Origin of the sequence: Bradyrhizobium genosp. SA-3, from assembly GCF_004212635.1 — a bacterium.
Classification (GTDB): domain Bacteria; phylum Pseudomonadota; class Alphaproteobacteria; order Rhizobiales; family Xanthobacteraceae; genus Bradyrhizobium.
Map to the genome: position 1 here is coordinate 1 of NZ_PSRT01000060.1, position 50335 is coordinate 50335.

The window sequence follows — 50335 nt, forward strand, 5'->3', positions numbered from 1 at the left end:
AACCACCGGCAGGGCCTCGGTGAAGGCGGCCTCGGCCTCACTGGGGCTCACCGCGGCGATCCTGACGTCGGCGCCGAGCGCCTTGGCGCGGCGGGCGATCAGCCCCTCGTCGCCGAGCAGGTAGAACGCGGGCAGGTTCAGCTCACGGCGCCTCAGCCAGGCTGCGATGGTGATGTCGGGGCCGATGCCGGCGGGCTCTCCCAGGGTCAGGGCGAGGGGTTTTGCCGGGCACGCTGCGGAAGGCTCGGCCATCAGCGGTTGCGATATTCGATCATCGCCGCCTTGCGGAGCTCTTCGAGATAGGCCTTCTGGGTCTTCTCGTACTTCTCCTGATACATCTTCTCGCGGACCTCGCGTTTCTTCGGCGTGTCGATCATGGTCGGCTTGCGCGAGCACAGCACCACCATCTCGATGCCGGCCTTGGTCACTTCGGGCGCGGTCAGATGGCCGATCGGCGTGTCGTCGAGCACTTTGCGCAGCGCCTCGGGTAGTTCCGCGGTGGTCTTGGTGATGCTGTCGCGGATGGTGGCGTTCGGCGTCGAGCGGAACAGCGAGTTGGCTTCCTCGCAGCTTCCGACGCGCGCGCGATAGCTGTCGGCTTCCTTCTTGCGTGTTTCAACGAACGCCGGGGACGAGCCGCGCGGCACGATCAGCACGATCGGCTGCATCTTGTATTCGGTGCCCTCGACCTGGAGCTTCTCGCCGCTCTGCGCCTGCACGGCCTGCGCGACGTCGCGCTCGCCGACGAGCAGCTTCTCCTTGTAGCGGCCGCGTACGAGGCTGGTCCAGACCATCTCGGACTTCATGCGGGCCTTCAGCGTCTCGGGGCGCACGCCCTTGGATTCGAGCGACTTGGTGAGCTGGTCCGGCGTGATGCGCATGCGCTGCGCCATGCCCTCATAGGATTGATTGATGTCGGAGACGCCGGGATCCACCCCGTACTTCTTGCCTTCCTTCATCTTCACCTTGTCGTCGATCAGCTCGTTGATGACCTGCTCGCGGCTTGGGGCCTTCTGCGTCGTCAGCTGGTCGAGCTTTGAGCGCTGCTCGATGTCGAAATCGGTGATCGGATCGCCGTTGACCATGACGACGATATTCTGCGCGCGCGCAGGCGCACCGACCAGGAACAGGGCGGCGAGGACGAGAAGGAGGCGGAAGATCGGCAACGGAATCGTCATGGTTATCGCTCGCATGTCAGCTGCGTCGAGCCTGTGGTGGGGCAAGCGCGGCCGGCATTTCAAACCGCTCACTGGAGGCCCGAGGAGCCGCTGGTCGTCGACGAGGTCGCCAGCGTGCGCAGGCCGATCTGGAACATGAACGCGTGGCTCAGCACGGGCGGTGCACTGCCCGCGGAATAGCTATAGGAAGTTACATAGTTCGCCGCCAGCACGAAGCAATCGTCAACATAGCCGGCGCCGAGCACATACTGGTTGATCTTGTTGGCCTCCAGATCCCAGCGGGCCGAGCCCGACACCACCCAGTTGGAGGCGACCTTCAGCGAGCCTGTCGTCAGGATGCCCTCGCGGCGGGTCAGATAGCCGAGTTCCGGCTGCGCTGCGTAATTGCCGTACAGCACGCTGACCGACCAGCGATTGAAATTGGCGCGGCCTTCCGCCTCGAAACGCTGGACGTTCCAGGTCTGCTCGTCCATGCGGGAGCGGACGCTGAATGTATAGGTGCTGTTGGGCGAGTAGCTGGCGCTCGTGACGTAATCGGAACGCGGCTTGTCGAGGCCGGAATTGAGGCCGGTATTGATGGTGTCCTGGACCGCGAAGGAGTTCAGGCCGAACAGGTGGTAGGACTGGCCGAACAGCACCTTCACGGCGCCGCCCTTGTCGAACTGCGTGGTGGACTGCACGCCGACATTGGCGCGGCCACCGCCCTCGACGCGATCGTAGCCGGAGAACTTGTCGACGCTGAATAGATTCGAAGCGTCGAACACCATGCTCTGGGCGTCCTCGTTCGGGAGCTTGCCGGCATAGGTCTCGTTCGGCCGGATGATGATCTGCGCGATCGGCTCGACGGTGGTCGAGCCCCAGGGCTGAATGTTGATGAAGGGATAGCGGTATTCCAGGCCCACGGTCGGCATCAGGCGGAACGCCTGGGTATCGCCGACGGGCAGGAAGTTCGACACGCCCGGCTGGTTGGAGACCGAGGAATTGATCGCGTCGGCGCGCAGGCTGGCGAACGGCGTCCAGATCTGGCCGAACGGATCGGTGAAGGACTTGCGCCACTGCGCTTCCGCGGTCAGGCGGGTGTAGGTGCCGGGGAAGCCGCGCAGCAGGCACTGCGAAGGCAGACGGGCCAGCGGATCGGCCGACGCCGTCGTGCACAGGCTGCCGGTGTTGGCGGTCGTCGTGATCGGATCGAACACCGCCCCGTCACGCGACAGGTTCACGAAATTGGTCTTGTAGCTGAACTCGCCGCCGAAGACGGGATAGTTGAGCACGTTCGCGTAGTCGATCACCGGATAGACGATCGGCACCTGGCTCTGGTTGCCCGAATAGCTCAGCCAGTACATCGTGCGCGCATCGAAGAAGCTGCGATTGCCGACACCGGTCAGATAGAGCTGCGACAGCGCTTCTGTCGGCAGCAGCAGGAACGAGCCGAGCGGATCGCGGTACTGATAGAGCCGATAGTCCGAGAAGAAGTAGTAGTCGGACATCAGGACGCCGTCCCAACCCCAGACCCATTTGTCGTTTAGCGCGAACTGACCCTTGGTGTCGACGGCGCCGCGGAACTGGCGGTCACCGGGCTGCCCGGCGAACGCTCCGGGATCGAGTTGGTCGATGCCGTAAGCGCGGATCTGGTAGGCGCCATCGATCAGGCGCTGCCGGAATTCGCCCTGCAGCATCACGCCTTGCCGCGTCATGAAGCGGGGCGTGATGGTTGCGTCCATGTCGGGCGCGATCGCCCAATAATAGGGAATTTCGGCGCCAAAGCCGGTGTTCGTCGTGCCCGGGAAATAGCCCGGCATCAGGAAGCCGGACTTGCGCTTCACGGTCGGGTCTGGCGTCGAGAAATAGGGCATGTAGGCGAGCGGTACGCCGAAGAATTCGAGCTGTGCCGTTTCGAAATACAGCATCTTCTCCTGCTGGTCGTGGATGATGCGCGCACCCTTGACCTGCCACAGCGGCGGCTTCTTCGGATCGTCCTTGCACGGCGCGCAGGCGGTGTAGACGCCGTTCTCGAACACCGTGTAATTGCCGCTGGAGCGGTCGGCGCGGCTCGCGGCCATGCGGGTCTGGTCGGCGGTGTCCACGCGCAGCGAATCGACGAAACCGTCGCGGTAATCGTCGGAGAGATCCATGATCTCGGCATAGGTGATCTTGCCGTCGGCATCCGTCATGCGGATGTTGCCTTCGGCATGAAGCCGCTTGGTCTTCTGGTCGTAGATGACCCTGTCGGCCTCGACGCTGGTGCCGTTGTAGAACAGCTGGACGTTACCGACCGCGGAGACGCGCGAGTTGTTGTAGTCGTAGTCGACCTCGGTCGCCTGCACCAGCATCTGGTTGTCGTTGGGAGCCCTCTGCGGCTTCGGACGCGGCGGCAGCGGATTATAGGTGTACTGGGCGGAGGCGGGCACCACTGCGGCAACGTCGATCAGCCCGCCGAGCGAGGCGGCAGCGGCGACAGCGAGCAGAAGCCTGCGGACGGACCAGCCGCGCCCGTTCGCGCGCACCAATGTGCGTCGCGTCGAACGAGACACGAGCCCTCGGTGGACGGCAGTCACTATCCGTCCTCCTGATAGAGCAAGGCCAAAAAGCCGGTGAGGCCGCCCACCACAACGGGCAACCACGCCGCAGCGATCGGATGCATCAACTCAGCCTTGCTCAAGTCCTCAGTTACTTTCGACAGGACGTAGAGCAGAAAGCCCGCGCCCACGCCACTCAAAACCATCTTCTGCACGCCGCCCATCCGGAAGAAGCGCAACGACACGGAGGCCGCCAGCATCACCATGGCCGCCAGCAAAAACGGCTGTGCCAGAAGCTTCTGATACTGGAGTCGGTATCCTGCTGTCGCGAAGCCCGAGCTTTCGGACGAGCGGATGTAGCTTGGTAGTTGCCAAAAGGACACAGTCTCGGGTGTGGAAAAGCTGTTGCGGACCTGCGCCTCGGTCAGCGTCGTCGGAATCTCGAGGCGGGCCTGATCGACCGGCGGGGAGTCCAGCGAGAAGCGGCGGACGCCCTTGAACAGCCAATGGCCGGCCTCCAGCGTCGCCTCGCGCGCCTCGATGCGTTCCTTGAAGTGCTGCTCCGTGTCAAACCGGAACAGCGTCAGCCCCGTGAGCCGGATGCCCTGCTGCTCGCTGCGCGCGGCATTGATGATGGTCTGGCCGTCGTTGGTCACCTGATTGAGCCAGAAGCCGGAGGCATCCTGGATGCCGCCGCCGGGCGCCGAGCCGAACAGCTCCGCCTCCATGCGCTTGGAGAGTTCGCGCAAGTTGGCCGACATCGGATTGTAGGCGACGGTGGCGATCACCCCGATCAGCAGCGCACTGCCGAGTGCCGGCGAGATGAACTGCCAGGCGGAGATGCCGGCGGCGCGCGCGACCACGAGCTCGAGCCGGCGGGAGAGCGCGAGATAGCAGGTCATGGCGCCGATCAGCATGCAGAACGGCGTCAGCTTCTCCAGCAGTTGCGGCACCCGGAATAGCGAGGTCTCGGCCACCATGATCGCCGAGGCGGATGCGAGGCCAGAGGTCTTGCGCACCATCTCGATATAGTCGACCAGCACCAGCAACAGGAAGATGCTGGCGAACACGCCGAGCGCGGCGACCACGAAGCGGCCGGCGAAATAGCGCCCGAGTGTGTTGGTGAGCATGCTCATGCGGTGGCCGGCCGTCCGAACAGCCGCGCGATCCGCGCGTTCGATCTGTTGATGGCCTCCATCAGGCCGGGGGGCGGCTCGACCACGACGCCGCCGATGATCATCCAGAGCCCGACGCCGATGGCGCCCGCGACCATCGCGTATTGCACCAGCACCGCGCCCGGCGATTTCACCGCCATGACCGAACAGGCGAAGCCGGCCATGCGCAGGCCGAACACCGCGAGGATCGAGGAGCCGATCGAGAAATTGCGGCTCTGGCGGGTGGTGCGGGGCGCGCCCAGGAACGCAAAGGTCAGCACGGCAAAGGCGAACGGATAGACCGGCGCCAAGATGCTGTCGTGCAGGGCCGAGCGGAACTGGCCGGGGATCTGCTTGTAGACGGGATCGTCCTCGGACGGCGAGAGCAGCTCCCACAGATAGCGTTCGCGGATGCCGAGGGTGACGTCGCGGCCCTGGCCCGAGAATTTCGACATGTCGAAGCCATAGCGGCCGAACGCCACCAGCGCCGGATCGCGCTTGCCGGCCTCGAAGCGCTGGAGATTGCCCGTCTCCAGCACGAGGAACGATCCGGTGTCGTTCTTCACGACCTCGCCGTGCTCGGCGACGATCGAGACGCGCTCGTTCGGATCGCGGCGGTCGTCGATGAAGATGCCGGCGAGGATGCCGCCGGGCTGGCGCTCGCGGATCCGGATCGTCAGGTTCTTGTCGAGCTGGGCGAAGCGGCCGGGCTGCAGGATGTTGGTGAGCACGTCGGCGGTGATCTCGGCGTCCCACTGCTTGATCCGCCGCATGCCGTCGGGGGCGAGATAGGCCGCGATGAAGGCGACCAGCAGCGCCACCACGCAGGTCGCATAGAAGAACGGATAGAACAGACGGAATGGCGAGAAGCCCGCCGCATTCATCACGATGATCTCGGAATCGGTCGCCAGCTTGTTCAGCGTGTGCGAGATCGCGATCATCAGCGCGATCGGCGAGATGATCAGGACCAGGGCCGGGATGACGAGGCTGGTGATGCCGAGGAAGGTGAGGATGGTCTGACCCTGGCTCGTCATCAGGTCGATGCCGCGCAACGCCTGCGTAATCCAGATCACGCCGGTGAGGCTGACCAGGACCAGCGCAAACGACGCCAGCGTCGTGCGGAAGATATACCTATCGATCGACCCCATGCGCTACTGCACGAATCCCACCAAGACCCCAATGCCGGCGGGAATCTGGCTGCCCGCCCCAATCCCGCAACGGGATCCCCAAGGGACGGCCAGCCATCGGTTCCGCCAGCTTACTCTCTCTACCATCCCTTTGATCCGTCAACAAAATGGCTGCCCCATGGCACCCTCAATATATGGTTAATATTTCGCTCGTTGTGGCCTGGCGGCCACGGGGGTGCTTGGCATCTGGCGGGCCGCTGGCCCATAGTACGGAAACCTCAGTGAATCGCAGTTCAGCTCCGGCCCGCGGCCGGGATCGCCGGACAGCGAAAAGTCCCATGTTTTGGAGAAGTTACCCATGTCCGATGCCATCAAGGTCGGCTTTGTCCCGTTGTCTGCCGCGCCCCGTGGCATCCTGGTCGTGTTCTGCGACGACGGTCTGAAGCTCGGCCCGGCGACGGCCAAGGCGCTCGGCGGCGCCGCTGACCTGGTGAAGCGGGCGGCCTCCGCCGCCGCCTTCAAGGGCAAAAGCGGGGCCGCACTGGACATCCTGGCGCCGGAGGGGGTGAAGGCCACCCGCCTGATCGTGATCGGCGCCGGCAAGGCGGCCAGCCTGAAGGCGAATGATTTCCTCAAATTCGGCGGCGTGGCAGCGAGCAAGCTTCCGGCCGGGACCGCCGCCATGACCATGATGGCGGAACTGCCCGATGGCGCCATGACGAGCGAGCAGGCGGTCGCGGTCGCCGCGGGCCTGCGGCTGCGCGCCTACAAGTTCGACCGCTACAAGACCAAGAAGAAGGACGGCGAGGAGGGCGGCTCACGTGCCGATGTCTCGCTTGCGGTCGGCGATGTCACCGCTGCGAAAAAGGCGTTCGCCGCGGCCGGCCACGTCGTCGACGGCGTTGTCATCGCGCGCGATCTCGTCAACGAGCCGCCGAACGTGCTTTTCCCCGAGGAATTCGCGCGCCGCGCCGGCCAACTCCGCAAGCTCGGCGTCAAGGTCGAGGTGCTCGATGTCAAGGCGATGCAGAAGCTCGGCATGGGCGCGCTGCTCGGCGTCGGCCAGGGCTCGATGCGGCCGAGCCGTACCGTGATCATGCGCTGGGATGGGGCCAAGAAGGGCGAGGCGCCCGTCGCCTTCGTCGGCAAGGGCGTCTGCTTCGACACCGGCGGCATTTCGATCAAGCCGGCCGGCAGCATGGAGGACATGAAGGGCGACATGGGGGGAGCTGCCTGCGTCGTCGGCCTGATGCATGCGCTGGCCGCGCGTAAAGCCAAAGTCAACGTGGTCGGCGCCATCGGCCTCGTCGAGAACATGCCCGACGGCAATGCGCAGCGGCCGGGCGACATCGTCACCTCGATGTCGGGCCAGACCATCGAGATCATCAACACCGACGCCGAAGGCCGCCTCGTGCTCGCCGACGTGCTCTGGTACGTGGCGAAGAAGGTGAAGCCGAAATTCATGGTGGATCTGGCGACGCTGACCGGCGCCATCATGGTCGCGCTCGGCACCGAGCATGCCGGCATGTTCTCCAACAATGACGAGCTCGCCGACCGGCTCATCGCGGCCGGCATCGAGAGCGGGGAAAAGGTCTGGCGCATGCCGCTCGGCCCCGAATACGACAAGCTGATCGATTCCCAGTTCGCCGACATGAAGAACACAGGCGGCCGTCACGGCGGCTCGATCACCGCGGCGCAGTTCCTCCAGCGCTTCGTCGACGGCACGCCTTGGGCGCATCTCGACATCGCCGGCACCGCCATGGGTGCGCCGAAGACCGACATCAACCAGAGCTGGGGAAGCGGCTATGGCGTCCGTCTCCTGGACCGTCTGGTGGCAGATCATTACGAGCTCAAATGACCGAAGTGCTGTTCTACCATCTGCAAAACATGACGGTGGAGAACGTGTTGCCGCCGCTGCTCGAGAAATCGCTCGAGCGCGGCTGGCGCGTCGTGGTGCAGTCGACGTCGGAGGAGCGCGCCGATGCGCTGGACGCGCATTTGTGGACCTATCGCGACGATTCGTTCCTGCCGCACGCGACATGGCGCGTGAACGATGCCGCCGAGCAGCCGATCGTGCTGGCGATCGAGACGGACAATCCGAACGGTGCCAATGTCCGCTTCCTGGTCGACAACGCCGCGCTGCCGCAGGACGCGGAGGGCTATGAACGCATGGTGCTATTGTTCAACGGCGATGATCCGGACGCGCTTGCGCTCGCGCGCAGCGCCTGGACGGATTGCAAGGCGCGGGGATTTGATGTCACCTATTGGCAGGCCGACGAGCGGGGCCGGTGGCAGAAGCGGAATTAGCGCCGTTCGCAATTAATGATAATTTGCACTTTTCGAACGATGCTGGCTTCGGCCACCTTCGTGCCGCAAAGGGATGTTGGGACAATCGTTTAGGGCTGGTCCTTCACGCGGGGAATGAGTTTATCGTGCGACATCAAAAGCTTCCCGGCTCGCTCATGATTGCGTTGGCTGCCGTAGCACCGCTGGTCGCGGGCTGCTCGGGCGCGAGCGATCTGCTGTCGAAGGACGCAGAATGGTTCCAGAAGCCCGGCCGGCTCTTCATCAAGAACATCTCGATCGAGTCGCCGCCACTCACGCCTGACAAACCGGTGGGAGCCGAGGATCTCGTCAGCGCCGACGGCGCCTGTCCCGGCATGGCGCCGCCGCCCGGGCCGGCCGATGCCAATGCATCGACCACGGCACCGGCGCCGATGGGCGGCACAGTCGCGCTCGGCCACACCGAATGCGACGTGGTGCGCGGCATCGGCGCGCCTTCGTCCGTCAACCTCTCCAACGACGCCATCGGCCGCCGCGTCGCCGTGGTGACCTGGACGACCGGTCCGCGAGCGGGGATCTATACGTTCACGGCCGGACGCTTATCCTCGATCGAGGGCAACCCCGAGCCGCAGCCGGTGCCGAAGGCGACCAAGCCGAAGCCGAAGAAGAAGCAGGCGTAACCAAATCGTTGGCCGTTGCGGTGACGTGCCCCGGACGCCGCGCAGCACCATAGTGATGCGCTGCTGAGCCGGGGCCCAGACTCGTGGCACGCTGGGTCTCGGCTCTGCGCAGCAGTGCAAAGAGTGCAGCCGCGCGTCCGAGACACGAGAGTGCATTGGAGCATGATCCGGAAAGGTGTGAAGCGGTTTTCCGTCTCAAGACGCAGCTCCTTTAGATCTGACGGCCGCTCTTCGCGATATGCTGCCAAAACGCCTCCGCGGCCTGCGCCAGACGAAGCTTCGGCCGGAACACGTGGATCTCGATCGGCACGTGCCATTGCGGCCCGCCTGCTGCGACGATCTCGCCGGAGGCGAGCTGATCGCTGATCAAACTTTCCGGCAGCCACGCCATGCCCCGGCCGTCCTGCACCATTGTCACCAGTAGCTTCGCCAAGTGAGAGGTGAAGGTCGTGCGCAGATGCGCGTCCAGCGGCGACGTTGCGCGCACGGCTTCGAGGATTCGCCCCATGCCGGATTCAGGACGGAAGCTCAGGAAGGGCACCGGCGCGGCTTGCGTGCCCGGGAGCTTGAAACGCGGCTTGCGGCTTCGACTTGAAACCGGCACCGATGCCGGAATGAGCCTGTCGTCGCCGACATGCAGCGAGCGGAAATGCGATGGCGCGAGCGCCGTGGGCGCCGCCGGGTGGTAATGGCAGAGCAGGAAATGCGCGTCGCCCGCCAGCAATATCCGTTCACAGGCCTCCATGTGGTTGGCGACCAGCTGCACGTTCGGAACGAACGACAACTTGGTCTCGATGCCACGCAGCCAATCGGGAAAGAAGGTCAGCGATAGCGCGTTGGTCGAGGCGAATTTCAGCACGTCGGAGGCGCCGCGGGCCCGCTCCTGGGCGTCGAGCCGGCCGGCGGCGAGCCGGCGCAGGACGTCCTCTGCGGTCTCGCGAAAGCCTTCGCCGGCCGGCGTGAGATTGACGCTGTGCGTAGTGCGATCCAGCAGCGGCGCGCCGGTCCACACTTCGAGCGCCTGGATCCTGCGGCTCAGTGCAGGCTGCGAGCAATTGCGCTGCTCCGAGGCGCGCGAGAAGCTGCGCGTGGTCGCCACGGCGATGAAATCGTGCAGCCAATTCATTTCCATCGGACAGCCTCCTGACATCTCAAATACTGCTTATGCATGGTTTGCATAACGATATCAGAACACGACATTGGATTTCCAGTGCGCCGGCGGCACGGTGCAGCAAGACTTCTGTAGAAGGAACGCGCATGGCCGCGCGCACGCTGTACGACAAGCTGGTCGATGCCCATGTCGTCCGCAATCTCGACGATGCCGGTCTCGTGCTGCTCTATGTCGACCGCACCGTGCTTAACGAATACACCAGCCCGCAAGCCTTCGCCGGGTTGCGCGCGGCTGGGCGCAAGGTCTGGAATCCAAAGGCCGCGCTGATGGTGGTTGACCACGTCAACCCGACCGCCGCTCAGCGCACCCGCGCGATGCCCGATCCGGGCGCAGCGCGGCAGGTCGATTACTTCGCCGAGAATGCCAGGGATTTCGGCATCGAATATTTTGACATCCTCGACCCCCGGCAGGGCATCGAGCATGTCGTCGCGCCCGAGCAGGGGCTCGTCATGCCGGGCATGGTGATCGCGGCCGGCGACAGTCACAGCACCGCCTATGGCGCGTTTGGTGCCCTCGGCTACGGCATCGGGACATCCGACATCGAGCACTATCTCGCGACGTCGACGGTACGCTATCGCCGCCTCAAGACGATGCGCATCCACCTGACGGGGGAGGCGCCGCTCGGCGTGACGCCCAAGGACATTGTGATGGAGGTGATCCGGCGGGTCGGTGCCGATGGTGCGACCGGATATGCCGTGGAGTTCAGCGGTCCCGTCGTCTCCAAAATGAGCGTCGAGGGCCGGATCGTGATCTCGATCATGATCGTCGAGGCGGGTGCGCGCGGCGTCGTGATCGCGCCGGATCAAAAGGTGCTGGATTATCTGAAGGGACGTCCGCGCGCGCCGAACGGCGAGATGTGGGAGCGGGCGGCCAGGAGCTGGCTGACCTTGGCTTCGGATCCCGACGCTCGGTTCGATCGCGAGATCGCGCTCGAGGTTTCCGAAGTCGAGCCGCTCGTGACCTGGGGCACCAGTCCCGACCAGGCGATCGCCGTCACTGAGACCATTCCCGATCCTGGACAGCAGGCTGCGCCCGAGCGCGAGGCGGCCGCAAGGCGCGCCCTGGACTATATGGGCCTCACGCCCGGACTGCTCATTCAATCCGTTCCGATCGACTTCGCTTTCATCGGGTCCTGCACGAACGCGCGGATCGAGGATCTGCGCGATGCGGCCGAGATCTTTCGCGGCCGCCGGGTCGCCGATGGCGTGCGTGCGATCGTGGTGCCGGGCTCAAGCCAGGTCAGGGCCCAGGCCGAGGCGGAGGGCCTCGCAAAGGTGTTCACCGAGGCTGGGGTCGAATGGCGGCAGTCCGGCTGCTCGATGTGCCTTGCGATGAACGACGATGTGCTACGGCCCGGAGAACGGTGCGCGTCCTCGACCAACCGCAATTTCGAAGGCCGCCAGGGACCGGGCGCGCGCACCCACCTGATGAGCCCGGCAATGGTGGCTGCGGCAGCCATCACAGGACGCATTACGGACGTGCGTTCTCTGCTTCGAGGAGCACGCCAATGATTCCGTTCGATCAGATCACCGGCGTGGCGGCGCCCATGATGGCGCCGAACGTCGACACCGACGTCATCATGCCAAAAATGTTCCTCAAGGGCGTGGACCGCAGCGGCCTTGGGGAGGGCGCCTTCAACCTGCTGCGCTTCAGCGGCGGCAAGCCCAATCCGGACTTCATCCTGAATCGGGAAGGCTATCGCGACGCCAGCTTTCTCGTGGTCGGCCCGAACTTCGGTTGCGGGTCGAGCCGCGAGCACGCCGTCTGGGGACTGCAGCAGCTTGGCATTCGCGCGCTGATCGGCACCGGCTTCGCCGGCATCTTCAACGACAATTGCGCCAACAACGGTCTGTTGACGATCTCGCTCGATCCCGATGTGGTGGCGGAGCTCGCCCAGGTCGTGGCCGACAGCTCGCGCAATGACGTCACGGTCGACCTCGCCGCGCAGACGATCCGGTTCGATCGCGGTTGCCGCTCGATCACTTTCGACGTCGAGCCGGACAGGAAAGAGGCCTTCCTGACGGGCCGCGATTTCATCGCCTCAACGCTCGTCTTCGCCGACGACATTCGCGCCTTCGAGGCGCGGCATCGGGCGGAGAACCCCTGGATCGTCTGACCTGCACGAGCTTGCGCGGCTCGAATCCGCGCGCCAACGACAAAACGACAAACAGCGGAGGAAGCTTTGGTAGAAACAACATATCGCCCGGCCGAAGCGCCTAGCGCCGTTGCTGCAACACATCTGGCCCGTCTCAAGGTCGGCCCGTTGCCGATCGGCATCTACGTCGCGGCCGCACTCGTCTGCGCCGCCGCCGTCTATTCCGGCAAGCTGCCGAACGACGTGATCGGCGGCCTTTCGGTCCTGATGCTGCTCGGCTTCCTGCTGGGCAAGCTCGGTCAGACCATTCCGGTGCTGAAGCAGATCGGCGGCACCGCGATCCTGTGTCTATTCGTGCCGTCCGCTCTGGTGAGCTACGGCCTGATGCCAGAAGCCGCCTTGAAGGCGATCACGACCACGTTCCGAACCGCCAACTTTCAGTATTTCTTCATCGCCTGCCTTGTCGCAGGCTCGATCCTCGGCATGCCCTATCGGGTCCTGGTTCAGGGCTTCATTCGCATGTTCGTTCCGCTCCTGATCGGCACGATCGCGGCCGTCACCGCCGGCATCGCCGTCGGGCTTCTGTTCGGCCACAGCCCGAAGGACACGTTCTTCTTCGTCATCATTCCCATTGTCGGCGGCGGTCTTGCGGAAGGTGTCCTGCCGCTGTCCATCGCTTATTCCGAGATGTTGCATCGGCCGCAAGCCGAGCTTGTGGCGCAGATGGTCCCAGCGGCGCTGCTCGGCAACGTCGTCGCGATCGTCAGCGCAGGCCTGCTGGCGCGCCTTGGCGAGACGCGGGCCGACCTCAATGGCAGAGGGATGCTGGTCAAAACCGGAGACGACGACATTCTCGGCGAAGCGCGGCCGGACCAGCCGATCGATCTCGGACTGCTCGGTGCCGGCATAGTGCTGTCGTGCGGCTTATTCGTGCTCGGCATGATTTTTGCGCCGCTCACCGGCATCCCCGGGCCGATCATGATGATCATCGCCGCAGTGGCATTGAAGCTGACCAGGTTACTACCGGCCGAGATGGAGCTCGGCGCCTATCAGATCAACAAGTTCATGTCGACCAACCTTACTTTCGCGATCCTGGTGGCGATGGGGACATTGCTGGTCTCATGGCAGCAGCTCGTTGCCTCCTTCAATCCAGGCTACATCATGATCTGCGCGACCACGGTGCTGGCGATGATCCTGTCAGGTTTCTTCGTCGGCAAGTGGCTGAACATGTATCCGGTGGAGGCGGCGATCGTGACCGCCTGTCACTCGGGCCTCGGGGGCACCGGCGACGTCGCCATTCTTGGCGCCGCGGATCGCATGGGCCTGATGGCGTTCGCCCAGATCGCCACCCGCGTCGGCGGCGCGATCATGATCGTGATCGCGACACTCTTGATGAAGTCGCTGTCCTGATACGGGCCGCGGCCTTCGCGCAGGACGAATGTTCCAGGGGAGATCTCAATGCTCGAATTCGAACAGATTGAATCGTGCTCCGATCGATCAGAGACCGGGTTGACGCGCCGCCATCTGATGTCGATCGCGTTGACAACCGGTGCCCTCGGTTCGGCCATATTGGCGCCGGGTGCTTTCGCTCAGGAGAATAATGCCGTGACGACCAGCGCGCTGCAAAAGTTGCTACCGGGGTTTCGACAGAAGCGCCTCAAGACCAGCGGGGCCGAGATCAACGCACTCGTGAAGGGCGAGGGGCCGCCGCTGCTGTTGCTGCACGGACACCCGCAGACAGTGGCGTGCTGGCACAAGATCGCCCCCAAGCTCGCGGAACGCTTTACCGTGGTGCTGACCGATCTGCGCGGCTACGGCGACTCGAGCAAGCCCGACGGCGGCAAGGACAGTATCGCATATTCCAAGCGGGAGATGGCGCGGGATCAGGTCGAAGTGATGCGCGCGCTCGGTTTTGACCGCTTCCAGGCTGTCGGCCACGATCGCGGCGGGCGTGTTCTGCATCGTCTGATGCTTGATCATCCGGACGCCGTGTCCAGGGCAGTCCTGCTCGACATCGCGCCGACCGCGACGATGTACGCCAAGGTGAACAAGGAGTTCGCCACGCGCTACATGTGGTGGTTCTTTCTCATTCAGCCGGCGCCGCTTCCGGAAACCTTGATCGGCAACAATCTCGAATTCTATCTGCAGACCCATATCAACAAGCAGAACAAGACGCCGGGCGCCATCGACCCGGTTGCACTCGAAGAGTATCGCCGGTGCTACACCCGCGAGACGCTGCATGCCGTCTGCGAGGATTATCGCGCCGCTGCCGGCATCGATCTGATCCACGATGAGGCGGATTCCGACAAGAGAATCGGCTGCCCGCTGCTCGTGCTGTGGGGCGGAAAGGGAGTTGTCGGGTCGAGTTACGACGTGCTCGACACATGGCGCGCCAAGGCGAACGACGTGCAAGGCGGAAGCCTGCCCTGCGGCCACTATCTGCCGGAAGAAGCACCCGAGCTGCTTCTCGAGAGGCTCAAGGCCTTCTTGGCGTAACGACGGCGACGCGTCTCGACAGCGGTCTCCAGGATCGCTCGCCGATCTATCTCACGCTCGTGATGCTGGGGGGCCTGCCGACCGATCTCACAAAAGACATGTCGTTCAAGCGCTAAGAGCAAGGTGTGTAAATACCGGTACTGTGCATGGGGTTGTTTTGCCGGTTTTTGTGCAGCCAGTCCCGTCGGGAGGGTCAACCCGCCGCCTCGTCGAACTGCGTGCTCGCCTCGAGCCATTGCTCTTCCGCACGCGCTAGCGCATCGGCGGCATTGGCGCGTGCCTTCGACAGCTGCGCGGCCTGCTTGGGATCGCGGCTGAAGATGTCGGGCAGGGCGAGGGCCGTGTCGATCTTCGCGATGATCTCGCCGACGCGGGCGATCTCGGCTTCGGCTTCGGCAATGCGCTTCTTCAGCGAGCCGCGATTGTCCGACTTCGGGCGCTGCGGCTTTTCGTTTGCGGGACTGCGCTCGCGTGAGGCTTCGGCGTTGCGCGCGGACAGCACCAGGCGGCGGTACTCGTCGAGGTCGCCGTCGTAATTGGTCACGGTGCGGTCGGCGACGATCCAGAGCCGTTCGGCGCAGGCCTCGATCAGGTAGCGGTCGTGCGAGACCATGATCACCGCGCCGGGAAACTCGTTGATCGCCTCCGCAAGCGCGGCGCGGCTGTCGATGTCGAGATGGTTGGTCGGCTCGTCCAAAATGATCATGTTGGGGCCGAAGAAGGTCGCAAGGCCCAATAGCAGCCGCGCCTTCTCGCCGCCCGACAGTTTTCCGGCCTTGGTGTCGGCGGCCTTGCCGGAGAAGCCGATCGCGCCGGCGCGGGCGCGCACCTTGGCTTCGGGCGCATCGCCCATCAGCTTGCGGACGTGATCGTAGGCGGAGGCGTCCTCGTTGAGCTCGTCGAGCTGGTGCTGGGCGAAATAGGCGATCGACAGCTTGTCCGCGCGGGTCACTCTGCCGGAGAACGACGCGAGGCGTCCGGCCAGCAGCTTGACCAGCGTCGACTTGCCGTTGCCGTTGGCGCCGAGTAGCGCGATGCGGTCGTCATTGTCGATGCGCAGGGTGACGCGGCTCAGCACAGGTGTTGCCGGATCGTAGCCGACCGAAGCGTTGTCGACGGCGATGATCGGCGGCGACAGGATTTTTCCGGCGCCGGAAAGCTGATCTCGCGCACGTCCTCGGTGACCAGCGCGGTGATCGGCTTCAGCCGCTCCAGCATCTTGACGCGAGACTGCGCCTGCCGCGCCTTGGAGGCCTTGGCCTTGAAGCGGTCGACGAAGGCCTGCAGCCGCGCGCGTTCGGCCTCCTGGCGCTTGACCTGCTTGGCATCGAGCAATTCGCGCGCGGCGCGCTGCTCCTCGAAGGAGGAATAGGTGCCCTTGTAGAGCGTGAGCTTGCCGCGCTCCAGATGCAGGATCTGGTCGACCGAGCTTTCCAGGAGGTCGCGGTCGTGGCTGATCACGATCACCGTGCGCGGATAATGTGCGAGGTGATCCTCCAGCCACAGCGTGCCTTCGAGATCGAGATAGTTGGTGGGCTCGTCGAGCAGCAACAGGTCCGGAGCTGCGAACAGCGTCGCGGCGAGCGCGACGCGCATGCGCCAGCCGCCGGAGAATTCGGCGCAGGGGCGGAGCTGATCGGTGGCGGAAAAGCCAAGGCCGGAGAGGATCGCGGCCGCACGGCTCGGCGCCGAATGCGCGTCGATGTCGACGAGGCGGGTCTGGATCTCGGCGATCCGATGCGGATCGGTCGCGCGCTCAGCCTCCGCGAGCAGCGCGTCGCGTTCGAGGTCGGCCTGGAGCACGACGGAGATCAGGCTTTCGGGGTCGTTTGGGGCCTCTTGCGCGAGACTGCCGACGCGCCAGCGCGGCGGCAGCGTCACCGAGCCGTGCTCGGCCGCGAGCTCGCCGCGGATCACCTTGAACAGGGTCGACTTGCCGGTGCCGTTGCGCCCGACCAGGCCGACGCGCGAGCCGGGCGTGATCTGCACGGAACTCTGGTCAATCAGAAGGCGTCCGGCGAGGCGGATGGAGAGATCGGTGATGGACAGCATGCGGCCTTGTCACCGCAAGGCGCGTCGAACGCAACCCGTTTTTCCGTGGTTATTGCTTGAGCATGATCCTTTCGGAAAACCGCTTCACACTTTTCCGGATCATGCGCCGGTCAGTACGATTCGCGCTCGCGCTGCTTCAATTCGTTGAGCAGCTGCTCGAGGTGCGTCGGGAGGTGAGGATCGGGGCGCAGACTCTGCTGAAGCCGTTCGCCCACGGCATCACAAATCGAGCGGCTGGTGCGCCGGTCGATCTGTACGCTGTCATTGGCAATAGGCCCAGCCATCGCGAGGTTCCGTGCTCTTAAAGTAAGGACACAGTACCAAGTCATTGCCCCCAAAATGGTTTCGCTGTTCGCGGGGAATGTCCGGAATTCTCGTCAAAGTTGTATAAATCCCGCCATGTCCGCCCAAATAAAGGCCCCGGCGGGGGGACGCCGGGGCCTCTCCTGAAGGGGTCCTTTGGGGGGCGTTAAGGACCCCTTTTGTCAGGAAGGTGCTGTCGGGCTCAGTAGCAGCGGTTGATCAGCCGCCAGCGGGGTCCCCAGGGGGTCGGGACCAGCCGGCGCACGTAGCAGCCGCCATAACCGTAGGAGACGGGGCCGCCGACATAGAAGCGCGGTCCACCCCAGCCGTGGTGCCAGCCGCCGCCGTGCCAGCCCCCGCCATGCCAGCCGCCATGCCAGTGAGCGGAGGCGGAGGTCGGCGCCAGCGCGGCACCGAGCGCGACCGCGGCAACGGCGGCAAGCGAAAGTTTCCTCAACATGGTGATCTCCTCAAAACTGCCGGCGCGGGCCTGTCGCGTCGATGGAAAGGCCGCCGAAACGGTCCGCCTCACAATCAGGCTTGGGTTTCGATAGGCCCGACCTTACGCCTGCGAAGCTGAACCGAACCCTGACGGGGGTTTCAGGATCGGTTCATCTGGGTGAAATCGTTGTAATCCGTTGAAATCGCGGGCCACGACGCCTGCGGCGAAGCGCCCGTGCGGCCGTCGCGGCGGTCGCTTGCCGTCCGGCAAAGGCGCCGATATAAGCCCCGCAACTCCGAACCACCGCATTCCTTCCAAGGACAAGATTTATGGCCATCGAACGCACTTTCTCGATCATCAAGCCCGACGCGACCGAGCGTAACCTGACCGGCGCGGTCAACGCCGTGATCGAGAAGGCGGGTCTGCGCATCGTCGCGCAGAAGCGCATCCGCATGACCAAGGACCAGGCCGAGACCTTCTATGCCGTCCACAAGGCGCGCCCGTTCTTCGGCGAGCTCGTCGACTTCATGACCTCGGGTCCGGTCGTGGTGCAGGTGCTGGAAGGCGAGGGCGCGATCGCCAAGTACCGCGAGGTGATGGGTGCGACCGATCCGGCCAAGGCTGCCGAGGGCACCGTCCGCAAGCTCTACGCCAAGTCGATCGGCGAGAATTCGGTGCACGGCTCGGATGCGCCGGAGACCGCCGCGATCGAGATCGCGCAGTTCTTCTCGGGCAACGAGATCGTCGGCTGATCCATCAGCTGATAGGTTAGGACGACGGGGCGAAAGGACGTATTGTGAACTGGCTCTGGCAGATCTTCGATCCCGCGACGATCGGGGCGTTCTTCACCCAGTTTCGCAACGAGATGGCTGAACCGACCTTCTGGATCGCGGTCGGCAAGATCATCTGGATCAACATCCTGCTCTCCGGCGACAACGCGCTGGTGATTGCGCTCGCCTGCCGCGGCCTCAAGCCGCGGCACCGGCTGTGGGGCATGATCTTCGGCGCGGGCGCCGCGGTGATACTGCGGATCATCTTCACCGGCATCGTCGCGAGCCTGATGGAGCTGCCCTACCTCAAGCTCGTCGGCGGTCTCGCGCTGATCGTGATCGCGGCAAAACTGCTGGTGCCCGAAAACGAGGACGAGGACGAGGTCGAGTCCGCCTCGCATCTGTGGCAGGCGGTGCAGATCGTCGTGATCGCCGACATCGTCATGAGCCTGGACAACGTCATTGCTGTGGCTGCTGCCGCCAATGGCAGCGTGCCGCTGTTGATCCTCGGCCTCGCCATCAGCGTGCCCCTGATCGTCGCCGGTGCCGCTCTGATCATGGCGCTGCTCGCAAAGTTGCCGGTCCTGGTCTGGGCCGGCGCGGCGCTGCTCGGCTGGATCGCGGGCGAGGTGATCGCGACCGATCCCGGCGTCGCACCGAAGCTGCACACGCTGTTCGATGGCCCGCTCGGCGCCTCGCTGGACAGCATGCTCGGCGCACTTCGCATCCCGCCGCAATTCACCCATGGCGGCGGAGGCGGCGAATATTTCTGCGCCGCGCTCGGCGTCGTCGTCGTGCTGGTCGTCGGCACCATCTGGCGCCGGCGCAGCCTGAGCGCGGCCGCGCTCGAATCCTCCGAGGGGCACGCCAAGGCCTCGGCGAAGTGACTTCGACGCTCTGATCGGTGTTGCTCTTCTCTCCAGCGATGAGAGACGAGCACGTCACTGATAGACTGGCCGCGTTGGCAGCGCGACGCGAGCGCTCACCGGCCATGGGCCCAGCGCAAGAGCCGAGTCTCCCATCAAGTTCGTACAACTGGCGCGCATTGCGTTCGCGGTAGATGTTGCGTTGCGCGGTAGCACGCAGCGCGCTTGGGCGTTGCGTGCGACGAGTCTCCCTTCGCAACCAACGCGCGATTTAGACCTTGTCTTATTATAAACTACTGAAAATACAGGGTGCTTTCGTTGACTCGACGAAGGTTCCCACGGCACGTCCCTCCGACGTTCATGTTCATGAAATCGGAAGCTGGTGCGATGCCGTCGAGAGTGATTTGCCGTCCTGTTGCTGTTCTTGCCGCAAGCATCAAAACATTTCTGACGTGCTCCAGCCCGAGAGCCTTCGCGGTCTCCGTGGTCTCCATTGCCTTGTTCAGCGACGGCCTCTTGCACGGCACTGTTGCGCAAAGCGCTGTGCCGGAGACGGAGCGGGGAAGCACGTTGCCGGCGGTGACCGTCACCGCAGATGCGCCGAAGCCGCGCGCACGTCCACGCTCCAATCCAGGCCGAAGGGCGGGCCGTAGCGCGCCTGCGAATGAGCGGGCCAAGTTGCAGGCGGAAGCAACCCCCACGGCTGTGAGGTCGGGCGCACTCCCGGCGTCCTACGCCGGCGGGCAAGTCGCCCGCGGCGGCCAGGTCGGCTTGCTGGGCAACAAGGATTTCATGGATACGCCATTCAACATCACCAGCTACACGGCGAAGAAGATTGAGGATCAACAGGCCGCCACGGTCGCCGACGTCGTCAGCAACGACCCTTCGGTCCGTTTCACCGGTCAGACCGGTGGCATTCTCGACTCCTTCTTCATCCGCGGCTTTCCGATCGGGGAGGGGAATGTCGGAGAAATTGCCTTCAACGGCGTCTATGGCGTTGCACCGAACTATCGCGTGTTCACCGATTACGTCGAGCGCATCGAAATCATCAAAGGCCCGACGGCGCTGCTTTACGGCATGGCGCCAAACAGCAGCGTCGGAGGCACCATCAACATCGTTCCAAAGCGTGCTGGGGATGTCGATCTCACACGGGTCACGACCGACTACACGACAAACACCCAGCTCGGCACGCATCTCGACGTGAGCCGACGGTTCGGCGAGAACCGCGAATTCGGCATTCGCGTCAATGGCAGCTACCACAACGGCGATACACCGCTGGACAACCAGACCCGGGAGGCGCATGTCGGCGCCGCAGCATTCGACTATCGCGGCGAGAAGTTCAGAGCTTCGCTCGACTTCATCGATCAGGAGGAAAAGTTCGACGCGCCCACGAGGCCGTTTCTGGTCGCAACAGGCGTCGCCGTTCCGACCGCGCCGGTCGGGCGGCGCAATGTCACGCAGGCCTGGGAATGGGCCAAGGTTCACGACAACTCGCTGCTGGCGCGCGCCGAATACGATGTGACGGACTCCGTGACGGTATTCGCCGACGGCGGTGGCGGCAGGACCCAGGTCGATCGTCTGTTTGGGACGCCGACGATCCTGAACGCCGCGGGCAACACCACGTCGACACCGGGGCATTTCAAATTCGATATCGACAGGAACGTGGCCGATGCCGGCGTGCGTGCCCGGTTCGAAACAGCCGCGATCAGTCATGCCGTGACCTTCCAGGGCAGCTACTACACAGATCAGATCTCGCGGGGCTCTGTATCCGGGACGCCGGTGTTGTCCAACATCTATGCGCCGATCGCCCGTCCCGAGCAGCTCGTTCCGGCTCCCGCGACCGTGCCAAAGCTGTCGCATACCGAGCTGACCGGCCTTGCGTTGGCCGACACCATCTCAGTTTTCCAGGAACGTCTTCAGTTGACCGTGGGCGTCAGGCAACAGGGCGTCAAGTCGAACAACTACAACACCACCACGGGCGCCGTCACGTCCGCCTACGACCAGACGGCGCTCACGCCGATGGTCGGCGTGGTCGTCAAGCCCTGGAGCAACGTTTCGCTGTACGCCAATTACATCGAAGGGCTCAGCAAGGGCGACATCGCACCGACGACGGCGAGCAATCAAGGAGAGGTCCTGGCGCCGTATTTCAGCAAGCAGAAGGAAGCAGGCGTCAAGATCGATTTCGGCATGCTCGCCACCACGATCAGCCTGTTCGAGATCACCAAGCCGTCGGGACAGCTGGGGGCCGATAAGGTCTTCCGGGCCGACGCTGAGCAGCGCAATCGCGGCGTGGAATTCACCGTGTTTGGAGAAGTGCAGCCGGGCATTCGCGTTCTTGGCGGCGTGACGTTGATCGACGCGGAGCTGACAAAGACGAGCACGCTAGCCAATCTCGGCAAGACGCCGATCGGTGTACCCCAGGTGCAGGCCAATCTGTCCGCCGAATGGGACACCCCGTTCGCACCCGGACTGACACTGGTCGCAAACACCATCTATACCGGGTACCAGTATCTGGACGGAGCAAATACGCAGGTCGTTCCGGCCTGGACCAGGCTCGATCTAGGTGCGCGCTACACCACGCGCATCAATAACCGGCCGGTCACGCTCCGGGCCCTGGTCCAGAACGTGTTCGATACCAATTACTGGGCTGGCGTGGCGAGCTTCTCCGCATTGGCGCAAGGCACGCCGCGAACCCTGCTATTGTCGATGTCGACCGATTTCTGAACCAGGTCGGCTTCGATGCGCGCAACGACGATGCGCGTTCCGAACGTCACCGCGGCCAGACGCGGAGCCACGATCAGGCGCAGACGACGGGTGCTCTGAATGGACGAAAGAATCAGGGCGCCGCGACAGGACGGCTCCGCGCCCGCCCGATCCCGTATGATGCCCGGGCGCGCGCGGCGCGCGCTGCTGTGGGCGCACCGATGGCTCGGATTGATCGGCGGCATCGTCGTGCTGATAGGCCTGACCGGAAGCTTCATTGTCTTCTACCGGGAGATCGATGTTGCCCTGAATCCTGCGCTCTATGCTCCCGCTGGTCCGGAGCAAAAGGTCACATTATCGGAAGTGATGCGCGCCGCCGCGGCGTCGGATCCAGCGCCGATTGCCACGATCCTGGCGCCGGATCGGACCTGGCCGGTCTGGATCGTGATACACACGCATGAAACCGCGCCTGGCAGCTACCCGAACCGTTGGACGACCATGGTCGATCCTTCGAACGGCAACGTGCTCGGACGGCGTGACTACGTCAACGCGTTCGCGCTCAAGGTCTATCGTCTCCACTACACGCTGCTGCTCTACGAGTGGTGGGGCAAGGAGCTGGTCGGCGTGGCCGGGGTCGTGCTGCTCGGTTTGGCCATATCCGGCCTCGTCCTGTGGTGGCCGAGGCCGGGTCTTTTCTGGCGATCGGTCTCAGTGCGTAAGAACGTCTCGCTGCTTCGATTTGTTCTGGACATTCATAGTGCGGCGGGCTTTTGGGCGCTGTTCGTGCTCTTGGTGATCTCAATCACCGGCGTCGGCATCGTTTTCCCCGACGTGCTGCGCCCCATCGTTGGCCTTCTGTCGCAAACGACGCCTGATCGCTCGCCACGGGTCGAAATGCCGCCTCCGGCAGGGACGCCGTTGCTCCCAGCCGATGCGATCGCGCGAATAGCGCAGGCGGCCAAGCCCGGCGTTGCGATCGCTATGTTCAATCCGCCGACCGCAACGCGCAACACCTGGCGCGTGCAGTTCCGTCCAGACGGTGCTGATCCCGCCGTACGGGCACGGGGGGCGATCTGGCTCGATCCATGGAGTGGCGCAGTGGTGCACGACCGCACTCCGGTCGTCATGTCGATGGGGGACCGCTATCTGGCCGAACAGCTCTGGCTTCACAACGGCGCGGCGTTCGGACTCGCAGGACGCCTGTTGGTTTTCGCGGCCGGATTCGCGCCTCTCGCCCTATTCGTCAGCGGCCTGATCATGTGGCTCAAAAGACGCCCCGGGAGGGTGAGGGTCACCGTCTTACGATCGAACCGGCGCGGTTGATCAGGCGGGCGAGCTGGCGGAAGCGGCTGCCGACGCGGTCGGCGACGAGATCGACGAGGCGATGCTCGAACACCAGCATCAGCTTGCGGCTCCCGCTGCGGAAATGCGTGGCGGGCAGCACACCCGGCCGCGCCGCCGAGATCAGGTGCGCGACGCGGAACGCTGCGCCCAAGAGGCGGGCGCGTTCGAGCTGCGCCGGCGTCAGCAGGCTCTGCATGCTGGCCGGCGGCTGGTTTTCCTCGCTCAGGCCCGCGTAGCGATAGAACACCGACAGGCCGACGAAGGCGCGCTCGGTATGGGTAATCGCGCCGAAATTGCCGTTGACGACGAGGCTCAGCGTCTGCTCGCCACGATGATCAGGATGCACGCGCCAGCCGATGTCGGAGAGCAGGCACGCGGTGTGGCGCAGACGGCGGTCCTCTTCGGTCTCGCGCAGCTTCACGACGCGCGCGAGGCGGTCGGTCCAGGCGATCAGCTCGCGGGCGTGCTTCGCCGAACGCGACAATAGCTGGTTGAGCTCCTCCGCGGCGCAGATCAGCCCGTCCTTGTTGCGTTCGGAGTCCGGCAGCTTCTCGTGCAGCAGGCCCTCGCGCACGCCGAAGGTCGAGAACACGATAGTTTTCGGCTTCGCCACCCGAATGATGTGCTCGAGCACCAGTGCCGCATAGGTGAGGAGCGGGCGGCGCGCATCAGCGACGATCTCGATGTCGGCCAGCATGTCGGCGGCCGCAAGCCGGCGCAGGCGCCGCGAGAAGTCGAGCGCCTCGGCCGCTGAAATCGAATAGCCGTGCATCACCTGGAGCGGATAGCCGCTCTGGATGATGTGGATGCGCGCGAGCGCACGCCAGGTCCCGCCGACTGCGTAGAAGGTGCGGCCGCGGCCCGCGGCGAGCTGCGGCACCTCGTCGAGCGCCTCGCGCACGATGCGGTCGGCGCGCTTGAGCGATTTGTGCGCGAGGTCCTGGAGCGCGAGGCCACCGAGCGGCAACGTCACGCCGCTGCGCACGCTGTTCCTGCGCACGTCGATCAGCTCGAGGGAGCCGCCGCCGAGATCGCCGACGACGCCGTCGGGATGATGGATGCCGGAGATCACGCCGAGCGCCGACAGCCGCGCTTCGCGCTGGCCCGACAGGATCTCGATCTTCACGGCGCAGATGCGCTCGGCCTTCGCGATGAAGTCGGGGCCGTTGGAGGCGTCGCGGCAGGCGGCGGTCGCTATCGCGAACACGCGCCCGACCTGCATCACGCGGCATAGAGCGCGGAACCGCTTCAGCGAGGTTAGCGCCTTGTCGACGGCGTCGGGCGCGAGCAGGCCCGTGCTCTGCACCTCACGCCCGAGGCCGCACAGCGTCTTCTCGTTGAAGATCGGAATGAGGCTGCGCGCCAGCGCCTCGTAGACGACGAGGCGGACCGAGTTGGAGCCGATGTCGATGACTGCGACGCTCGCGCCGCGCTTTCGCGGCTGCTTCACGTCGAGAATCCGGGATCAGGATTGATGACGTTCATTCCGGCGCGTGAGACGGCGCGGCGAGGATTCCTTGAGCGACTTTCCACGGCCAGACAGACTCGGATTTGTCATGAAGTAGTTGTGGACGTTGAAAGGCTCCTCGCCCTTCGCGGCCTTCATACGCGTTGAGGACCCGTCCGGCAACAATTGCCAGCTCTGCTCATTGTCCTTCAGATTCGCGACCATGATCTGTTCGAGAACCTGCTGATGCACCGTGGGATTTTGCAGCGGACACAGCACCTCGACGCGGCGGTCGAGGTTGCGCGGCATCATGTCGGCCGAGGAGATATACACAGCCGCTTTCGCACTCGGCAGGCCCTGGCCCATGCCGAAGCAGTAGATTCGGCCGTGTTCCAGGAAGCGTCCGATGATCGACTTGACGCGGATGTTCTCCGACAGACCGGGAATTCCGGGCCTGAGGCAGCAGATGCCGCGCACCACCAGCTCGACCTGGACGCCGGCCTGCGAGGCCTCGTAGAGCGCATCGATGATGTCGGGGTCGACCAGCGCGTTCATCTTCATCCACACCGCGCCGTGCCGCCCATGCCGTGCATGCGCGGTCTCACCCTGGATGTGCTCGATGATGCGCTTGCGCAAGGTCAGTGGCGACACCGCCATCTTCTCCAGATCGCTCGGCGCGGCATAGCCGGTGATGAAATTGAACACACGCGCCGCGTCGCGGCCGATGGTCGGGTCCGAGGTGAAGTAGGAGAGGTCGGTGTAGATGCGCGCGGTCACCGGGTGATAGTTGCCGGTGCCGGTATGGACGTAAGTCGTGAGGTTGCCGCCCTCGCGGCGCACCACCATCGAGAGCTTTGCATGCGTCTTCAGCTCGAGGAAGCCATAGACGACCTGCACGCCGGCGCGTTCGAGGTCGCGCGCCCAGCGGATGTTGGCCTCTTCGTCGAAGCGCGCCTTCAGCTCGATCAGCGCGGTCACCGACTTGCCGGCCTCGGCGGCTTCGGCGAGCGCGCGCACGATCGGCGAGTTGTTGGAGGTGCGGTAGAGCGTCTGCTTGATCGCGACCACATCTGGGTCGCGCGTGGCCTGCTGCAGGAACTGCACCACCACATCGAAGGATTCGTAGGGGTGATGGACGACGAGATCCTTCTGCCGAATCGCAGCGAAGATGTCGCCGGCGTGCTCGCGCACCCGCTCGGGATGGCGCGGCACGTAAGGGGTGAATTCGAGGTCGGGACGGTCGAGCCGGGTGAGCTGCGAAAGTTCGTTCATGGCGAGTACGCCATCGACCAGGAACACCTCGTCATCGGCGGCCGACAGTGCGTGCTGCACGAAGCTCCGCAATTCCTCGGGCATCTTGGCGTCGATCTCGAGCCGGATCACCGAGCCGCGGCGGCGACGCTTCAGCGCGGTCTCGAACAGGCGGACCAGGTCTTCCGCCTCTTCCTCGATTTCGAGCTCGGAGTCGCGGATGATTCGGAATGCGCCCTGGCCGTGCAGATTGTATCCGGGGAAGAGGCGGTTGATGAACAGGGCGGTCGCCTGTTCCAGCGAAATCAGCCGCACGGCCTTGCCTTCGGCTGGTAGGCGGATGAAGCGGTCGATCTTGCCTGGCATGCGGATCAGCGCGTTCATCTGCTTGCCGTCGGCGGCGCGCGTGAGCTGGAGCGCGATGGTGAAGCCGAGGCTCGGAATGAACGGGAAGGGGTGGGCCGGATCGATTGCGAGCGGCGTCAGCAGCGGGAACACATTGTTGAGGAAGTAGTCCTCGATCCAGCTCCGTTCCGCCTTGGTGACATCCTTGCCCTCAACCAGCACGATACCGACCTCGGCGAGCGTGCCGCGCAGGTCGCGCCAGATCGCCTGCTGGTCGGAGGCAAGCTCGGAGACGGTGCGGTTGATCAGCGCGAGCTGCGCGGACGGTGTCAGGCCATCGGGGGCGCGCTCGGCGATGCCCTCGCGCACCTGGGCCTTGATGCCGGCCACGCGGACCATGAAGAACTCGTCGAGGTTATTCGCTGAAATCGACAGGAATCGCACCCGCTCCAGCATGGGGTGACTGGGATTGACCGATTCCTCCAGGACGCGGCGATTGAAATGCAGCCAGGACAGCTCGCGGTTGATGAATCGCTCGGGGCTGGAAGCGATTGCCGGCAGGCCCTCGGTTTCCGGGGCTTTTTCTTTGATTTCAACGGCTTGCACAGAGTCCATGAGAAGTCGATCCATCCAGTTCACCCCAATTTGCGACTTACGCGCAAAACCGGCGGGAGCATGTGTTAGAGCGATGACGTTTCGATGACATTGATGTTCCGCCGCTCCGCCGCGTCAAGCGACCTCGGAGGCGGGTGGGGCCTGGTTAGGCGTCCCGAAGCAGCTCGGCGGCCAGCGCCCGGGTGACGGGGCGCCCAAGCCGCAGGGCCTCGCTGTCGAGCAGTTCCACGGCGTGCCGGGCGGCGGCCGAGGACCGCTCCAGGCGGGTGGCGAGGTAGCTGACGACGCTCTCGTCCACCGTGAGCTGGCGGTCGGCGCAGAATTTGACGATCAGGCCACGGAAAAGCTGGTCGTCGGGCGGTAGCAGCGCGACCGCCGGCACGGCGCGCAGGCGCGAGCGCAGGTCGCGAAGCTCGATCTCGAGTGATGCCGGGACCTCGCGTCCGGTGAAGAGGACGTAGGCGCCATCCTCACGGGCGAGGTTCATCAGGTGGAAGAGGGCGCGCTCGTCAAATTCTTTCGCCTTGAGATCTTCGACCACCAGCGCCCCGGTGGCGAGTGCGCCCGGGACCGCTGCGGCGGTCAGCGCATTGGCCGTGGTCGAGCGGGCGCCAGCCTCCTCGGCCCAGATCGCGGCGAGATGGCTCTTGCCGCTGCCTTCGGGGCCGGCCAGCCACATGATCCGGTTCGGCCATTCCGGCCAGGCGTCGATCAGGCCGAGGCCGGCCGCGTTGGCGGGGCCCTCGAGGAAATTGTCCCGGCTGAGGCTTTCCGCATGCGGAAGCGAAAACGCCAATTGTCGGGGATGAACGCGGCCTGCCACGCTTGCCTTGCTCCATGCCGGCACGCCGGTCTCGTTGGAAAAGATTCGACTTGATCGAGCGGGAGTTGGCCTTTTACGGGGCCGCATCCCAATTCATTTAGCCTCGATCGTGCTCATGTGCCGCAGCCACTCGACGAGATAGAGCGACACCGAGGAGAGCGTGAAAACCGTGACGAGGCCCATCAGGATCATATCATAGGGTTGCGGCTTGAAGCCGAAGGCAAGCGCGGCCAGCACCAATGCCGCGAACGCCACTTGAGCCACAGTGTTGAGCTTGGACACCTTCGAGGGCTTCATCTCGACCGGCCGGTCGAACAGCCAGGATACGATCACGGCGGCGACGATCATGATGTCGCGCGAGACCACGAGGATGACGATCCAGCGCGGAATCGCCCCCCAGATGCCGAGCGCCATGTAGATCGAGACCAGCAGCGCCTTGTCGGCGAGCGGATCGAGCAGGGCGCCGAGCTCGCTCGTCATGTTGAAGCGCTTGGCCAGGAAGCCGTCGACGGCGTCGCTGATACCGGCGATCAGGAAGACCGCGAACGCTATCTCCATTTGGCTCGACACGATGGCCCAGACGATGATCGGGACCAGCATGATGCGGCCCAGGGTAATGATGTTCGGAATACTCACGCGGCGCTTCCCGGCACCCGGATTGACCTCAGATCCGGCCCCCTCGGAGGCTGAACCGGTTGATATCTACATAGTATAGGGCCGGGCGCCATGCGAGCCATTGCGCGTCCCCGGAATTCGACGTAACCAGCCGCAAACCCACTGGAAATCGGGCATGACCGACCGCAAAAACGGCCTCACTTACGCCGATTCAGGCGTCGATATCGACGCGGGCAACCGCCTCGTCGACCTGATCAAGCCGATGGTGCGCGCCACCGCACGGCCCGGCGCCGACGCCGAGATCGGCGGTTTCGGCGGCCTGTTCGACCTCAAGGCGGCCGGTTTCAAGGACCCCGTCCTGGTTGCCGCGACCGACGGCGTCGGCACCAAGGTCAAGATCGCGATCGAGACCGGCCTGCATGGCGGCATCGGCATCGACCTCGTCGCCATGAGCGTCAACGACCTCGTGGTCCAGGGCGCCGAGCCACTGTTCTTCCTGGACTATTTCGCCTGCGGCAAGCTCGATCCAGAGGCCACCGCCGCGATCGTCGCCGGCGTTGCGGAGGGCTGCCGCGAATCCTGCTGCGCCCTGATCGGCGGCGAAACGGCCGAGATGCCCGGCCTCTACAAGGACGGCGACTATGATCTCGGCGGCTTTGCCGTCGGCGCCGCCGAGCGCGGCACGCTGCTGCCGCGCAAGGACATCGCGGCGGGCGACGCCGTGATCGGGCTCGCCTCGTCGGGCGTGCATTCCAACGGCTTCTCGCTGGTGCGCAAGATCGTGGAACAATCCGGTCTCGGCTTCGAGGCGCAGGCGCCGTTCGCGCCGGTGATGACGCTTGGCGGCGCGCTGCTGACGCCGACGCGGCTCTACGTCAAATCCTGCCTGCGTGCGATCCGCGAGACTGGCGCGGTGAAGGGGCTCGCCCACATCACCGGCGGCGGTTTCACCGACAACATTCCGCGCGTGCTGCCGAAGCATCTCGGCGTCGGCATTGACCTCGCACGCCTGCCGGTGCTGCCGGTGTTCAAATGGCTGGCGGCGCAGGCCGGCATCGCCGAGCTCGAAATGCTGCGCACCTTCAATTGCGGCATCGGCATGATCGCGATCGTCGAACCTGACCAAGTCGACAAGGTGGTCAAGGTCTTCACCGATGCCGGCGAAACCGTGGCGCAGCTCGGCACCGTGATCCCGGCCGAAGGCGAGCACCGCGTCGTCTATAACGGCCACCTCGACCTGGCGCTGTGATGAAGCGCCGCGTCGCCATCCTGATCTCCGGTCGCGGCTCCAACATGGCCGCGCTGATCAAGGCGGCGGCTGCCGCGGATTTTCCGGCAGAGATTTCGCTGGTCATCTCGAACAAGGCCGATGCGCTGGGGCTTGAACGGGCCAGGGCGAGCGGCGTGACAACTGAGGTGATCGAGAGCAAGCCGTTCGGCAAGAACCGCGCCGGTTTCGAAACGGTGCTGCAGGCCGCGCTCGACCGGCACGGAATCGAGCTGATTTGCCTGGGCGGCTTCATGCGCCTGTTCACGCCGGAGTTCACCAAGGCATGGTACGGACGGATGCTCAACATCCATCCCTCACTGCTGCCGTCCTTCCCCGGCCTTGACCCGCACGGCCAGGCCTTGCGTGCCGGCGTCAAGCTGTCCGGCGCGACAGTGCACTTTGTCATCCCCGAGACCGACGCCGGCCCGATCGTGATGCAGGGCGCGGTGCCCGTCAGCGACAACGATACGTCCGACACGCTGTCGGAGCGCATCCTCGAAGTCGAGCACCGCATCTATCCCGAGGCGCTGCGGCTGCTCGCGGCCGGCAAGGTCCGGATCGAGGGCGAGGTGTGCAGGACGGCGGGCAGCGGGCCGTCGGAGAATTTTTTGGTTTCGCCGGTGGTGCGCTGAAGCGACGTCGCCTTTCCACTTCCCAAACAAAATCCCCCGGCAGAGCCGGGGGCAACGTCATGATCTCTCGCGCGTAGCTTTGAGAGAAATCAGGAGACCTTGAGGTTCTCCGCGGATGATTTGCCGCGGTTCTCCACGAGGTCGTATTCAACCACTTGGTTCTCGTTGAGGGTCGAGAGTCCGGCGCGCTCGACGGCGGAGATGTGGACGAACACGTCCTTGTCGCCGCCGTTCGGCTTGATGAACCCATAGCCCTTGGTCGGGTTGAACCATTTGACGGTGCCCTTTTGCGGCATCGCTAGTCTCCTCCACTAGATAGAAAAAAGACGCGGCCGCTTTTTCGCGTGCCACGCCACAAACGGGCTTCCGGAAGTCTGTTCGAGTCTTGAGTCTCAATGTCGCGAAACGCACAGCCGAGCGGCCAATTCCGATTGTGGCCAATATTGCAACATGAAAAGCGCGTGTTAGCAAGCAGGGCGCGAATTTCAAGATCGCGCCGGACGCGCCCGAGTGCAATTTTCGACCTGTGGCCGGGGAACCACAATCAGGCGCAATCCCCCTCGTCGGGAGGTGTCAGCTGGTTGACCCTCCGTAACAGTTCGGCGCAAATCACCTCATGCGTGCGCCGCTCCTGTTGCATTTTTGCGCGCCGCCATTTGCTTTGGGATTTGTCGTCATGCGCTGCATCGCGCAGCCACCAGGGACACGGCAGACGATCGGGCTGAACCGCGTCCGCCGCGTCGCGGCAGCGGTCGCCACGACCTTTGCCCTTATGGCGTTTGCGCTCATCGTAACGGGGGCGGCGGCGACGCCCGTCCTCGCGCAAAGTCCGACGCCGACGCCCACCCCGACCCCGACACCCACGCCGTCGCCGACCCCGGTTCCGATGCCGACCTCGACCAATTACGACCAGTCGGCCGGCAACAGCACGCTCAATCTCGGCTCAGGTTTCCTGGAGCGCCTCGGCAACCAGGCATCGAGCGGCTTCAACCGGGCGTCCCGCACCAATCCCGGCGGCGGCGGCGCATCGGCAAGCACCGAAGATCCGCGCTACCGCACCTGGTTCGAGGGCTACGGCATCTCGGTCCGCACCGAAGCGCAAGGAGACTTCCTCGGCGACAAGCGCAAGACCTTTGGCGGTGTCGCCGGCATCGGCGCCCGGCTCGCGCCGGGTGTCAATATCGGCTTTTCGGTCGACCAGAGCCACACCGACATCGACGTGCCGCTGGCGCTCCAGTCGGCGACACTCGACCTGACCCAGGTCGGCTTCAACGGCTTCATCGACAAGGGGCCTTGGACCTGGGCCTTTGCGGTGGTGCACGGTTTCGGCAAGGTCCGTTCCAGCCGCGACACCGGCTTCGGCCTTGCGAGCGCGGGCTATCGCGCCGCGGTCGACGGTGCGCTGACCGAGATCAGCTATTACTGGACCAAGGACCAGATGCGCATCGTGCCCAAGGGGGCGCTGGAATATGTGCGCGCCACCAGCGCGGCGTTCCGGGAGGCCGGCGGCCTCGATCCGCTCAACGTCGGTGCAACAGCGCTGTCGCGTGCGCGCGTCATGATCGGGGCCGAGATCGGCCGCTACTTCATCATCGACCAGAAAATCCTGGACCTGTCCGCCTACGGCAAGTTCGTCGACAATTTCCGCCAGGATCTCGGATCGATCCAAGTCAGCCTGGGGACCCAGAGCATCGTCGTCCCCGGCATCGGCGAGAGCCGGTACGGCATGGATGCCGGCGCCTCGGCCTCGCTCAGCCTGACCAGCGTCGCGCGGCTCTACGTCAATTACGACGGCAAGTTCCGCAACGAGCTCACCTCGCACCAGGGCACGGTCGGCTTCGAATACAGATGGTGAGCGCGAGCATGATCCGGAAAAGTGCGTAGCGGTTTTCCGACAAGATCATGCTCAAAAAAATGGCGGTCACGCCGGCGTTGCCGCGGCATAGCCCGTCAGCCCAAAACCCTCGCGCGCGGCCGTCATCATCGGCACCAGCGCGTTCGGATGGATGAACTCGTCGCGGAAGCAGGGATAGGTCTTGGGATCGAAGATCTTCTTCAGCCAGTCGACCACGATCTTGTGCCGCTCGGAGGTGCGGAACTCCTTGTGATAGGTGAGCCAGAGATCGGCGTGGTGACTGACGCCGAGATCGACGGCAACGAGCGGCGCACCGAGCGCGATCGACACCGTCGGCAGGAAGCCGATGCCGGCGCCGCGCTCGACGGCATAGAGCACGCCGACCGAGGAGTTGGTCTTGATCCCGACGACGCCTTCCAGCGACTTCAGCCCGAGCACGCGGGCATAGGCGCCGTCATCGACCTGCGGCGCGCTCTGCTTGATGATGCGGTGGTTCTTGAGGTCGGCGAGCGTTGCCGGCACGCCGTAGAGGTCCTCGTACTCCTTGGAGACGAACGGATAGATGTGCAGCCGGCCGAGCTTGGCGACGATCAAATCCGGATTGGTCGGTGGCTCGAGCTGGATCGCGATGTCGGATTCAAGTCGCGCGACGTCGGCCTGCTCCATCGCGCAGCGCAGATCGACCGTGATCCTGCGATAGGTCTTCTGGAAATCGATCAGCCGCGGCAAGATCCAGAAATTGCCGGGCCCCTCCGTCACTGCGACGCGCACGGTGCCCGCGGTGTCGTTCGACGAACGCGAGGCGCGACGGAAGACGTTGAAGGCGTGACGCTCCATATGCGCGACGTCGGCGATCATCGCGGTGCCTTCGTCGCTGAGCGTGAGCCCGCTCTGGTCGCGCAGGAACAGCTTGCAGCCGATGCTCTCTTCGAGCCGGTCGATCCGGCGCATCAAGGTGGTGGAGGTGAGGCCGAGCTCTTCGGCTGCGTTGCGAAAACTTTTATATTTTGCGCATGCTAAAAACAGCTTCAAATCGTCCCAGGACGCACCCAGGACTTCTTCACGGTGCTGCATCATCGCAGCACCCCGGTGCAATAACTGCTGCATACTCTTGGTCCCCAACCGCTAAGCTCGTCCTCATAGCGGGGTACGAAAGCAGCAAACGATAGAGGGGCGATCTCGGTATGGAAAGAGGCTCGTTTGCCGCAAGGCATGATTTCGACGCGCTGCCGCTGAGCCCGGACGTGGACGTCCGTTGCGCGCAATTTTCCGAAATCGCCGCGCTTTCGGAAATGGCGCATCGCTTGGTGCCGGGCGTGCAGATCGGTTCAGCAGAGCTTGCAAGATATTTCACCTTCGATCCTCAGAGCATCCTGACGTTCAGCCGGAAGGGCCGTTTGCTCGGCGGCATGGCCTTCCTGTTCCTCAACGATCGCGGGCACGATGCGCTGCTGCTCGACGAGATCTGCCTCACCGCGCCCGAGACGCGCTATCTCGCGTCCGCGAAGGACGATGTCGCGGCCATCTACATCTGGGCGATCGCGACGACGGGGCGCGGTATCGCCGGTCTCGGCAAGGCCGCGGCTCATCTGCGACAGCTAAGGTTTCGCGGCGCCGATTGCTATGCGCAGCCGTCAACCGTGGCCGGACGCGACATCATGAAGGCGACCGGCTTTGTGCCTGTCCCAAGCTTCCAACCCGACCTCTGGTGCTACGAGCGCCCCTGGCATCGCCAGCCGATGCGCATGCCGGGTGCGATCATCCAAGCAAGGAGTTTTGCAGATGCACGGTACTAGAATTCCTCTCGCCAAGCCCGACTCCCGCGCCATCACCATCCGCCTCGCGCGCGATCCCAGCGATCTGATGTTGGTCACCGCGATCCGTTCTGCGGTCTATCTCGCCGAGCAGGATTGTCCGTTCGAGGAGGAGTTCGACGGCAACGACATGGTCGCCGCGCATTTCATCGGCTTCGTCGGCAACGAGCCCGCGGGCTGCCTGCGGGTGCGCTTCTTCGGCGATTTCGCCAAGGTGGAGCGGCTTGCGGTGCGTCACCAATACCGGCGCTCGCGCGTTTCGTTCAAGCTCGTGCAGGCGAGCGTCGACTATGTGAAGCGCAAGGGCTTCCGCAAGATCTACGGCCAGGCGCAGGACCGGCTGGTCGATTTCTGGGCCCATTTCGGCGCCAAGCCGCTCGGCCACAACCGCAAGATCACCTTCTCGGATTTTTCCTACACGGAGATGCTGCTGGAGATCGAGCCGGGGCCGGACGCCATCACGCTGGACAGCGATCCCTATGTGATCATCCGGCCCGAAGGCGATTGGGACCGGCCGGGCGTGCTCGATGCCTCGGCGGGGCGGGCGGTGACCTCGCCGCTGCGGGATCTCGCGCTCGCCGACCGCTGAAACAGGTGCAGCTGCGCGCAAGACAATGCCGGTTTCCATCCACGATGATCCGCCGATCCTGGTCTGCGCGGACCTCCAGGTCGAATATCTGACCCCTGGGCGCCGCCACGTCATCCTCGACGGCGATGCCGCCACCGAGCGCTGCCTGGAACTGCTGACGCTGTGGCGCAGCAATCTCTGGCCGGTGATGCATTTGAAGCGCATCGCGCAGGCGGCCTGGTTCAATCCGGCATCCAGGCTGACCGATTGGATCGCGGAGGCGAAGCCGCGTCCGGGAGAAATGATGTTCGAGCATCCGCTGCCGTCGGCCTACAGCTCGTCGCGGTTTGTGGATTACATGTCCAATATCCATAATGTGCGCTGCGTGCTGGCCGGGTTTTCCCTGGACGAGACCATCCTGGCCACCGCCGTGGACGGGTTTCACCGCAGCCATCGCTACGAGGTGGTCACTGACGCCGTGGCCTGCCGGCAGCCGGGCACGGGCGATGCCGCCGCCTACAAGCGAGCAGTAGTGAATGTCATCGGGAATTTTGCTACGATCCATTCCAGCGCCGAACTGATCAGAACCAGCGGCGCCGTTGCGGTGTAGGCGGCCGCGATCGGCGGGTGGGGGTCGAGACATTGTCAAGGGGAGAACAGCTCAAGGAGCTGGCGAGCGATTTGTCGCGTGCCGTCGAGACGGCGCGCCGCGTCGGCTTGCCCACGACGGTCTATCTGCTCTCGATGGCGCTCGTTGAGGTGAGGGAGGCCGCCGCCGCTGACGATGGGGATGACGACGACGCGGCCTGAGAGCCATCTCATCCCGATATGCGGCTTTGTGCAACGCTGCTGAGCGCTTGCTGCCGACGAATTGGCGTTGCAAGCTTTGTCTTATCGCAATAGCCAAGTAGCTTGATCATCAAGTGATTGACGCTGGCTGTGCCGACGACGTCACGACTTTAGGGATCCCTGCAAATGTCCATCCTGCCGAATTCGCAAGAGGCCCGGGATGTGGCCTATCAGCTCCATCCCTACACCAACGCGCGCACCCATCAGCAGGCCGGTCCCCTCGTGATCGAACGCGGCGAGGGTCCCTACGTGTTCGATGCCGCGGGCAAGCGCTATTTCGAGGCGATGGCAGGGCTGTGGAGCGTCGGGCTCGGCTTCAACGAGAGGCGTCTGGTCGACGCCGCGCACAAGCAGATGCAGGCGCTGCCGTTCTATCACACGTTCTCGGCCAAATCGCACAGGCCCTCGATCGACCTCGCCGAGAAGCTGGTCGCACTCGCGCCGGTGCCGATGAGCAAGGTGTTCTTCACCAATTCCGGCTCGGAAGCCAACGATACGGTCCTGAAACTGATCGCCTATCGTTCCAACGCGCTCGGCCAGCCCCAGCGCAAGAAGGTGATCAGCCGCCTGCGCGCCTATCACGGCGTCACCATCGCCTCGGCCAGCCTCACGGGCTTGCCGAACAATCACCGCTCGTTCGACCTGCCGCTGCCGAACATCCTGCACACGGGCTCGCCGCATTTCTACAAGGACGGCGCGCCGGGCGAGAGCGAGGAGGCGTTCGCGACGCGCCGGGCCGAGGAGCTCGACGCGCTGATCCAGAAGGAGGGCCCGGATACGATCGCGGCCTTCTTCGGCGAGCCGGTGATGGGGGCGGGCGGTGTCATCGTTCCGCCAGCGACCTATTGGGACAAGATCCAGAAGGTCTTGAAGAAGTACGATATCCTGCTGGTCGCCGACGAGGTGATCTGCGGCTTCGGCCGCACCGGCAAGATGTTCGGCTGCGAGACCTATGGCATCAAGCCGGACGCGATGGTGGTCTCCAAGCAGATCACTTCGAGCTATTTCCCGCTGTCGGCGATCATGCTGAACGACCGCATGTTCGAGCCGATCGCGGACGAGAGCAACAAGATCGGCGTGCTCGGCCACGGCTTCACCGCGGGCGGCCATCCCGTCGGCTCGGCGATTGCGCTGGAGAATTTGAAGATCATCGAAGAGCGCGGCCTGGTCGCGCATGCCGCCGAACTGGGGAGCTATATGCAGGGCAAGCTGCGCGAGCTCACCAGCCATCCGCTGGTCGGCGAGGTCCGCGGCGTCGGCATGATCGCCGCTCTCGAGCTCGTGCTCGACAAGGGGCGCAAGACGGCAGCCGCTACGCCCGGCGCCGTCGGCGGCATCGCCAGCCGCATGCTGCAGGAGCGCGGCGTGATTTCCCGCAACATGCTCGATGCCATCGCCATCTGCCCGCCGCTGATCGCCACCAAGGGCCAGATCGACGAACTGGTCGCGGCGATCTCGGGTGTGCTGGAGGATATGAAGGGTGAAGTGGCGAAGCTGACGCCGGCGTAAGGCGGATCATTGTGGGCGAAGTAATCTGCCACATGTTCGGTGTCGTCCCGGCGAAGGCCGGGACCCATACCGCGTGATCTATCGATCGAGCGTGGTGGGAGTACCGAACGACGAATCTTCGCCAAGCCCCTCCCTGGGGTTATGGGTCCCGGCCCCCCGTGCGCAATTGCGCACTAGGCCGGGACGACACTGTGGGGGAGGGCGCGGGCCTACGCCCGCTGCACCCCGACCACGCGGCCCTTCTCGATCGCGAGCGCCAGCTCGCCGCGCTTGAGCTTCAGCGCGGCATCGCCGAACAGCTCGCGGCGCCAGCCGCGCAGGGCCGGCACGTCGGCCTCGTCACTGGCTGCGATCTCTTCGAGATCGTCGACGGTGGCGATCACCTTGCTGGCGACCGCATGGCGCTCCGCGGTCATGCGCAGCAGCACCTTCAACAGCTCGACGATGGCGGCGCCATTGGAGTTGTTGCGCGGCTTCTCCAGCTTCGGCAGCGCCGAGAAATCCCGCGCCAGCCCGCGCTCGACCGCGGCGACGATGTCAGCGCCCCATTTGGATTTCTCAAACCCCTTCGGCACCGAGCGCAGATGGGCGAGCTTCTCCAGTGTGGTCGGCGCATGCGTTGCGATGTCGCTGATGGCTTCATCGCGCAGCACGCGACCGCGCGGCACGTCGCGGCTCTGCGCCTCCTGCTCGCGCCAGGCCGCGACTTCCATCAGCACCGCGAGGTCCTTCGGCTTGCGCACCCGGGTCTTCAGCCGCTCCCAGGCGCGCTCGGGGTGGAAGTCGTAGGTCCTGGGCGAGGTCAAGACCTCCATCTCGATGGAGACCCATTCGTTGCGCCGGCGCTTCTTCAGGTCGGCATCCAGTGCTGCGAACACGTCGCGCAGGTGGGTGACGTCTGATACCGCGTAGTGCATCTGCTCCTTGGTGAGCGGCCGGCGCGACCAGTCGGTGAAGCGGTGGGTCTTGTCCGGGCGGTGACCGGTGACCTTCTCGACCAACTGGTCATAGGCGATGCTGTCGCCATAGCCGAGCACCATGGCCGCGACCTGGGTATCGAACACCGGATGCGGGATGATGCCCGCCTGGTGCCAGATGATCTCGATGTCCTGGCGGGCGGCGTGGAAGACCTTCAGCACGCCTTCGTTGCCCATCAGCTCGAAGAACGGTTTGAGGTCGATGCCCTCGGCCAGGGCGTCGATGACAACGGCTTCCTCGGCGCTGGCCATCTGCACCACGCACAACAGCGGGTAATAGGTGGTTTCGCGCAGGAACTCGGTATCGACGGTTATGACGGGGTGCTTGGCCAGCCGGCTGCAGGCAGCCGCGAGGTCAGCAGTGGTGGTAATCAAATCCATGAACGGCCCATGACGAGATCATCAGCCGTTCTGCCGAAAGTGCAGTGATGTCAAGGGGCTCGATGCGAATTCGAGCCTTGCATTTGGGCCGGAATCGCTTTTTCCGACAATAATCCTATTCGTAGCGGACCCGCTGCGAGGATTTCCGGGCGCAGGGCAACGCCACCACGAGCACACACATGGCGACCAGAGCCAGTCCCAGGAACTCGAAAACCAACAGATCCACGGCGAAATCTCCAGAAACATTGGTAGATTTGTCGGGAGTGCGTTGAGGGTTTGTTAATTCCAATGGTTACCGGCGGTGCGGGCAGCCGGATGGTGGACGGGGAGTTAATGGGCGCCACAGGCAAGGTGCGGGTGGGTTAGCCGTAGGCGTAACGCACCACTTTATCTCGCACGCAGGACGGCTTTGGTGGATTACGCCTGCGGCTAATCCACCCTACGAGGCCGCTCAGGGCAGTTTCAGCGACGTCTCCGCGTTGTACGGCTTCAGCGTCTCGTCGGCGGCCTTCTGGGCGGCGGCGAGGGCGTCCTTCGGCTGCTTCTTGCCATTGAGGACCAGCATCACCTCGTCCTCGAGGTTCTTGCGCACCGGGACGGTCTTGTAGGTCGCGAACCAGGGCTTTGCGACGTCGAGCTGCTCGACGGCGGTCTTGGCGTCCGGGTTCTTGTTCAGGAAGTCGACCATGTCAGGCGTCTTGTAGGCGGCCATGTTGGGCGCGAAATAGCCGGTGGCGCGGCTCCACCAGGCGCTCTTCTCGGGCGAGGTCATCCACTTGATCAGCGTCCAGGCGGCCTTCTGCTTGTCGGCTTCGAGCCCTGCCGGAATGATCAGCGAGGCGCCGCCGATCGGCACGGCGTTGCGGACGTTGCGCGGGATGAAGGCGACCTTGTAGGTGAACTTGGCGTTGTCGCGCACATAGGTCAGCGAGCCCGTCGAGAGCATCATCATCGCGGCATTGCCGGAGATGAAGGAGGTGCTGACGGCAGGTCCAGGCGTGGCGCCCGGCGCATGCACCTTGTGCTTAGAGATGAGGTCGCTCCACCAGGTGAGTGCACCCAGCATCGAGGGCGTATCGTAATAGACCTCGCCGCCGAACTCCTCGTTGTAGTAGCGCCCGCCATTGGACATGGTGAGCGTTTCCATCATCCAGCCGCAATAGTCATAGGCGCAGGGGATGGCGATGCCCCATTGGGTGACCTTGTCGCCCTCGCGCCTGGTGAGCTTCTTGGCCCAGTCGGTGAGCTCGGCCCAGGTCTGTGGCGGCTTGTTCGGATCGAGGCCGGCTTCCTTGGCCTTGTCGGCATTGATGTAGAGCAGCGGCGTCGAGTTGTGGAAGGGCACGCCATAGACCGAGCGGTTGATCACCGCGTTGCCCTGCAGCGCCGGGAAGAACTGGCCCAAGAACTTTTCCTTGGTGGTGCCGTCGGCGGCGATCAGAGAATCCAGATTGGTGAGCTCGTTCTCGATCTGCATGTCGAGCAGGAAGTTGGCCGACATGATCACGGCTGACGGCGGCTTGCCGGCCTTGATCGCGGCGCGCGTCTTGATCAGCGTGTCGTCGTAGGAGCCGGTGTAGACGGCGGTCGCCTTGACCTCGGGGTGGGTCTCGTTGAACTCCTTGATCAAGGTCCCCATGTCGCGGGCGAGCTTGCCGTCGACGGGGACGGGGAAGAACAAATCGATCTCGGTCGGGCCTTCGCCGGCGAAAGCCGGAAAGGCGAGGGCGCCGGCCATTGTGCCTGCAATGGCAAGGCCGAGCATGAGCCTGCGGGAGAATAGCATCGGAAAATCTCCTATTTGATGCCTGAGGTGACGAAAGAGCTGATGAAGCGCTTCTGGAAGATCAGGAAGGTGACGAGCAGCGGTGCGATCACCATGAGCGTGCCTGCGGCGATGGTGCCCCAAGCCTGGGTGCCCTCGGCCGTCTTGGTGAAGACGGAGAGCCCGACCGTGAGCGGCCGCTTGTCCGGCGAGTTGACCACCATCAGCGGCCACAGGAAGTCATTCCAATGGCTGGTCACGGAGATGATGGCGAAGGCCGAAAAGCTCGGCAGCGACAGCGGCACGTAGATGTGGCGGATGCGCTGGAACAGGCCCGCGCCGTCGATCAGCGCGGCGTCTTCCAGCTCGGTCGGAATGGCCTCGAACGCTTGCCGCATCAGGAAGGTGCCGAAGGCCGAGGCAAAGAACGGCATCATCACGCCGGTGAGCGTGTCGTAGAGGCCGAGCTGCGCGATCAGGCTCAAATTGGGCACGATCAGCAGCACCGGCACCAGCATCAGCTGCATCAAGAACAGGTAGAAGATCAGCGTCTTGCCGGCGAAGGCGAGCCGCGCGAAGGCAAAGCCCGCCAGCGTGATCGTGACGAACTGCACCAGCAGAATGCCGGTGCAGATGATGGTGGTATTGAGGGTGTAGCGCGGGAAGTCGCCGATCTCCCAGGCCTCCCTGATGTTGTCGAGCGTCGGCTTCAGGCTCGGCATCAGCTCGGCCATGAGATTGATGCCGTCGGAAGCCGGGCGCAGGGTCGCCACGCCCATCCAGAGGAACGGGATCAGCCAGACCAGCGCGAGCAGCACGGTCAGCACGAAGCCGAGCTTTGGCGTGATCTCGCGGCGGGTGGCGAGCGGAGCATTCCTAAACAGACGGTCGATCAAATTCATGGCCCGCCCTCGCGGTTCGCCAGCGTGCGGAACGAAAGCGCGGTGAGGCCCATCAACGCGGCCAGCGTCAGCAGCGTCGCCGCCGAGGCCTTGCCGACGTCGTAATGCTCGACCGCCTGCTGGTAGATGTAGAACAGCACGAGATTGGTCGAGTTAGACGGGCCACCCTGGGTCAGGACGAAGACGTGATCGACTTGCGTCACCGCATTGAGCGTCGCGATCACGGTGACGAACAGGAAGGTGGGCTTAAGCTCCGGCAGGATGATGTAGCGCAGGCGTTGCAACGGACCGGCGCCATCGAGATGGGCAGCCTCCATGACGTCCTCTGGCACCGCCTGCAGGCCGGCGAGGAAGAACAACATGTAATAGCCGGCATTCTTCCAGATCGTGATCACCATGATCGCTGACAGCGCGATGTCGGGATCGCCCAGCCAGTTCGGCAGCACCGGAAGCAGCCGGCCGATGTAATAGTCGAGCAGCCCGACATTGGGCAGGAAGATGAACAGGAACAGCGCGGATGCCGCGACCATCGGGATCAGCACCGGCAGGAACAGCGCGGCGCGGAGCGCGCTGGTTACCGCGTTGGTGCGCGCGAGCGCGAGCGCAAACAACAGCGCGAGGCCGATGCTCGGGATCGCCGTGCCGACGGCATAGATCAGATTGTTGACGACCGCGCCGGTGAAGGCGGGGTCGGCAAGCACCGCGCTGACATTGTCGAGGCCGACGAAGCGGACGGGCGCTTTCGGGGTCGTGCGCTGATAGAGCGCATCGATAAACACGCGGCCCATCGCGCCATAGGTGAACAGCGCGAGGAAGACCAGCGAGGGCAGCAGCAGCAGATAGGCCGGCAGCGAGGCCTTGAAGCCGGCGGCGAAGCGCTTCAGGACATGCAGGCGCGGTGCCGCCGAAGTTGCGACCGGGAGAGCCGCGGGTTCGGCGAGGCTCATCTCACCGCGCCGCAAACTTGAGCGCATAGTCGCGGCCGTCCATTCCCGCAGGCGGGTCGAAGGGGAAGCGCAGACTGGTGTCGAGGAAGTCGTGGCTGTGCACGACCAGGTTCTCATCGTCGATCAGCACCACGCCGTAGGCAGGCGGTTCGTGGCTCGCCAGATGCGGCGCGTTGGCATTGAGCTCGAACCAGACCTGGTGGTTGGTGCCGCGCAGCGTCGAGAACGGGATTTTGCCGTAGCTGCCGAAGATCGGCCGGTGCACATGGCCGAAGAAGAGGTGGCGGATGCGGCTGCGATAGGGCGCGATCACTTCGGCGAATTCCGCGCTCTGCTTCAGCGCGATCTCGTCCATCGCGAGCACGCCGACCGGGAAGGGCGGATGGTGCATGAAAACCACGAACGGCATGTCCGCCGGCGCTGCGGCCAGCGTGCTCGCCAGCCAGTCGAGGCGCTTTGCGCACATCTCGCCGGCATGGCTGGTCTCGTCCAGCGTGTCGAGGAAGACGAACAGGCCGTGCTCGGTGGTGCGGGTGCCCTGCACGAAGCCGTTCTGATCGCGCGGCGCCGACCGAAGACCGTCGAGGCAGGCGACGCGCTTGTCGTGATTGCCGACCATGGCGATGTACGGCATCTTCAGCGCGGCCATCGCGTCTGCGAAATTGGCGTAGGATTCAGGCTCGCCCCAATGGGTGAGGTCGCCGGTCACGACGGCAAACGCAGCGTCGGACTGGTGTTTGTTGATGTCCGCAATCGCCGCGTCCAGCCGGGCGCGCGGATCGAGCCCATAGAGCTTCAGCCCCGGATTCGCGAGATGCGTGTCGGTGATATGGATGAATTTGAAGGGCATGGCGCGCGTGTCAGGTCTCTGGGAGGACGGTCGCCTCCGGCAAGACGGCCCGCCAGCCGGTTAGAGTGAGAGTGTTTCAGTTTGATGACAGTGGTTGCCGACGCCGCAAATTGTTGGGCAGAACGGCGAGTGCGGTCAACGGGGTCGTCTCGCGTTGCGGCATCGAGCCTATCGCAGTGCGCAGGACGCGCGCAGGGAAGTCCATCAGCATCGCGAGTGCAGGGATGGTTGAGGCGCCGAGGAAGATGGGTGCGCTGCGCTCTACCCATCCAACGGCATCTCTCTCAAGTCCCACAGAATGTCTGCAGGTCTGTAGGGTGGATTAGCCGAAGGCGTAATCCACCACTGTGAGCCAACTTCAAGTTGTGATATTGGTGATCAATGTCCGACTATCGCCGCGCATTCGTTCCCGGAGGATGCTGGTTCTTCACGGTGAACCTGCTTGATCGGCGGAAAGCTCTCCTGACCGACCAGATCGAGATCTTACGGGGTGCCGTCGCCGCAACGCGCCAGAGCCATCCCTTCGAGATCGACGCCTTTGTGGTTCTACCGGATCATCTGCATGCAATCTGGAAGCTGCCGCCCGGCGAGTCCAATTTCTCGGTTCGCTGGCGTTGATCAAGACACGTTTTTCCAAAGCTTTGCCAGCGAACGAGCGGTTGAGCGCCGTCCGCGCCGCACGGAACGAGCGCGGCATCTGGCAACGCCGGTTCTGGGAGCATCTGATCCGTGACGAGGCCGACTATGCTCGCCATGTCGAGTATTGCTACTACAACCCTGTGAAGCATGGCCATGCGTCGCGAGTACGCGATTGGCCGTACTCGTCGTTTCACCGCGATGTCCGCGCCCGCTTGGTTCCTGAGGATTGGGGCGGTGATGCCAAGATAGCAGGCGAGTTCGGAGAGCGGGGATGACGGCCGGGTCATCTTGTAGGGTGGATTAGCCGCGCGACTGCGCGCAGCGCAGTTCGCTCGGCGTAATCCACCTCTTTACTTTCCGCTTGTTGAGAGAAGAGGTGGATTACGCCTTCGGCTAATCCACCCTACGCACCGAGTTGTCGCTACGTCCCGCAAAACGTCTGCAGCACCCGCTGGTCCGGGAGCGGCGGATCGGCGTAGGCGGCAAACTCCGGCTGATCCTGGTACGGCCTGGCCAGCACCTTCACCAGCTCTTCGAACGGCGCGTAGTTGTCATCGTTCACGGCGGCCTGGATCACGGCCTCGACGCGGTGGTTGCGCGGGATAAACATAGGGTTGACGGCGTGCATCGCGGCTTTCCGCTCGGCCGGGGCCTGCGGCTCCAGGGCGATGCGCTCGCGCCAGCGCTTGGCCCACTCGTCGAAAACCGAGGGATCCATGAATTGCGCGCGGACGTCGGCGTTGCCGGACTCATCGCCTGCGGCCTCACCAAGCTTGCGGAAGGTGAGCGTGAAGTCGGCCTGGTTCTTGGCCATGGCATCGAGCAGGTCCTGGATCAGCGCCTCGTCGCCGTCCTGCTCCCTGAAGAGGCCGACCTTCTTGCGCAGGCCGGCCTGATAGGCCGCGCTGAATGTCTCGGCGAAGGCGCCGAGAATGTCCTGCGCTTCGGCCACCGCCTTCTCCTGGTCGTCGGAGAACAGCGGCAGCAGGCATTCGGCAAGCCGGGTCAGATTCCACAAGCCGATGCGCGGCTGGTTGGCATAGGCGTATCGGCCCATCTCGTCGATCGAGGAGAACACCTGCGCGGGATTGTAGGTGTCCATGAAGGCGCAGGGGCCGTAGTCGATGGTCTCGCCGGAGATGGACGTGTTGTCGGTGTTCATCACGCCGTGGATGAAGCCGACCAAGAGCCAGCGCGCGACCAGATCGGCCTGGCGCGCGACGACGCTCGCGAGCAGGGCGTGATAGGGCCGCTCGACATGCAGCAGTTCGGGATAATGGCGGGTGATGACGTGGTCGGCGAGCCGGCGGATCGCCTCGGTGTCGCGGCGGACGGCGAAGAACTGGAAGGTGCCGACGCGGATGTGGCTCGAGGCGACCCGCGTCAGCACCGCGCCGGGCAGCGCGGTCTCGCGGATAACGTGCTCGCCGGTGACGACGGCGGCGAGCGAGCGCGTGGTCGGGATCCCCAGCGCATACATCGCTTCGCTGACGATGTATTCGCGCAGGACCGGCCCGAGCGCGGCGCGGCCATCGCCGCGGCGAGAGAACGGGGTGGGGCCGCTTCCCTTGAGCTGGATGTCGCGGCGGACGCCGTCCTTGTCGATGACCTCGCCGAGCAAGATGGCGCGGCCGTCGCCAAGCTGGGGCACGAAATGCCCGAACTGGTGGCCCGCATAGGCCATGGCGATGGGATCGGCGCCGACGGGAACCGCCTTGCCGGCCAGGATTTCGGCGCCTTCCGGGGTCTCCAGCGCGTCTGGATCGAGCCCGAGCTGGACCGCCAGCGGCCGGTTCAGCTTGATCAGCCGGGGCGCTGCCACAGGGGTCGGCGCGACGCGGGCGAAGAAGCTGTCCGGCAGCGCCGAATACGAGTTCTGGAAGGGGAAATGCACCGTCATGGCCTCAAGATAGGGCTGGAACGCCTAATGGCAAAGGCTCGGCCCTTGAAAATGGGCGCATCTGGCCCAAAACAGCGCGTTCCCTTGGTTGCCGCCTAGGGTCTCGTCGGGTAAACCCTGCCGCAACTTCGGACCGGCCCTTACAGGCCGTTCGATTCGCTTCCTCCGACATTGATTTTGGGACGACCATGCATCGCTACCGGTCACATACATGCGGCGCGCTCCGCGAGAGCAACATCGGCGAGACGGTTCGCCTCTCGGGCTGGGTCCATCGCGTTCGCGACCATGGCGGCGTGCTGTTCATCGATCTGCGCGATCATTACGGTCTGACCCAGTGCGTGGTCGACCCGGACTCGCCGGCATTCTCGCTGGCCGAGAAGCTGCGCTCGGAATTTGTGGTACGGATGGACGGCAAGGCCCGCCGCCGCCCCCAAGGCACCGACAATGACGATTTGCCGACCGGCAAGGTCGAGGTCTACATCAGCGAGATCGAGGTGCTGGGCCCGGCCGGCGACCTGCCGCTGCCGGTGTTCGGCGACCAGGAATATCCCGAGGACATCCGCCTGAAGTACCGCTTCCTCGATCTGCGTCGCGAGAAGCTGCACCAGAACATCATGACCCGCATCGAAATCATCAAGTCGATGCGCAGGCGCATGGAGGGGCAGGGCTTCTTCGAGTTCAACACCCCGATCCTGACCGCGTCCTCGCCGGAGGGCGCGCGCGATTTCCTGGTGCCCTCGCGCATCCATCCCGGCAAATTCTACGCGCTGCCGCAGGCACCGCAGCAGTACAAGCAGCTGCTGATGATGTCGGGCTTCGATCGCTACTTCCAGATTGCGCCCTGCTTCCGTGACGAGGACCCGCGCGCTGACCGTCTGCCCGGCGAGTTCTACCAGCTCGACGTCGAGATGAGCTTTGTGACGCAGGACGACGTGTTCGCGGCGATGGAGCCTGTCATCACTGGCGTGTTCGAGGAGTTCGCGAGAGGAAAGCCGGTGACGAAGGGCTGGCGCCGGATTCCCTTCGCCGAGGCACTGCGCAAATACGGCAGCGACAAGCCGGACCTGCGCAATCCCATCGAGATGCAGGACGTCTCCGAGCATTTCCGCGGCTCCGGTTTCAAGGTGTTCGCGCGCATGCTCGAAGATCCCAAGAACCAGGTCTGGGCGATCCCGGCGCCGGGCGGCGGCAGCCGCGCCTTTTGCGACCGCATGAACTCGTGGGCGCAAGGCGAGGGCCAGCCCGGCCTCGGCTACATCATGTGGCGTGAGGGCGGCGAGGGTGCCGGTCCGCTCGCGAACAACATCGGTCTTGAGCGCACTGCCGCGATCCGCGCGCAGCTCGGCGTGAAGGAGGGCGATGCCGCCTTCTTCGTCGCCGGCGATCCCGACAAGTTCTGGAAGTTCTCCGGTTTGGCCCGCAACAAGGTCGGCGAGGAGTTGAACCTCACCGACAAGGAGCGGTTCGAGCTCGCCTGGGTCGTCGACTTCCCGATGTACGAGTACAACGAGGACGACAAGAAGGTCGATTTCTCGCACAACCCGTTCTCGATGCCGCAGGGCGGCCTGGAAGCGCTGAAGGGCCAGGACCCGCTGACCATCAAGGCGTTCCAGTACGACATCACCTGCAACGGCTACGAGATCGCCTCGGGCGGCATCCGCAACCACGTGCCGGAAGCGATGGTGAAGGCGTTCGAGATTGCCGGCTATGGCGAGCAGGAGGTGGTCGACCGCTTCGGCGGCATGTACCGCGCCTTCCAATACGGCGCGCCGCCGCATGGCGGCATGGCCGCGGGTGTCGACCGCATCGTGATGCTGCTGTGCGGCACCACGAATTTGCGCGAGATCTCGCTGTTCCCGATGAACCAGCAGGCCATGGACCTCTTGATGGGCGCGCCGTCGGAAGCCACCACCAAGCAGCTCCGCGAGCTGCACGTGCGGGTGAACCTGCCGCAGAAGTGAGGCTCTTTGCCTCTCCGCGCCCTTGTCCCGCCGAAGCTTCAGCGAAGGCGGATGCGGGGAGAGGCTGTCTCCACGTCGTCATTGCGAGCGCAGCGAAGCAATCCAGAGTCCCTCCGCGGAAAGATTCTGGATTGCTTCGTCGCAAGTGCTCCTCGCAATGACGAGGAGGAGAGCTTCGCCTTTCTCTCTCTTACAGCCTCGTCCTCTCACAACCCCGTCGACGCCTCGATCCTGAACTGCGCCAGCGCGACGATCGGGTCGTGGTTCAGGGCATCCATGAGCTGAACCAACGGCACCTTGCCGAGCGGTGTCAGCTTGACGGAGAGCGTTTGCCCCGAGGTCGCGACGAAGTCGGCGAGCGCGTCCGCCGCCGCCTTGGCGTCGAGATTGGCGGCCGCGATCTTCTCGCCCTGCGCCCGGATCATCTCGACGATGGCGCTGCGCGCGGCGTCGCGGCTGACATCCTGCATGCGCGAGAACTGCGCCACGACGAGATCGACGACGCCGCCGTCGCGCAGGGAGAGCTCGATCGCGCCGGTCTCGATTTGGCCGGCCTGGCTCACGGCCTGCATCGGATCGGCGGTGAACATCGTGCGCGGCACGTTGGCGAGCGCGAGGCGGGCCTGCGCCCGGGCGAGATTGCCGAGATCGATGGTGGCGGGCGCGAGCGCAAACGCACCTGACGATTCCGTCCAGGCCGCGCCGAGATCGAGGTTGATCGCGAGCTTGTCGACGCCCGCCATGACCAGTGGCCGCTGCGCCGGGTTGGCAGGATCGGTGGGGGTGACCATTTTCACGACCAGGTTGGCCTTGCTCGGGATCGATCCGACCAGCTGGCCCCAGTTCAGGCTGATCGTGTCGATGGTGACGAGCTGGCGCGTGTTCTTGTAGGGCGCCACGACGCCCTTGATCTCAGCGCCTTCGAGCACGCGGAACAGGCCCAGCAACTGATCGGGCGAGGGCGCCTGTCCGTGACCGCTGAGGTCTGCCGCCCAGCGCATCAGGTTTGCCGCGCTGAACGATTTCAGCGCGAAGCGCTCCATCTTGAACTGCCCCTGCGGGGACGGCGTATCGACGCCTTCGACCGCGAACTCGCCTTCCCGGTATCTGACGGCGTTGATCCTCGCCGTCCCTTGCGGCGTGCCCATCGACGTCTTGCCAACCTCGATCTTGCCGATGCGAAGGCCCTCATAGACCCCGGCGAGCTTCTCCATCATCTCGCGCGATTGCGCTTGTGTCGGGAGGACCGACCGGTCTGTCGGCATGAGCGCAACGATCTCGGCCGGCCGGAATTTTGACGGCTGCACCGCGATGTCCTCGAAGATGATCCCGTCGATGTCCATCCGCATGCCCTGGGTTGATTTGAGCACATAGGGGCCGGCCGAGATCTGCGTGTAGACGCGGTGGTAGCTGTCGTCGCCAGACTTCTGCGGACCCAGCGCCGCGGCGATCGCGGTCGCGTCGAAATCGTTGACGATGATGTTGGAGAGATCGCCGGTCAGCTTGTCCTGCTTGCCCGGCTGCGGCACGTCGATGGTGAAGACGGCCCGATCCGCCTTCATCGCATCGATCTTGCCGTGCTCGAGATGCTGGATCGCCAGCCCGGAATAGGCGACTTCGCCGCTGCCGGCGGCGCTGCCGCTCGCATCGAAGCTCATCGTCAGCGTCGGAGCCGTGACTGACGATGCCGTGACGTTTGCGTATTGATCGAGTACATAGCGGTAGATGTCGATCAGGGAGCCGCCCGTCGGCAAATTCCCGGCGTGAAGGGGGCCGGCATAGTCGCGCAGGGCGAGTTGCGGGATCTTGTAGGACGCCTTCAGCTTCGTGGGGCCGACCTGGTTCAGCGCGACTTCGAAACCCGTGACGTCGATGTTGTCGGCCGAGAACCTGATATCATCGACCAGGCGGACCCCCGTGCCTTTGATGCCGGCAATCTTGATCTGCGCCTGCTCGCCGGGAGCGATCGCGATGTCCTCGATCGTCACCGTGCGTGTGGGCAGATCGAAATCAATCTTGCCATGGCTCGCCTTGCCGCCGCTCGAACGGATCCTTTCGAACGCGGCCTCGACCTCGGCGGTGGCGCGATGCTTGGCGTAGAGGTTGAAGCCGAACCATCCGCCCGCTCCGAGCACGGCTGCCACGATCAGGCCGATCAGGATTCGCTTCATTCCCATGCTCCAGTTGCTCGTTTTGCACCGCGCAACCTGGCATATTCGCGAAACGCTATGCGGTCCAGGGAAAGCTATGGTTTTCAAGTATTTGACCACGCGTCCTGTTGATGGGGTCGCAATCGGATGTTGCCACCGGGGCGGCTGCCGTGCTTCATCCCGTTTCCATGGCCCGGAAATACCGTCCGCGCGGGCGGCCGCTCCGGTTCAGACATTTTGAGGCCGGTAACGCGAGGCGAAACACCGCATGTCGTCCTATTCTGATGATCTCCACCAGGCGGCGCTCGCCTATCACCGTCTGCCGCGGCCCGGAAAGCTCGAGATCCAGGCAAGCAAGCCGCTTGCCAACCAGCGCGACCTCGCGCTGGCCTATTCGCCGGGCGTCGCGGCCGCCTGCACCGAGATCGCCAAGAATCCCGCCGAGGCCGCCTCGCTCACCACCCGCGCCAATCTGGTCGCCGTGGTCTCGAACGGCACCGCCGTGCTCGGCCTCGGCAATATCGGCCCGTTGGCCTCCAAGCCGGTGATGGAGGGCAAGGCGGTCCTGTTCAAGAAATTCGCCGGCATCGACGTGTTCGACATCGAGATCGCCGCCGACACCATCGACCGCGTGGTCGAAACCGTGGCGGCGCTCGAGCCGACCTTCGGCGGCATCAATCTGGAGGACATCCGCGGACCGGAGTGCTTCGAGATCGAGGCGCGCTTGAAGGAGCGCATGAAGATCCCGGTCTTCCACGACGACCAGCACGGCACCGCCATCATCGTCGCCGCCGCCATCACCAACGGCCTCAGGCTCAACGGCAAGAAACTGTCCGACGTCAAGATCGTGGCGTCGGGGGCAGGGGCCGCGGCACTTGCGACGCTGAACCTGCTGGTGTCGATGGGCGCGCAGCGCAAGAACATCTGGGTTTGCGACATCGACGGCCTCGTGCACGAGGGCCGCAACACGTCGATGGATCGCTGGAAGGCGGTCTATGCGCAGAAGACCGACAAGCGCACGCTCGCCGACGTCATCGGCGACGCCGACATCTTCATCGGCCTGTCCGCGCCCGGCGTGCTCAAGCCTGAG

General features: G+C 64.4%; 41 protein-coding genes and 3 pseudogenes. 22 read left to right on the forward strand and 22 right to left on the reverse strand.

Annotated features, from left to right (window positions below; translation table 11 throughout):
* The 5 genes and pseudogenes from pdxA to lptF form a co-directional block, all read right to left on the reverse strand.
* Positions 1-252: pseudogene (gene pdxA, locus CWO91_RS21510) on the reverse strand (4-hydroxythreonine-4-phosphate dehydrogenase PdxA); the annotation flags it as partial.
* Positions 252-1178: a SurA N-terminal domain-containing protein gene (locus tag CWO91_RS21515; RefSeq protein WP_165405607.1), complete on the reverse strand. Its 927-nt coding sequence runs from the start codon at positions 1176-1178 to the stop codon at positions 252-254. The gene CWO91_RS21515 and the pseudogene pdxA, both read right to left, overlap by 1 nt.
* A 68-nt stretch (positions 1179-1246) precedes the next feature.
* Positions 1247-3733: an LPS-assembly protein LptD gene (locus CWO91_RS21520; RefSeq protein ID WP_165405608.1), complete on the reverse strand. Its 2487-nt coding sequence runs from the start codon at positions 3731-3733 to the stop codon at positions 1247-1249.
* On the reverse strand, positions 3733-4830 hold the full coding sequence (gene lptG / locus CWO91_RS21525; protein ID WP_130216071.1) for an LPS export ABC transporter permease LptG: 1098 nt from the start codon (positions 4828-4830) through the stop codon (positions 3733-3735). Before lptG ends, CWO91_RS21520 begins: the two co-directional genes overlap by 1 nt.
* Positions 4827-5996: an LPS export ABC transporter permease LptF gene (gene lptF, locus CWO91_RS21530; RefSeq protein WP_130216073.1), complete on the reverse strand. Its 1170-nt coding sequence runs from the start codon at positions 5994-5996 to the stop codon at positions 4827-4829. The genes lptG and lptF overlap by 4 nt, the downstream gene beginning before the upstream one ends.
* 337 nt (positions 5997-6333) lie before the next feature.
* On the opposite strand from lptF, the gene CWO91_RS21535 reads away from it, so the two are divergent.
* The 3 genes from CWO91_RS21535 to CWO91_RS21545 all read left to right on the forward strand — a co-directional run bounded on the left by CWO91_RS21535 (position 6334) and on the right by CWO91_RS21545 (position 8938).
* Positions 6334-7833: a leucyl aminopeptidase gene (locus CWO91_RS21535; protein ID WP_130216075.1), complete on the forward strand. Its 1500-nt coding sequence runs from the start codon at positions 6334-6336 to the stop codon at positions 7831-7833.
* Positions 7830-8282, forward strand: coding sequence for a DNA polymerase III subunit chi (locus CWO91_RS21540; RefSeq protein WP_130216077.1), 453 nt, complete (start codon positions 7830-7832; stop codon positions 8280-8282). The genes CWO91_RS21535 and CWO91_RS21540 overlap by 4 nt, the downstream gene beginning before the upstream one ends.
* A 164-nt stretch (positions 8283-8446) precedes the next feature.
* On the forward strand, positions 8447-8938 hold the full coding sequence (locus CWO91_RS21545; protein WP_165405616.1) for a hypothetical protein: 492 nt from the start codon (positions 8447-8449) through the stop codon (positions 8936-8938).
* Between the two features lie 211 nt (positions 8939-9149).
* Here the strand turns inward: CWO91_RS21545 and CWO91_RS21550 are convergent, their stop codons facing one another.
* A complete protein-coding gene (locus CWO91_RS21550; protein ID WP_130216081.1) occupies positions 9150-10070 on the reverse strand; it encodes a LysR family transcriptional regulator in 921 nt (306 codons plus the stop codon).
* A 125-nt stretch (positions 10071-10195) separates the two neighbouring features.
* On the opposite strand from CWO91_RS21550, the gene leuC reads away from it, so the two are divergent.
* The 4 genes from leuC to CWO91_RS21570 all read left to right on the forward strand — a co-directional run bounded on the left by leuC (position 10196) and on the right by CWO91_RS21570 (position 14700).
* Positions 10196-11620, forward strand: a complete 1425-nt coding sequence (leuC, locus tag CWO91_RS21555) for a 3-isopropylmalate dehydratase large subunit (RefSeq protein ID WP_130216083.1) — start codon at positions 10196-10198, stop codon at positions 11618-11620.
* The gene (leuD, locus tag CWO91_RS21560; protein WP_130216085.1) at positions 11617-12225 is read left to right on the forward strand and encodes a 3-isopropylmalate dehydratase small subunit; all 609 of its coding nucleotides are present in this window, start codon (positions 11617-11619) and stop codon (positions 12223-12225) included. Before leuC ends, leuD begins: the two co-directional genes overlap by 4 nt.
* A 66-nt stretch (positions 12226-12291) precedes the next feature.
* Positions 12292-13614, forward strand: coding sequence for a 2-hydroxycarboxylate transporter family protein (locus CWO91_RS21565; RefSeq protein WP_165405609.1), 1323 nt, complete (start codon positions 12292-12294; stop codon positions 13612-13614).
* Between the two features lie 195 nt (positions 13615-13809).
* Entirely contained in the window at positions 13810-14700 is an 891-nt protein-coding gene (locus tag CWO91_RS21570) for an alpha/beta fold hydrolase (protein WP_433995570.1), read from the forward strand.
* A 193-nt stretch (positions 14701-14893) separates the two neighbouring features.
* On the opposite strand, the pseudogene CWO91_RS21575 reads toward CWO91_RS21570, so the two are convergent.
* The 3 genes and pseudogenes from CWO91_RS21575 to CWO91_RS21580 all read right to left on the reverse strand — a co-directional run bounded on the left by CWO91_RS21575 (position 14894) and on the right by CWO91_RS21580 (position 17515).
* A pseudogene (locus CWO91_RS21575) lies at positions 14894-16752 on the reverse strand (ABC-F family ATP-binding cassette domain-containing protein).
* 110 nt (positions 16753-16862) lie between these two features.
* Positions 16863-17036 (reverse strand): hypothetical protein, encoded by a 174-nt coding sequence (locus tag CWO91_RS43120; RefSeq protein WP_165405610.1) that lies wholly within the window; start codon positions 17034-17036, stop codon positions 16863-16865.
* A gap of 221 nt (positions 17037-17257) precedes the next feature.
* On the reverse strand, positions 17258-17515 hold the full coding sequence (locus CWO91_RS21580; protein ID WP_091893003.1) for a sulfur globule protein precursor: 258 nt from the start codon (positions 17513-17515) through the stop codon (positions 17258-17260).
* A 311-nt stretch (positions 17516-17826) separates the two neighbouring features.
* On the opposite strand from CWO91_RS21580, the gene ndk reads away from it, so the two are divergent.
* The 4 genes from ndk (at position 17827) to CWO91_RS21600 (ending at position 23159) form a co-directional block, all read left to right on the forward strand.
* Positions 17827-18249, forward strand: a complete 423-nt coding sequence (gene ndk, locus CWO91_RS21585; RefSeq protein ID WP_130216087.1) for a nucleoside-diphosphate kinase — start codon at positions 17827-17829, stop codon at positions 18247-18249.
* Positions 18250-18293: 44 nt separating this feature from the next.
* Entirely contained in the window at positions 18294-19154 is an 861-nt protein-coding gene (locus CWO91_RS21590) for a TerC family protein (RefSeq protein ID WP_130216089.1), read from the forward strand.
* Positions 19155-19925: 771 nt separating this feature from the next.
* On the forward strand, positions 19926-21857 hold the full coding sequence (locus CWO91_RS21595) for a TonB-dependent receptor (RefSeq protein ID WP_130216124.1): 1932 nt from the start codon (positions 19926-19928) through the stop codon (positions 21855-21857).
* Positions 21858-21956: 99 nt separating this feature from the next.
* A complete protein-coding gene (locus CWO91_RS21600) occupies positions 21957-23159 on the forward strand; it encodes a PepSY-associated TM helix domain-containing protein (RefSeq protein ID WP_245471327.1) in 1203 nt (400 codons plus the stop codon).
* Here CWO91_RS21600 and ppx read toward each other — a convergent pair.
* The 4 genes from ppx to CWO91_RS21620 all read right to left on the reverse strand — a co-directional run bounded on the left by ppx (position 23128) and on the right by CWO91_RS21620 (position 28297).
* A complete protein-coding gene (gene ppx, locus CWO91_RS21605; RefSeq protein WP_130216091.1) occupies positions 23128-24630 on the reverse strand; it encodes an exopolyphosphatase in 1503 nt (500 codons plus the stop codon). The genes CWO91_RS21600 and ppx overlap by 32 nt on opposite strands.
* A 15-nt stretch (positions 24631-24645) precedes the next feature.
* Positions 24646-26838: an RNA degradosome polyphosphate kinase gene (locus CWO91_RS21610; protein ID WP_165405611.1), complete on the reverse strand. Its 2193-nt coding sequence runs from the start codon at positions 26836-26838 to the stop codon at positions 24646-24648.
* Between the two features lie 145 nt (positions 26839-26983).
* Positions 26984-27661, reverse strand: coding sequence for a DnaA ATPase domain-containing protein (locus tag CWO91_RS21615; protein ID WP_130216128.1), 678 nt, complete (start codon positions 27659-27661; stop codon positions 26984-26986).
* A gap of 93 nt (positions 27662-27754) precedes the next feature.
* Positions 27755-28297, reverse strand: coding sequence for a CDP-alcohol phosphatidyltransferase family protein (locus CWO91_RS21620; RefSeq protein WP_130216093.1), 543 nt, complete (start codon positions 28295-28297; stop codon positions 27755-27757).
* A gap of 154 nt (positions 28298-28451) precedes the next feature.
* Here CWO91_RS21620 and purM point away from each other — a divergent pair, with 154 nt between their 5' ends.
* Together purM and purN are read left to right on the forward strand one after the other, a co-directional pair.
* Positions 28452-29525 (forward strand): phosphoribosylformylglycinamidine cyclo-ligase, encoded by a 1074-nt coding sequence (purM, locus tag CWO91_RS21625; protein WP_130216095.1) that lies wholly within the window; start codon positions 28452-28454, stop codon positions 29523-29525.
* Positions 29525-30178 (forward strand): phosphoribosylglycinamide formyltransferase, encoded by a 654-nt coding sequence (purN, locus tag CWO91_RS21630; RefSeq protein ID WP_165405612.1) that lies wholly within the window; start codon positions 29525-29527, stop codon positions 30176-30178. Before purM ends, purN begins: the two co-directional genes overlap by 1 nt.
* Positions 30179-30267: 89 nt before the next feature.
* Here the strand turns inward: purN and CWO91_RS21635 are convergent, their stop codons facing one another.
* Positions 30268-30474 carry a cold-shock protein gene (locus CWO91_RS21635; protein WP_008551638.1) on the reverse strand — a complete coding sequence of 69 codons (207 nt, stop codon included), beginning with the start codon at positions 30472-30474 and terminating at the stop codon, positions 30268-30270.
* Between the two features lie 380 nt (positions 30475-30854).
* Here CWO91_RS21635 and CWO91_RS21645 point away from each other — a divergent pair, with 380 nt between their 5' ends.
* The gene (locus CWO91_RS21645) at positions 30855-32033 is read left to right on the forward strand and encodes an autotransporter outer membrane beta-barrel domain-containing protein (protein WP_165405613.1); all 1179 of its coding nucleotides are present in this window, start codon (positions 30855-30857) and stop codon (positions 32031-32033) included.
* Positions 32034-32099: 66 nt separating this feature from the next.
* On the opposite strand, the gene CWO91_RS21650 is transcribed toward CWO91_RS21645, so the two are convergent.
* On the reverse strand, positions 32100-33140 hold the full coding sequence (locus tag CWO91_RS21650) for a LysR family transcriptional regulator (protein WP_091892886.1): 1041 nt from the start codon (positions 33138-33140) through the stop codon (positions 32100-32102).
* A 77-nt stretch (positions 33141-33217) separates the two neighbouring features.
* Here CWO91_RS21650 and CWO91_RS21655 point away from each other — a divergent pair, with 77 nt between their 5' ends.
* The 5 genes from CWO91_RS21655 (at position 33218) to CWO91_RS21670 (ending at position 36773) form a co-directional block, all read left to right on the forward strand.
* A complete protein-coding gene (locus tag CWO91_RS21655) occupies positions 33218-33829 on the forward strand; it encodes a hypothetical protein (protein ID WP_091892888.1) in 612 nt (203 codons plus the stop codon).
* Positions 33816-34436 carry a GNAT family N-acetyltransferase gene (locus CWO91_RS21660; RefSeq protein WP_091892890.1) on the forward strand — a complete coding sequence of 207 codons (621 nt, stop codon included), beginning with the start codon at positions 33816-33818 and terminating at the stop codon, positions 34434-34436. Before CWO91_RS21655 ends, CWO91_RS21660 begins: the two co-directional genes overlap by 14 nt.
* Positions 34437-34461: 25 nt before the next feature.
* A complete protein-coding gene (locus tag CWO91_RS21665) occupies positions 34462-35025 on the forward strand; it encodes an isochorismatase family protein (RefSeq protein WP_130216101.1) in 564 nt (187 codons plus the stop codon).
* Positions 35026-35057: 32 nt separating this feature from the next.
* Positions 35058-35225, forward strand: a complete 168-nt coding sequence (locus CWO91_RS43125) for a hypothetical protein (protein ID WP_164940438.1) — start codon at positions 35058-35060, stop codon at positions 35223-35225.
* A 165-nt stretch (positions 35226-35390) separates the two neighbouring features.
* Positions 35391-36773, forward strand: a complete 1383-nt coding sequence (locus tag CWO91_RS21670) for an aspartate aminotransferase family protein (RefSeq protein ID WP_130216103.1) — start codon at positions 35391-35393, stop codon at positions 36771-36773.
* Between the two features lie 209 nt (positions 36774-36982).
* Here CWO91_RS21670 and rnd read toward each other — a convergent pair whose 3' ends face one another.
* The 5 genes from rnd to CWO91_RS21700 form a co-directional block, all read right to left on the reverse strand.
* The gene (rnd, locus tag CWO91_RS21680; RefSeq protein ID WP_130216105.1) at positions 36983-38131 is read right to left on the reverse strand and encodes a ribonuclease D; all 1149 of its coding nucleotides are present in this window, start codon (positions 38129-38131) and stop codon (positions 36983-36985) included.
* Positions 38132-38582: 451 nt separating this feature from the next.
* Positions 38583-39917 carry an ABC transporter substrate-binding protein gene (locus tag CWO91_RS21685; RefSeq protein ID WP_130216107.1) on the reverse strand — a complete coding sequence of 445 codons (1335 nt, stop codon included), beginning with the start codon at positions 39915-39917 and terminating at the stop codon, positions 38583-38585.
* Positions 39918-39928: 11 nt separating this feature from the next.
* Positions 39929-40798 carry a carbohydrate ABC transporter permease gene (locus tag CWO91_RS21690; RefSeq protein WP_130216109.1) on the reverse strand — a complete coding sequence of 290 codons (870 nt, stop codon included), beginning with the start codon at positions 40796-40798 and terminating at the stop codon, positions 39929-39931.
* Positions 40795-41745 carry a carbohydrate ABC transporter permease gene (locus CWO91_RS21695; protein ID WP_165405614.1) on the reverse strand — a complete coding sequence of 317 codons (951 nt, stop codon included), beginning with the start codon at positions 41743-41745 and terminating at the stop codon, positions 40795-40797. The genes CWO91_RS21690 and CWO91_RS21695 overlap by 4 nt, the downstream gene beginning before the upstream one ends.
* A gap of 1 nt (position 41746) precedes the next feature.
* Entirely contained in the window at positions 41747-42595 is an 849-nt protein-coding gene (locus tag CWO91_RS21700) for a phosphodiesterase (protein WP_130216113.1), read from the reverse strand.
* Positions 42596-42976: 381 nt separating this feature from the next.
* Here CWO91_RS21700 and CWO91_RS21705 point away from each other — a divergent pair.
* A pseudogene (locus CWO91_RS21705) lies at positions 42977-43509 on the forward strand (REP-associated tyrosine transposase).
* Between the two features lie 146 nt (positions 43510-43655).
* Here CWO91_RS21705 and CWO91_RS21710 read toward each other — a convergent pair.
* Complete coding sequence (locus CWO91_RS21710) at positions 43656-45134, reverse strand: protein adenylyltransferase SelO (RefSeq protein WP_130216115.1); 1479 nt, start codon at positions 45132-45134, stop codon at positions 43656-43658.
* A gap of 188 nt (positions 45135-45322) precedes the next feature.
* Between CWO91_RS21710 and aspS the strand changes: the two genes are divergently transcribed.
* Complete coding sequence (aspS, locus tag CWO91_RS21715; RefSeq protein WP_130216117.1) at positions 45323-47095, forward strand: aspartate--tRNA ligase; 1773 nt, start codon at positions 45323-45325, stop codon at positions 47093-47095.
* A gap of 206 nt (positions 47096-47301) precedes the next feature.
* Here aspS and CWO91_RS21725 read toward each other — a convergent pair whose 3' ends face one another.
* Positions 47302-49266 carry a hypothetical protein gene (locus CWO91_RS21725; RefSeq protein WP_165405615.1) on the reverse strand — a complete coding sequence of 655 codons (1965 nt, stop codon included), beginning with the start codon at positions 49264-49266 and terminating at the stop codon, positions 47302-47304.
* 247 nt (positions 49267-49513) lie between these two features.
* On the opposite strand from CWO91_RS21725, the gene CWO91_RS21730 reads away from it, so the two are divergent.
* Positions 49514-50335, forward strand: an 822-nt coding sequence (locus tag CWO91_RS21730; protein ID WP_283810985.1) for a malic enzyme-like NAD(P)-binding protein, incomplete at its 3' end; no start/stop codon positions are given.

Bases quoted from the DNA above. Each gene is read 5' to 3' on its own strand.
- CWO91_RS21650 (WP_091892886.1), bottom strand. From the start codon at position 33,140: ATGCAGCAGTTATTGCACCGGGGTGCTGCGATGATGCAGCACCGTGAA.
- CWO91_RS21660 (WP_091892890.1), top strand. From the start codon at position 33,816: ATGCACGGTACTAGAATTCCTCTCGCCAAGCCCGACTCCCGCGCCATC.
- CWO91_RS21710 (WP_130216115.1), bottom strand. From the start codon at position 45,134: ATGACGGTGCATTTCCCCTTCCAGAACTCGTATTCGGCGCTGCCGGAC.
- CWO91_RS21595 (WP_130216124.1), top strand. From the start codon at position 19,926: ATGGATACGCCATTCAACATCACCAGCTACACGGCGAAGAAGATTGAG.
- CWO91_RS21540 (WP_130216077.1), top strand. From the start codon at position 7,830: ATGACCGAAGTGCTGTTCTACCATCTGCAAAACATGACGGTGGAGAAC.
- CWO91_RS21670 (WP_130216103.1), top strand. From the start codon at position 35,391: ATGTCCATCCTGCCGAATTCGCAAGAGGCCCGGGATGTGGCCTATCAG.
- CWO91_RS21635 (WP_008551638.1), bottom strand. From the start codon at position 30,474: ATGCCGCAAAAGGGCACCGTCAAATGGTTCAACCCGACCAAGGGCTAT.
- CWO91_RS43120 (WP_165405610.1), bottom strand. From the start codon at position 17,036: ATGGCTGGGCCTATTGCCAATGACAGCGTACAGATCGACCGGCGCACC.
- CWO91_RS21580 (WP_091893003.1), bottom strand. From the start codon at position 17,515: ATGTTGAGGAAACTTTCGCTTGCCGCCGTTGCCGCGGTCGCGCTCGGT.
- CWO91_RS21515 (WP_165405607.1), bottom strand. From the start codon at position 1,178: ATGACGATTCCGTTGCCGATCTTCCGCCTCCTTCTCGTCCTCGCCGCC.
- leuD (WP_130216085.1), top strand. From the start codon at position 11,617: ATGATTCCGTTCGATCAGATCACCGGCGTGGCGGCGCCCATGATGGCG.
- CWO91_RS21655 (WP_091892888.1), top strand. From the start codon at position 33,218: ATGGAAAGAGGCTCGTTTGCCGCAAGGCATGATTTCGACGCGCTGCCG.
- purM (WP_130216095.1), top strand. From the start codon at position 28,452: ATGACCGACCGCAAAAACGGCCTCACTTACGCCGATTCAGGCGTCGAT.
- aspS (WP_130216117.1), top strand. From the start codon at position 45,323: ATGCATCGCTACCGGTCACATACATGCGGCGCGCTCCGCGAGAGCAAC.
- CWO91_RS21690 (WP_130216109.1), bottom strand. From the start codon at position 40,798: ATGAATTTGATCGACCGTCTGTTTAGGAATGCTCCGCTCGCCACCCGC.
- lptF (WP_130216073.1), bottom strand. From the start codon at position 5,996: ATGGGGTCGATCGATAGGTATATCTTCCGCACGACGCTGGCGTCGTTT.
- CWO91_RS21725 (WP_165405615.1), bottom strand. From the start codon at position 49,266: ATGAAGCGAATCCTGATCGGCCTGATCGTGGCAGCCGTGCTCGGAGCG.
- purN (WP_165405612.1), top strand. From the start codon at position 29,525: ATGAAGCGCCGCGTCGCCATCCTGATCTCCGGTCGCGGCTCCAACATG.
- CWO91_RS21550 (WP_130216081.1), bottom strand. From the start codon at position 10,070: ATGGAAATGAATTGGCTGCACGATTTCATCGCCGTGGCGACCACGCGC.
- CWO91_RS21610 (WP_165405611.1), bottom strand. From the start codon at position 26,838: ATGGACTCTGTGCAAGCCGTTGAAATCAAAGAAAAAGCCCCGGAAACC.
- CWO91_RS21665 (WP_130216101.1), top strand. From the start codon at position 34,462: ATGCCGGTTTCCATCCACGATGATCCGCCGATCCTGGTCTGCGCGGAC.
- CWO91_RS21600 (WP_245471327.1), top strand. From the start codon at position 21,957: ATGGACGAAAGAATCAGGGCGCCGCGACAGGACGGCTCCGCGCCCGCC.
- rnd (WP_130216105.1), bottom strand. From the start codon at position 38,131: ATGGATTTGATTACCACCACTGCTGACCTCGCGGCTGCCTGCAGCCGG.
- ndk (WP_130216087.1), top strand. From the start codon at position 17,827: ATGGCCATCGAACGCACTTTCTCGATCATCAAGCCCGACGCGACCGAG.
- CWO91_RS21685 (WP_130216107.1), bottom strand. From the start codon at position 39,917: ATGCTATTCTCCCGCAGGCTCATGCTCGGCCTTGCCATTGCAGGCACA.
- CWO91_RS21700 (WP_130216113.1), bottom strand. From the start codon at position 42,595: ATGCCCTTCAAATTCATCCATATCACCGACACGCATCTCGCGAATCCG.
- CWO91_RS21695 (WP_165405614.1), bottom strand. From the start codon at position 41,745: ATGAGCCTCGCCGAACCCGCGGCTCTCCCGGTCGCAACTTCGGCGGCA.
- lptG (WP_130216071.1), bottom strand. From the start codon at position 4,830: ATGAGCATGCTCACCAACACACTCGGGCGCTATTTCGCCGGCCGCTTC.
- leuC (WP_130216083.1), top strand. From the start codon at position 10,196: ATGGCCGCGCGCACGCTGTACGACAAGCTGGTCGATGCCCATGTCGTC.
- CWO91_RS21645 (WP_165405613.1), top strand. From the start codon at position 30,855: ATGCGCTGCATCGCGCAGCCACCAGGGACACGGCAGACGATCGGGCTG.
- CWO91_RS21535 (WP_130216075.1), top strand. From the start codon at position 6,334: ATGTCCGATGCCATCAAGGTCGGCTTTGTCCCGTTGTCTGCCGCGCCC.